Raw genomic sequence first — 45,956 nt, forward strand, 5'->3', positions numbered from 1 at the left:
CGCTCGGCACCACGCCTAATTCGGCCCGGCGACCCTCCCGTCATCGATAGAGGCTGCAAGGCCGTGGGCGATCAGCTTTCGATTTGCTTCACCGTCGAGATCGGCCATCGACCCTCATGCCCCGCGATCGAGATGCGGAGCCCATGCTCATCATCGAGGAAGACGCCATCGATTGTGCCAGCCTTGCCGTCAGTCAAAACGACGGCCTTGCCGACCAACTCTTTCTCGGCCTCTTGCAATTCGCGCAAGATGCTCATGGCTCGTTTGTCGCCCGTGCTCGAGGCGCTCATCGTGCCAACTCCAAACGGGCCGCCGATCGGCACGTCAAGCGCGGGCGATCTCAACAATCTCGCTGAGCTTGGTTTCGGCGTCGTAGATCTTGACCTGAAGCCGAGGGGATCGGTTCTTCAGCTGTGTGCCAGCTTCCAGGGCGCTCGCTTTCGCCGTGAAGGTCGCCTTGACATGACCGTCGACGATCAAGGCATAACCGGTCTTCAGGGGGGCAATCGATGCCTTGGTGGTGCGGACGGACGCTGCTGGCGCCGCCAGCCTGCGCTTCTCGCGCATGGGAATAACTCCGCTTGTCGGGGACTGCTGATCAACTGCCCGCGGTCCCCAAGGTTCCTGTCACTGGATGCACACCGACGCGCAGATGGCGCGCACCCGCGGTCCTGGAGTGCAAAACGGGCCGCCCGAAGGCTGCCGGCAAGGCAAACCGTTCAAGAAGGGAAGGCCAGTACGCAGGCCAACGTTGCAAACGCGATAGCCGCCGGCCCACAGCTTCCTTACGCGATCTGTATCGTGGGTCGCGAGATCCTTCCAACTATCCTCGAAGACCGGTGTCTTCCGATTGGGCGATAGTGGGAATACGTCGAAACCCAGCTCGGCAAGACCGAGCGCGATGTCGAGTTTCGGCTTCAGGTTGGCAAGGGGAGTTCGTTGTTTCGTAAGGGAGTTTGTGATATCCATCTCTTGGTTTCGATTTCTGGCCCCGTTCGACCTGGCAGTCGGCGGGGCCATTCTTTTTGGCGCCCGACGGGGACGTGGCTATCGTGGCCCTCATTGTCTGGTGTTCGGGGAATGCGTGGCCGGCGAAGTTGTTAGCGGCTATGCCGCTTCAATTTCCGAGGTCGATTTCCGGCGCCGACTCCACATCCACGCGTCGAGATCCGTTACGTCATAAAGCACGCGACTGGGAATAGGAGTGATGTAGGCAGGCCCGCCGCCCCGCACGCGCAAGCGCTCGAGAGTCGCAGTCGATAGGCGAACGTGTTTGGCGGCTTCCTTGGTGTCGAGAAATTGCTGCATTTGATCCGTCTCCGTTCCGAGGCGAGCGGGTGGCCCCACAAGAAGCCGCTAGCGCCGGCCAACTAGATCAGATGCTAGCCCACACCATCAGGTGCCGTCTCCCCTTGCATTTGTGGGTTTGTCGATTTTAGCGATTCACAAAGCCACAATTCTTCGCTCGCCGTCGGCTATCGGTACGACATTGTCTCCGGAGAACATTGGGCTCGAGGCCGACGCCGGTTGATCTCCGATTATCTTGCGGAGCTCGGTCTCCAGAATCTTGGTGACTGATCGCTTTTCGGGGAGCATGTCGTATTTGTCGTATACCGCAGTCACGTCGCCGTTGACGTGATCGAGCAGCGCCTTGACGTCTGGCCGCGGAGCGCCCCCGCGACGCGCGATCGTCGCGGCAGTGCGTCGCAGATCGTGCGCGGTGAAGTGTGCCAGTCCCAGAAATTCGCGGATGCCGGCGCGGTCGGAGATGTTCTTACCCTTCTTGTTGCCCTTCTTCTTGCCGTTCAACGCTTGGCTGACCGATGCGCGCGCGATCGCAACATCACCCACGCTGAATTTACTCGGGAACAGGACTTCCGGAGGCGCGTCGTCGATTGGCTCAGGCGGATTGTTGTGACCGATGCCGGGCCTTTCGCGTGCGGTCGCTTCCCTGACGATCTCTTGGGCAAGATCGGAGAGGGGGACGAGTACTGCTCGGTCCTTTTTCACGCGACCGGGTGGCATGTCGTAGAGTGCGTCAGCGGTACCAAGGCAGGTTAATTCGGTAGTCTTGGCGCCGGCTGCCTGGTAGGGGCGGACCATAGTGGCCAGGATGAACCTGATTGCAAGCGCAACGGGGCGTTCGACCGGGCAGTCGGGGAGGTCGAGGCCCCACCAAAGGATCCGGATCTCGTCGTTCGTCAGGACGCGGTCGCGCTTCTTCTCCTTGCCGCCGCGGCGCTCAAGTCCCGCCAGCGGATTCGATGGCACGTACTTCCGGCCGGGCTGCATTCCCCATTTGAACATCTTGTGGAGGATCGATTGGGTTCGGTTGGCGCTGACCGGCGCGTCGTCGGCGATCAAATCGAGGAGATCAGCCACGTCGTCGTCGGTAATAGATGCTGCCAGCAGGCGGCCCCATTCCTCGCGAGGGCGCTTGAGGTATTGGACGTCGTTTTTCCAGCTCTTCTTGTTGGCGTTCGGAATCTCCGCCGGCCACTTCCCCGTCGCATTGAACGCCTGGACGACTTCTTTGCCTCCGGTCCCGATCACGTACTCAGCTATGTATCTGTCTGCAAAGGCGTCGAACGTCAGTTGGTCTCGTTTGGGGCGGTTCGCCCGCTTCTCAGCGGCCGGGTCGGCGCCATTGGCGATGTTACCCAGCAGGATCTTGGCTTGAGTGCGGGCGGCCTCTGGCGCCAGCTTACCGACGGCGGCCACGGTGTAGCGCCGAACCGGTGCCGTGCGGCCGGTTCCCGCCCGGTAGACGATGACAAATGACTTGGCGCCTGTGGGCCGGACCCTCACCCCGAAGCCCGGGAGCTTAGCGTCCCAAACGGTGTACTCCGATACCTGCTTGTCGAGGCCGTCGACCAGGCTCTTCGTGATGGTTTGACCGCTCATTTGCCCTCCGGGAAGCACAGGGGAAGCACCGCGATGCCAATCACAGCAGGCAAAGGACGACACGAGGTGAGCGCACGGGCGGTTTTCGCCGCGGCGCTAGGGCTTCTGAGGGTATCGGAGGGCAGGTGAGGGAGTGCCAGACTAGTCTGGGAGACTAGGGGTCGGAGGTTCAAATCCTCTCGCTCCGACCAAAACTATCAAAGAAGAAGAGGGCTTAGAAAATAGGCCCCCTTTCTCCAAATCCCGCAGTTTACAGTTTGGTTTACGTTTTTTGGGCGCCGTCCGTTCTAACGGGCGGCGACAGACTCGATTGGTCGCATACCACCAATCTAGAGAAAAGAAGCCGGCTGCAGCGGTCACGATCGCTGATCAGATTGCGCGCGCATAGAATCCATCGGTGATGAACGACCCCGGCCGGGTCACGAACATCATCGGGGTCAATCCGTTGATCGCTGCAATCGCGGCCTGAGAGACCCCCGCTTTTGGCTCTCAGAACCGAGCTCCTCGCGTATCGGCAAGCGATCTCCTGTTTTCGGAATGAGCCGGCGCCAGCGGCGGGTCGGTTAGCACGTGCTGTGTGGGCACTGCTGCTCCGGAAGATTCTTGCCACGGGCCCACGCCCGAACGGCGAAGGCGAGTTGATGCTGCCCCATCGCGTCAACGATGGAAGCCTCTGCGCGCTCCAGGCGTTTGGTGAACCCGCTCGCGCTTAGGTCCACGGCCGCGTCGACCGCCAAGAGGGATATTGAGAGGAACGCTACCGCCGCAGCGACGGTTATTCCTTTCCATTCGGGTGACAGCATCGACTAACTTTCTCGGGCATTCCGCCGCTGCCCCGATAAATGGGGCTCTTGCGTCTGGTTCAACCCCTCCAACAGGCTCACGCACGCGTTCTTGATGTGCGACAAATCTGTAATAAGGCGGCGCGTCGTCCTTGCGGTTGCAGTCCGACGCAGCTTGTCGAAATTCGGCTTGAGGTCATTTTGCTGGTGGGGGTTACTTTCGATCTGGTCGCGTCATGGAACGATGTCCAGCATCGAGCTTTTACCGAACAACGAAAGCTGGCCGCAAATATCCCACCACCATCCGCGTCGTTTAATCGACCAGCGTCCTCACCATCTTCTCCGGCAGCATCTCCGCCTGGTTCAGCACCGTGTTGTGCGCGACGGCCTCGATCACGCGCAGATGAAGGTTGCTATATCAAGATCGATCTTGCGCATGTCCTTGCGGCGGCTTTCGAGATAGGCGCGCACGAGAACGTGAACCTCGCGGTTGAAGGCTTCGACGTCGGCGAGCTGCCCGGTGCGCGGGATCTGCTCGGCAAGGACGCGGTGCAGTTTCGGGTCGATGCGGTGCGCCTCGATCGCGACCGTGTGGCGGCGCACCGCCTTCTCGATCGACATGTCGGCGACCTCAGTGAGCGCGGCGCGGACCGTCCTATGATCACATCGTTGTGACGATTGATCACGGCGGCGACTTTCATATCAGCGAGGGCGGTGGGCGTGCCGGTCGAGTTGCCTCTCTTGCGTGACCAGCCGCACAATTACGCGCTGATGCCGACGCCGGAAGGGCGCAAGGCGCGTGCGATGATCTTGCGGAAGGCGTGATTGCTGTCACAGAACGCGCCGCCTCGATGGGGTCTGGCGCTGGTTGGGTCCACACGGAGGGAAAAGGCGGCCTCCGGGGCGTTTCCTCGGGTAGTTTTGCGGGGCCTTAGGCGCGGCCCTTGATCTCGTAGTGACCCGGCACGCATTTGTAGCGCTCGAGGCGCCAGTTGGCGTGATAGATCGGATGCTCACCCATCCATTTCGCAAGCGGTGCCTGTGCGCCGACCGCGCACTGCATCATCGAAATCTCGGGCGTCATGTTGCTGTCGGTCACGATTTCCTCGACGCAGCTGCCTGAAGCAGCGGCACCGAGCCGGCAGAGCACGGCTACGACGGTTACGAACATCCTGTCACCTCATCGGTAGTTTCCGGCCACGAGGAGGATGCAAGTGGAGTGCCACAGCCTGTGTCGGAAACGACACGCCGGCCGCGGCGACCCGACCCACCGTCCAGCTCGATTTGGCGATTCGGATTGTAAAAAAAATTCCCCCTACACCGAAGCCGGACAAATACGGGGAATCCTGCCGAAACGATCGCAGGAATGATCGATTGTGAGGGCAGCGCCGCGTCGCCAGCGCTTCACAAGCCGTGTGCGGCCGGTAGGCTTGCTGACGCGGATACTCGCCAAAAGAGCGGGGCCGCCACAAGGCTTGTGGAAACGCGAGGGCAGATCATGAAAGTGCGACCGACCGGCGTGATCCCGCCGATGACGACGCCGTTCCGGAAAGACGGCGAAATCGACTACGAACTCGTGGCGCCCCAGGTCGACTGGATGATCGGCGCCGGCGCGCATGGCGTCGCGGCCGGCGGCTCGACCGGCGAGGGGCACACGCTCGACCACGAGGAATATCGCGACCTGATGGCCGCGACGGTGGAGGCGGTGAAGGGGCGCATTCCCGTGATCGCCGGCATCATCGTCGACTCCACGCGCGATGCGATCCGCCGCGGCAAACTGGTGCGCGACATGAATGTCGCCGCGCTTCAGGTCACGTCGGTGCATTATCTGTTCAAGCCGGACGACGAGGCGATGGTGGCGCATTTCCGCGCCATGGCGGACGAGACCGGCATGCCCATCATCATCTACAACGTCGTGCCGTGGTCCTATCTGTCGCCGGCGCTGTTGACGCGGATCATGACCGAGGTGCCGCTGGTCGTCGGCGTCAAGCAGAGCGCGGGCGATCTCAAGCTGTTTGCCGATCTCATGATGATGGCGCCGGACAAGCTGATCTACAGCGCGGTCGATGCGCTGATGTATCCGTCCTATACGTTGGGGGCCCATGGCTCGATCGCCGCGATCCTGACCGCGGCGCCGCATGCTTCGGTCGCGCTTTGGGATGCCGTGAAGGCCAATGATCATCCGCGCGCGCTCGACCTGCACAAGAAGCTGCTGACGCTGTGGAACGCGATCATCGCCGACAATCTGCCGGCCTGCACCCGCTATGCACAAACGCTCCAGGGCCTGCCCAGGACATATCCGCGTGCGCCGATGCCGGAAGCCTCGCCCGCGCAGCAGGCCGCGACCCGCAAGGCACTGGAGGCGCTCGGTGCGTTGAACGGGCAACAGGAAGCGGTCGAATAGTCCGCGCCCCGAAATAACTGATGCCGAAGATGGCAGCGCCGATCCGCTTTTACCTGCGGGTGCGGCGCTGCTACATTTTGCTCGCGCCGCCGTGAGCGGCGCAGTGACGAAGAAACATACCGACAAGGGGAGGGGCCGAAAGTCCCATGAAAGATTTTGCAGGAAAGATCGCCGTCATCACCGGCGGCGGCACCGGGATGGGGCGCGAGCTCGCGCGGCAGCTCGTTGCCGAGGGCTGTAACGTGGCGACGTGCGACGTCTCGGAAGCCGCGCTGGCCGAGACCAAGCGGCTTTGCGAGGTCGAGAAGCTGCCGCAGGGCCTGCGCGTCACGACGCATGTCGCCGATGTCTCGATTGAGGATCACCTGAAGCGTTTTCGCGACGAGCTCGCCGAGCAGCAGAAGACCGACAGGATCCATCTTCTGTTCAACAACGCCGGCATCGGCGGCGGCGGCAGCCTGTTCACCAACACGCGCGAGCAGTGGGAGCGCACCTTCAACATCTGCTGGGGCGGCGTCTATCTCGGCGTGCGCACCTTCCTGCCGATGCTGGTGGCGGCGGACGAGGCCCACATCATCAACACCGCGAGCGTCAACGGCTTCTGGGCCTCGATCGGCATGAATCAGGCGCACACCGCCTATAGCTCGGCCAAGTTCGCGGTGAAGGGATTTACCGAAGCGTTGATCAACGACCTCCGCCTGCACGCGCCGCACGTCAAATGCTCGGTGGTGATGCCCGGCCACATCGGCACCTCGATCGTCTCCAACTCGCGCAAGGTGCAGAGCAGTGACGGATCAGACCGACTCAACGCCGACGAGGTCGCACTGACCCGCAAGCGTATGGTTGGGGCCGGCGTGCCAGATGCTGACAAAATGTCGGACGAGGACATCCAGGCGGTGTTCGCCGAGCGCGCCCGCAGCTTCCTCGAGGATGCGCCGACGACGGCTGCGCAAGCCGCGAAGATCATCCTCGACGGGGTGAAAGCAGAGCGCTGGCGCATTCTTGTGGGCGAGGACGCAAGACGTCTTGACGAGCGCGTACGCGCGACACCCGAGCAGGCTTATGACAGGGCCTTCTACGAAAGCTTTACCCAGGAGGTTGGCTGGCGGCTTGGCTGAGACTGTCAACGAACGCGCGCGGATATAGGTATGATGATCGTCATGGCAAGAGTTGCGTTGGCGATATTCACTGCCTCTTTTGCGCGCGGTCGTCCTCTCATGACAAAACGGAATGTCACGCATGCGACATGATCCATGCGTTCAAGCGATGGTGATCTCGAACGGGACTCATTCAGTGCGCGGCAGCTTGGTCAGGAAACTAAAATGGTTTAGTCATTGAGGGTAAGGCGATCTAGAACGTAGTTTCCGATGATACCCGCATGCCTCTCCGACGACTGGACCCTTTGCCCGGAGAGAGAGGACATCTCCGCTGAATTCACGCGGTTGCTTGCCGCGGCCCAGGAGGGCGGCGCCACGATCGCGGAATGCCTGATGATCGCGCGGCGGCTCGAGCGGGATGACGAGCAATCCTGGCATCGCGAATGGAAGAAGCTCGCGCAAGCCAACCGGCAGCGTGCCGAGGCTGCATTCGCGGAGGGCCATCTGGCCACCGCGCAGCGCAACTGGCTGCGTGCGATGAATTACTACGGCGCGGCCGCGATGCCGCTCGATCAGGCCGACGAGCGCCGCTGGGTTGCGGTGCTCGCGATGCAGGAATGCGCCCGCCGCTTCGTCGCGGCGCGTAGGCCGGCGGGCGAGGTCGTGACCATACCGTGGGTCGAAGGCCATTCGTTGCAGGGTTACTTCCTGCCTGCGTCGTCGGCGAACGGACGGGCGCCGACCGTGATCTGCATCGGCGAGCCGGGCATCGCAAGGAAGAGTTCTTGTTCAAGCTCGCGCCGCATGCGCGCGAACGCGGATTCTCGATGCTTGCGCTGGACCTGCTTGGCGACCGGCGCGACGATTACGCCGACATGCTCCTGCAGCGCCGTGACCTCGAGAGCTCGATTGCCAGTGTCATGGACTACCTGGAGGCGCGCAGCGACGTCGATTTCGATCGCGTCGCGATCGTGGCCGACGGGTGGGGCTCCTCTTTCGTGGCGCGCGCGGTGTTGCAGGAGCCGCGGCTCGCCGCGGCCGTCTGCGACGGCGGCTTGTGGGACCTGCACGAACGGTCCTTCTTCGCCAGCCGGTTCGCGATGAGCGACCTCAGCATCGTCCCGGTGCCGCATTCGCCGCTGATGGCCAGCAGCGTCGACTGTCCGGTGTTGATCACGCTCGGCGAGGACGGCTGGCTCAAGGCCGACCGGGTGCGCCAGATCGTGCAGAAGTCCCGGCTCGGCGGCTCGGACATCGTGCTGAAGGTGTTCGCCGCGGCGGAGACCGGCGCGGCGCAGGCCCATGCGGACAATCCGAGCCTTGCCAACGAATATATCTTCGACTGGCTTGAATCGCGGCTCGGCGCCGCCGGCCGGCGGATCTGAGCGCGGGCGCTCGCCTCAGAAGTCGAGGGATATCCTGACGCAGGCCTTTTCGAGCCGCGTCTTCAGCGTCGCGAGCTTGGCAGTGAATTCGGTGAGCTCGTTCTCGTCGAACTCCTGGAAGACGAATTCGCGGATCGTCTTGTACTGCTCGTTGAGGCTCGCGATGTGCTTCTGGGTCTTTTCGACCAGCGAAAGCCGGACCACCCGGGCATCGGTCGGCGAGGGGCGCCGGCGGAGCAGGCCCTTCTTCTCAAGGAGCTTGGACTGGGTGGTGACGAACGAGGGATCGACGTGGAGCAGCTTGGAGACCACGTTGACGGGGACGCCGTCCTCCTTGTCGAGGTCGGAGATCGCCATCAGGATCAGCCATTGCGGACCGCTGATGCCCAGCGTCCTCGCCCAGAACTGACGCAGCTCCTCCAGATACATGTTGATCGACGATATCTCCCAGGTGAAACGCCTGATGATATCCAGATTGCCGACGGAGCGGAGGCGCGCTCCTTGTTTCCTCGTCGCGGACACAGCGTCACTCCCGTGATCTGATTCTTCTAGGCCGGTACCGTGGAGGGCCATAGTCCACGCAAGTCTGCTCTGATGCAAGTGCAGAGCAGGGTAATTGTGTCACTAAAACTACAAATATTAGCAAGTCAGCCAACTGACTCAGGTGAAGTGTTGCGCTCCGGGCACAGGTTTAGTGAAACCAGTAAGCTGAGCCAATAAACTATTTTGATTAATGGAATGTCACAGGCATATTGATCCGTGACGGCGGGGGGTACTCGATCGTCCCGTTGCAGGTGGTTCGCTCACGTCCCTCGCGTCTCAGGCGGGTGTGTCCGAAAGCGCGAAGCGGCTGAGCGGAATTTGAAGAGACGGGGATCTTGGGGGGGCCTCACGGTCCGGTCTCCGTAAAGTGAGCAACTTGGAGGTTTTAAATGAAAGTGGTGAAGGGCCTTTTGCTCGGCACTGCGGCGGGTCTGATCGCCGTGGGTGGAGCGCAGGCTGCCGATCTTCCGGTCAAGGCCAAGGCGGTCGAGTACGTGAAGATCTGCACGCTCTACGGTGCGGGTTTCTACTACATCCCGGGCACTGACACCTGCATCAAGCTCGGCGGTTATCTGCGTGCTGAAGTCGCGCTCAACGCCGGCGGCAACTACAGCGCCCAGTACAACAACGTCTTCGCGGCCAACAACCGCCTGACGAACTACTACTCGATGCGCGCTCGTGAAGATCTCAACATCGACACGCGCACCGCCACCGAGTACGGCGTGGTCCGCACCTACTTCGACGCGGTCTTCACCTGGACGACCGGCAACTATGTCGGCACCGGTTCGGGCTCGGGCGGGACCCAGTACAGCGGCACGCTCGGTCTCAACGCTGCCGGCAACGGCCTCGTCGGTTCGAGCGGCGGTGCGGTCAACGCCACGGACGGCGGCATCTCGGGCGGTGCGCTCGGCGTCTACTATGCCTTCATCCAGTTTGCCGGCTTCACCATGGGTAAGGCCGTGTCGCAGTTCGACGCGCCGTGGGTCAACTATCCCGGCAACAACTTCGACCAGCTGGTCGGCGGCAGCGGCAGCACCAACGGCGTTGCCCAGTTCACTTACACGGCCGATTTCGGCCAGGGCGTGACGGCCGCGTTCTCGGCGCAGGACCAGACGCAGGTCTTCCAGACCAGCATCTGGAACACCGCCGGCATGTCCACCACCGGCGTCCTTGGTGGTGCCTACGGCTCGAACAGTCTCGGCGGCACCCGGTCTCCTGACCTCGTCGGCATGGTCCGCGTCGACCAGGCCTGGGGCCTGTTCCAGGCGTCGGTTGCCGCGCACGACAACCAGGTTGCCTACTATGGGGCGACCGAGGCGACGGGGCATCCGGAAAACAAGTGGGGCTGGGCCGTTCAGCTCGCTCTGCAGATCAAGAACATCCCGACCGGCGCCGGCGACACGATCAACGTGTCGGGCGTCTACACCGAGGGCGCGAGCCGCTACAACTTCCAGGAGCTGGCCGCGACCAGCTACTCGATGTTCGGCAGCTCGAACGCCGCCTATCAGAGCATCGGCTTTGCCGGCGTGTCTGATGCGGTGTTCGGCCCCAACGGCCAGCTCGAGCTGACCAAGACCTACGGCTTCCGCGGCGCCTACACCCACAACTGGAGCCCGTTCTGGAACACGGCGCTCTACGGTGCGTGGGCTGCGGTCAACTACAGCGGCACGGCGAAGAGCCTGATCTGCGGCAGCGCCGCGTTCGCGACCCTGACCGGCACCTGCAACCCGGACTTCAACATCGGCCAGGTGGGTGTCATCACCCGCTGGACGCCGGTGAAGAACCTGACCTTCTCGGCTGACTTCACCTACAGCCACCTCGACCAGAAGTATTCGGGCGTGATCACGACCGGAGCGCTGACGAGCGTCGCCAAGCCGGCGGCCACCTACGAGCTGAAGGACCAGGACACCTACAGCCTTCTGCTGCGCGCCCAGCGCAACTGGTAAGCCTAAGGTCTTCGGATCTGATGAAGCCCCGGCGGAACACCGCCGGGGCTTTTTTTTAGAGAGCGGCTTTCGGAAAATCCGGCCGGCGGCCTGTGCAGGCAACGAAGACGAGCTATGCGATTCGATCGCCTTCAAACTTATTTACTTACCTGAGTTGATCAGCTATATGGTGTTCAGCCGATTACGAAAGTCACGGCTCTTAGCTTCATGCTAAGCCTCCAGAAACCTCCGGTGATGCCCCGCCGGAGGTTTTTCATTTGGGGGCGCTGTTTCAGCCGCGCATCACACGGGTGCGCGAGTTCGGCCGGTAGGCGAGGCGGCTGTGGCCGGCGCAATAGGAATGGCCGTCGGGCGCGGTGTTGCCGCAGAAGCAGAAATCCTCCGCACCCGGCGTCGAGATCGGCCAGCGGCAGCGGTTCTCGCCAAGCTCCAGCAACGAGCAGCGGTTGGCATCGTCGATCGGCGCCGTGACCGCAGGCCCTTCGGTCTCGCCATAGATCGTGGCAAGCATCTCATACTGCAGCCGCGGCACGGCTCTCCGCGCGCGCGCCGGCGCGAAGCTCCGCTCCAGCTTGCGCTCGTCGCTCGACCCGCCGCGTGTGAGATTCAGTCGGGACAGCTTGCCGATCACGGCGTTGCGGCTCACGCCGATGTCGGCGGCGATCTCGCGGCAGGAGAGGCCGGCCTCGAAGTACCGCTTCAGAAGTTCAATTCGTTCGTTGGTCCAGGTCGGTGAGAGAACAGGCATTGTAACGGTCCCAGGTTGCAGATGTCGGCCATCCGCCTGCGAGATCCGTCCGCCTCACGTTCGGCGCGCGCTCACGTCCTCCCATTGTCGCGAATCGACAGAAGCCCGTCCTTGATGGCGAGACGGATGCCTTCCTCGATCAATGTCCGCGCGACGCCGGGAACGCTGGTGCCGTGGGTGCCCTGTCTCACCAGTTTTTCCAGATAGGTGATGGTCGAGAGCGCCAAGGTTACGGGAATGCGGTCAGTCTCGGCTTTTTCGGTGGCCATGGCCCGAACGCTAGCCTCTTACTCGGGTACATAAAAGTAACGATTAAGACTCTATTTAGGTTCAGGGGTGAGAGTCAAATCCAAGCTGACGTCTCGGTTCAGCCCATTGGAATCGCTTGCGAAATTGGACGCGATACAGCGCGCCGCGCGGGATACCGAGTGGCGGCGTCGCGTTGACAGGTCAGGGAGGCCGGGTCGGCTCAGCCGTGCACGATCGCCTTTTCGATCATGCAATGGATGCCCTTGGAGCCGTTGACGGTCTGCGTCACCCGCAAATCAGCCGCCAGGCTGCACAGCGTGTAGGCGTCTTCGCGCGACAGGTTTCGCGTCTCGCCGAGCAGCACGATCATGTCGCGCAGTGCGCGCACCGCGCACTGGTCGAGGTCGGGGTCCATCGCCATGGTCATGTAGTGCGTCGCCGTCTCGGCGCGGGGATAGTCGAACCGCAGGTCCTTGCGCAGCGTCAGGCGAAAGCGGCCCCGGAGCGCGGTCTCGATCGCGGTAACGCAGACCTCGCCGTCGCCCTGTACGCCATGGCCGTCGCCGCAGGAGAACAGCGCGCCCGGAACGAACACCGGCAGATACAGTGTCGCACCCGCACCGAGCTCCTTGTTGTCGAGATTGCCGCCCATGGCGCGCGGGATCAGCGAGGAGATGCGGCCCCAGGCCGGCGGCGGCGACACGCCCATGACGCCGAAGAACGGCTTGAGGGGCAGGTCGAGGCCCCATGGCATGCGGCCGACCATCCGCGTCCGGTCCAGCGGGATGTTGAGGATTCGCGTCTCGTGGAAATCGTCGGGCAGGGTGCCGGACAGCGGCTTGATCATGTTCCAGCCCCAGTCCTGGCGGAGCTGGACATCGAGGATCTCGACCGCGAGCACGTCGCCGGGTTCGGCACCCTCGACCGCGATGGGGCCGGTGAGGATGTGACCCGGCAGCATGCGCTCATTTTTGGCATGAACCTCGAACATCTCCGGCGGAATGTGAAACTTGCTGCGGTCGGGCAGCATGTCCGGGCCGCCGCTGATGGTATCGACCGTCACCTCATCGCCGCTCGCGATGGTGAGGACGGGTTTGAGCGCGGCTTCGAAGAAGCCCCAATGGCAGGTTTCGGGACTTGAATGCAGGTGGTGATGGGTCATTTGCCGCGTCCAATCGGTTTCATCAGAACTCGTCATGAGATCTTGTCATTCCCGGGCTTGACCGGGCAATCGATCCTCTTTCAAGAAGATTTCTGAAGATGGTCGGGCCGGTCAAGCCCGTGCGTGCCAAGACGTGCCAGGATCATTCCAGCGAGGCTCCCCTGTATTTCGTTCTTTCCAAGACCCTTGGCGCCGCGCTTCTGCCGATCAATCTCCTGGTCGAGCTCGGAATCCTGTCACTGGTGCTGATGGCGACGCGCTTCGCCGCGCTCGGCCGCAAGCTTGCCGTGACCACGCTGGTCCTGCTGGCGCTCGCCGCGTTCTCGCCGCTCGGCAATCTTCTGCTTTATCCCTTGGAATCGCGCTTTCCGCCGTGGGATCCGTCGCGCGGGGCGCCCGACGGCATCATTGTGCTTGGTGGCTCCGTCGACACCGATCTGTCGGCGGCGCACCGCACGCCAGTGGTTTCGCACGCGGCCGATCGCCTGCTGGCGCCGGCCGAGCTCGCGCGCCGCTATCCCAATGCGCGTATTGTCTTCACCGGCGGAACTGCGAACATGGTCTCGACCGAAGCCCGGGAAGCGGACTACTCCGCACCGATCCTGGAAAGCATCGGCATACCGAAGGAGCGGCTGATCCTCGAACGCGACTCCCGCAACACCTGGGAGAATGCGATCTTCACGAAGCAGCTGGTCGCGCCGAAACCAGGCGAACGGTGGCTCCTGGTCACGTCGGCCTTCCACATGCCGCGCTCGATGGGGATATTTCGCAAGGCCGGCTTCAACGTCGAGGCCTATCCCGTAGACTGGCGGATGGGCGGGCGTGACGATGTTTTCTCCTTCACCAACTATGGCGCAGACGGGCTCGGCAGGACCGACGTTGCCGTGCGCGAATGGATCGGTCTTTTGACGTATCGTGTCATGGGACGGACCGGCGAGTTGCTTCCGGGACCGGCCAAGGACTAGAACGAGAGCCGCAAAACAAGAACGCAGCACCGGCGCACGATCGCCGGTCCGGAGGACGCCATGCCACAGCAGACTGCCGAGAGGATCGATCTTGCCGGCCTCGTTGCCGATCTCAACAGCCTGTTGCGGCTGAAGACGACGGTGATCGGCATGAAGTTGTTCGCGCGCGCTGCGGACATGGAGGCGATCCCGAAGATCCGGCGGCCGAATGCGGTCCACACCACCGACCAGATCGTCAGCATGGCCTCGCGGCTCGGATGGACCGTCGGCATTACCGGCGACGATCTCGTGGGCGCGCAGTGCCGCGCGGTGATCGGCCTCGCGCCGCAGGATGAAAAGTGGCTCGCCGGCGAAAACTATGTCGGGGTCTGGCATGGCACCGCCGAAGACGCGCGCAAACGTCAGGAGGCGCTCGACGTGGTTCCGTTCGGGCAGTATCAGGCGCTCGCGGTCAGCCCGCTCGCGAGCGGCCGGCTCGATCCGCCCGACATCTGCCTCGTCTATGCGACGCCGGGACAGATGATCATCCTGATCAACGGGCTGCAATATACCGGCTACAAGAAATTCGAATGGAGCGTGGTGGGCGAGACCGCCTGCGCGGATTCCTGGGGGCGGGCGCTCAAGACCGGCGAGCCCAGCCTGTCCTTGCCATGCTATGCCGAACGGCGCTATGGCGGCGTGCCGGACGAGGAGATGCTGATGGCGCTGAAGCCGGAACATCTCGCCAAGGCGATTGAGGGCATGAAGGCGCTGGCGAAGAACGGCCTGCGCTATCCAATCCCGCCCTATGGTATTCAAAGCGATGTCCGCGCCGGCATGGGCGTGAGTTACGCAAAGAAATAAAGGTCGATCATGAGCTCTGCGAAATTCGACATCGTCGTCTACGGTGCGACCGGTTTCACCGGCCAGCTCGTCGCCGAATATCTGGCGGCGCACTACAAAGGCGACAAGACGCTGAAATGGGCGATGGCGGGTCGCAGCCTCGACAAGCTGAAGGCCGTGCGCGACGCGATCGGTGCGCCGGCGGACACGCCGCTGATCGTGGCCGACGCGTCCGATGCGGCCTCGCTGAAGGCAATGGCGGAGCGGACGATGTCGGTCATCACGACGGTCGGTCCGTATCAGCTTTACGGCGAGCAACTGCTCGCGGCCTGCGTCGCCACCGGCACGGATTATTTCGATCTCTGCGGCGAGCCGATCTGGATGCGACAGATGATCGACAAGTACGAGGCGGCGGCCAAGGAGAGCGGCGCGCGCATCGTCTTTTCGTGCGGCTTCGATTCCGTGCCGTTCGAGCTCGGTGCGTTCTTCGTGCAGGAAGAAGCCAGGCGTGTGTTCGGCGCGCCGGCCGAGCGTGTGAAGGGCCGCGTGCGCGACATGCGCGGCACGCTCTCGGGCGGCACCGCGGCGAGTGCGAAGGCGACGTTCGATGCGGTCGCAAAGGATATCAGCCTCATCGCGATCCTGAACGATCCGTTCGCACTGACGCCAGGCTTCACAGGTCCGAAGCAGCCGAAGGGCAACAGGTCGATCCTCGAGGAGGATTTACAATCCTGGGCCGCGCCCTTCATGATGGCGCTGATCAACACCCGCAACGTCCATCGCTCCAACATGCTGATGGGCTTTCCCTACGGCCGCGAGTTCGTCTACGACGAGATGGTCCTGACCGGTCCCGGCGAGAAGGGCGAGGCCAACGCGAAGCGCGTGATGGCCGCCAACGCCGAGAAGACCGGCCCGAACGCGCCGAAGCCGGGTGAGGGGCCGTCGAAGGAAGAGCGGGAGAACGGCCGCTTCGACCTGCTCTACGTCGCGATCGCGCCCGACGGCCGCATGGTCCGCGCCGGCGTCACCGGCGACCGCGATCCCGGCTACGGCTCGACCTCGAAGATGATCTCCGAATGCGCGGTCTGCTTGCTGCGTGACGCGACGGACGTTCCGGCCGGCTTCTGGACGCCGGGCGCGGCGATGCAGCATAAGCTGATCAAGCGGCTGCAGGACCACGCGGGGCTGACGTTCGGGGTGGAGTCGTAAAGTCCACGGTCGTGCAGGAAGTGTGATCCGTGTCCGCGAAGTTCGACATCGTTGTCTACGGCGCGACGGGATACACCGGCCAGCTCGTCGCCGAGTATCTCGCCGCGCATTACGTCGGTGACGGCGCGCCGACATGGGCGATGGCCGGGCGCAGCAGAGACAAGCTCGCCTCCGTTCGCGATGCGATTGGCGCCCCCGCGGACGCGCCGCTCATCGTTGCGGACGCCGCCGACCCTGTGTCGTTGCGCGCGATGGTCGATCAGGCGAAGCTGATCATCACCACTGTCGGTCCATACCAGCTCTATGGGTCTGATCTGCTTGCCGCCTGCGTCGCGTCGGGCACCGACTACATGGACCTCTGCGGTGAGCCGATCTGGCTGAAGCAGATGATCGACAGGTATGAGACGGCAGCCAAGGCGAGCGGCGCGCGCATCATGTTCTCCTGCGGCTTTGATTCAGTGCCGTTCGAACTCGGTGCGTTCTTCGTTCAGGAGGAAGCCCGGCGTACGTTCGGAGCGCCGGCACCGCGCGTCAAGGGGCGCGTGCGTGACATTAGCTGGAAGTTTTCCGGGGGCACCTCGGCAAGCGCAAGGGTGACCTTCGAAGCTGTTGCGCAGGATCTCAGCCTGGTGTCGATCCTCAAGGACCCATTTGCCTTCACACCGGGATTCGAAGGGCCAATACAGCCGCGCGGCAACAAGCCCATTTTCGAGGAGGACCTGCAATCCTGGGCCGCCCCGTTCGCGATGGCGGCGCTGAACACGCGAAATGTCCACCGCTCCAACTTGCTGATGGGATTCCCGTATGGCAGGAATTTCGTCTACGACGAGATGGTGCTGACGGGGGCAGGGGAGGAAGGGCAGGCCAACGCGAAGCGCGTCATGGCCGCCAATAGCGAAAAGACTGGTCCCGATGCGCTCAAGCCCGGCGAGGGACCGTCAAAGGAGGAGCGCGACAACGGTCATTACGACCTGCTCTATGTTGCGATCGCGCCTGATGGCCGTCAGGTTCGCGCGGCGGTCAAAGGCGATCTCGATCCAGGCTATGCATCAACCGCGAAGATCATTTCTGAGTGCGCGATCTGCCTGTTGCGCGACACGCCGGATGTCCCGGCCGGGCTCTGGACGCCGGGCGCAGCGATGCGGCACAGGCTGATCAAGCGACTGATCGATCGCGCCGGGCTGACGTTCGGGGTGGAAGGCTAGCTCGGTATCGTAGGGTGGGCAAAGCGAAGCGTGCCCACCACTTACGAAGCGAAAATGCAGAGAGATGGTGGGCACGGCGCATTGCGCCTTTGCCCACCCTACGGCAGTGTGTGCTTACGCCGCCCGCGCGTCGTACGCGTACATGAACTCCATGCTCTTCGATCCCAGCGGCAGCATCCATTTCAGCATCTGATTGCGCATCCAGGCGCCGGTGGCGCTGAATTCGCGCTTGCTGTTGCCGTTGCGGCGCGCCATCGCCACGATCTTCTCCGTGCGCGGACGTCGCTCGGCCTCGAATGCCTGGAATGTCGCGCTGAGCTCCTGGCCCTGCTGCATCAGCCGGCCGAGCCGCATCGCATCTTCCAGCGCGAGCGAGGCCCCCTGGCCGGCATGGGGACTGGTCGCATGCGCGGCATCGCCGATCAGCAGCGAGCGCTTGCGCGACCAGGTCGGCAAGGTCGCGACGTCGAGCGTGTCGGTGACCACGATGTTCTCGGCCGCCTCGATGATGGCAGGGATCGGATCGTGCCAGCCGTGGTGGAAGCCGCGCAGATGCTGCTTCAGCGTCGTCTGATCGAGCGCGCGGAACATCGCTGCGTCCATGCCGTGCGCGGGCTGCGTGCTCCACCACATCACGCCGTCGCTCGGATCGGGGCTGCAATAGCCGTAGCCGAAGAAGCCGCTCTGGCCGAACGTGGTCTCGACGTGCCGGCCGATTGGCCTGCCGTTGAGCATGGCGTGCGGCACGAAGCCACCGAAGCCGATCAGGCCGGTGTTGAACGGTTGCGGTCCGTCCGGCACCACCTGGCGGCGCACCACCGAATGCACACCGTCCGCGCCGATCAGGAAGTCGCCCTCAGCCGTGGTGCCGTCGGCGAAATAGGCGATGATCGGCTGGTCGCCGCGGTCCTCGATCTTAATCAGGCGCTTCTCGAAATAGAGCGAGACGCAAGCGCACCAGGCCTTGTCGACGAGGATCTCGTTCAGCGTGGCACGGCAGACATTGACTGCGGGCTGGCCGAACCGCCGCTCCATGTCGCGGTTGATAGAGCCAAGCCGCTGTCCGCTCTGCGAATAGAAATCGAAGGACTCCGCGACCGAGCCGCGACTGATCAACTCGCCGGCAAGTCCCATCTCGTCCATGACATGCATGCCGTTCGGCGCGATCTGGAGGCCGCCGCCGATGCCTTTCGAATAGGGCCAGGCCTCGTAGATCGCGGATTCGATGCCGGCGCGGCGCAGCAGGATCGCGGTGACGGGCCCGGCGATGCCGGCGCCGATGATCAGGGCCTTGCGGGGACGGTTGGACATGGCTTGCTCCCGACGTTTCCGTAGTGCTAGGAGAAATTACGGTCACTAAATCTCTTAGTGATTAAGATATATATCGACTAAGATATGAGGTCAGCCTTGTCAAGGACGAAGGCGCGCGCGGCGTTGTTGGAGGAACTGGAAGAGGCGATGCGGCGGTCGTCCGCGCAGGGCGTTCTCTACGGCCAAACCGTTGCGAACGTGGCGGGAATTGCCAATTCCGACCTCGAATGCATGGACATCCTGTATCTCGAAGGCCGCGTCACCGCGGGCCGGCTCGCCGAGGTTACGGGGCTGACGACCGGTGCCATCACTGGCGTGGTCGACCGGCTCGAGAAGGCCGGGCTGGTGCGCCGCGAGCGGGATGAGAAAGACCGCCGCAAGGTCTTCATCGCTGTGGTGCCGGAGGCGGCCATGAAGATCGGCCGGCTCTACGTGCCGATGCAGCAGGCGATGGAGAAGGTTTTTGGCGGCTATTCCGACGAGGAACTGCGTCTGCTGCTGCGCTTCGCGACGGAGGGCTACAAGGGCGTGCTTGCGGCGACTGAAGCGCTGAAGGGCCTGCTCGACACACCGCCGGAAAAGCGTCCCGATCTCAAGCTGAAGCTTCGTCGCCGGCCTTGATCTTGTAGACCTGCGCGGCCGCGATCATGCCCCACATCGCGCCAAGCATCATCCAGAAGTGCCGCCAGTGGTCGGTGTCGATCACAAAATTCTCGCCGACCGTGCCGACGAAGGCGGAGAAGATCGCGAGATAAGCACGCTGCCAGGGCACACGGACGAAGATGTGCCTGAAACCCATGATCACCGTGGTGAAAACCAGCGCCGGATAGCAGACACCGGAGAGCCAGCCGCCGGACATGAAGGCGTTCAGATAGGAGTTGTGGGTGTCCTCGGGGAAGTAGCGATGGAATTGCAGGGGGCCGATGCCGAAGGGCAGGTCGAGCGCCATCTCCGCACCCAGGATGTGCCGGCCGAAGCGGCCGAAGCGGCCCTCGTCGTAGCTCTGGTCGAAGCTGGCGCGCTGCTTGAACATCTCGGCGATGGAATCGAACGACAGGAGCACCGCGATCAGCGCCAGCCCGAGCACCGCAGCGACGATCGTCATGACGATGATGCGCGAGCGCTGCGCGTTGGTGCGGCTGGTCAGCACCATCAGCGCCAGCATGAAGGCGGAGGTCAGCACCAGCCCGCCCCAGGCCGCGCGGGAGAAGGCGAGCAGGATTGCGAGTGACATGATGCCGAAGGCGATGACGTTGCGAAACGCCTTGGCGAGCTTGTCCGAGACCACGCTCTGGAGTGCAAACAGCGCCGGCAGGATCAGGAAGGCCCCGAGCACGTTCGGGTCCTTGAAGGTGCCGCGCGCGCGTCCGTAGAGCGTGAGGAGGTCGTCGCCGCCGGGAATCAGGTGAAAGTAGCCGGCGACCGCCGACAGCGAGGCGATCATCGCGCCGACCATGAGCCCGCGGCGCAGCATGTCGAGCCGGGCCGCGGTGTCCTCCGACGTGACCATGGCGAAGAACACCACGGTCACCGCCATGTACCAGGAGGTCGCGATCCAGCTCACCACCTCGGACTGCTCGAACAGCGGGATCGCGCTGATCGTGTAGCCGACATTGAGCAGGACCAGCATCAGCAGCAGCGGCATCAGCACGAGCCGCAAGCGCAGGCCGGTGGCGAAGAACGTGACGGTGGCCAGCAGCGTCACGATCTCGTACGGGCTCGGCTCGATGAAGACGATCGCGCCCGAGGCGCCGACCAGCCACACAAGCGCACGCTGGAGCGCCAGCACGCCGGGCGCAGCGCGAACCGCTGCATTCAACTCCCCGGCTGTCGCCATCACACGCTCACACGCTTACGCAAGTCGTACACAATATTTCCGCAGTCATGCCCCGCGTAGGCGGGGCATCCAGTACTCCGAGCCGTTCGTGGCAGTTTCCGCTGCCGGTGATTACTGGATCGCCCGGTCAAGCCGGGCGATGACAGCGCGTTTCTGGCGCAAACAACTCAATACGCGTTCTCGTTCTTGGTCAGCAGCGAGACCGGTGTCTTCAGGAGAATGACGAGGTCGAACAGCACCGACCAGTTCTCGATGTAGTAGAGGTCGAACTCGACGCGCTTCTGGATCTTCTCCTCATTGTCGATCTCGCCGCGCCAGCCGTTGATCTGGGCCCAGCCGGTGATGCCGGGCTTGACGCGGTGGCGGGCGAAATAGCCGTCGACGGCTTCGTCGAACAGGCGGCTCTGCAGCTTGCCCTGCACCGCATGCGGACGCGGACCGACAAGGGAGAGGTTGCCGGAGAAGACCACGTTGAAGAGCTGCGGTAGCTCGTCGAGGCTGGTCTTGCGGATGAAGCGGCCGACGCGGGTGACGCGCGGATCGTTCTTGGTCACGACCTTCGAGGCCGTCGGATCGGCCTGGTGGTGGTACATCGAGCGGAATTTGTAGACGTCGATACGCTCGTTGTTGAAGCCGAAGCGCTTCTGGCGGAACAGCACGGGGCCGGGGCTGTCGAGCTTCACTGCCAGCGCCACCAGTCCCATCACAGGGAGGGCTGCGAGCAGCGCGAGGCTGCCGACGACGCGATCGAACAGCCATTTCATCACCAGATCCCAGTCGGTGATCGGCGCCTCGAACACGTCCAGCGTCGGCACCTCGCCGATATAGGAATAGGAGCGGGGACGGAAGCGCAGCTTGTTGGTGTGGGCGGAGAGGCGGATGTCGACCGGCAGCACCCAGAGCTTCTTCAGCATCCCCAGGATGCGCGTCTCGGCCGAGATCGGCAGCGCGAACAGCACGAGGTCGACGCGGGTGCGGCGGGCGAACTCGACGATGTCGTCGACCTTGCCGAGCTTGCGTGCGCCGGCGCAGGTATCGAGCGCGCGGCCGTCGTTGCGGTCGTCGAACACGCCGAGCACGTGGATGTCGGAATCCTCCTGCTCCTTCAGCGCCTCGACCAGTTGCTCGCCGTTGCTGTCGGAGCCGACGATGATGGTGCGGCGGTCGAGCCGGCCCTGGCGCGCCCAGGCGCGCACCAGCGAGCGCAGAACCAGACGCCCGGAGATGAGCGCGGCGAGTCCGAGGAAGTAGAAGGCGGCAAGCCACAGCCGCGACATTTCGCTGCCGAACTTGGCGAAGAAGGTGGCGCCGATGAACAGCAGGAAGACGAACGACCAGGACGAGATCATCCGCGTCATCTGCCGCAGCTGCCCGCGGAACAGTTGCACCTGATAGATGTCGGCGGCCTGGAAGCAGACCACGGCAGCGACCGCGACGGCGATGATCTGCGCAGGATAGGCCCAGCTGAAGCCGGAAAGCGGCATGACATAACCGGCATAGAGCGCGATGCCGACGAGGCTCAGCAGCACGAAGTCGGCTGCGCGCACGATACCGGCGATCACGATCGGGGAATAAGCGCGGGCGACCTTCTGGTTGACGACTTCGAGCGCCGCGGGCGAGAGTCGGCGGCGGCGTTCCACAAAGGGTTGGTCAGCCGGCCCGGCCGCGGCGCTGGTCGCGACATCGAGCATCGAGCGTGCGTTGAGCGGTTCCACGGGCGTCCACGTCCATTCCAAAAACCCGCGGCGCGGCCTTGCGCCCGGGCGAGCATCCCCTGGCACTTCGATTATCGAACAAATCGGAAGATTTTCTAAAGCGGCCTTAAGAATGGTTAATGATTGGTGAATGCATCGCGGTATCCCGCGAGCACGCCGTCGACCATCGCCTGCTGCGAGAAATGCGCGGAGATGCGCTCGCGCAAGGAAGCCGCGCGCTGCGCGGTCGCTCGCGGATCGTCGAGGGCGGTCGCAATCGCCTCGGCCATCGCTTCGGCGTTGCTGGCCGCGAACAGGGCCAGGCTCTCCCTGCCAAAAATCTCGGGGATGCCGCCGACGCGGGCCGCGATCATGGGAACACCGGCCGCGCCCGCCTCGATCACGACATAGGGCATGGAATCGCCGCGCGAGGGCACGACCAGGAGCCGCCCCTTGGAGAAGCCGTAGCGCGCCTTGACGTGGCCGACGAAGTGGATCGCGCTGGAGAGGCCGAGCTTCTCGACTTGCGCCTTCAGTGCCGCCGTTTCCTCGCCGTCGCCACCGAGCGTGAGCGTAACCTTCTTGCCGCCCTCGTGCAGGCGCGCGACCGCGTCGACCAAGAGATCGGCGCCCTTGATGTGCCTGAACTCGCCGACATAGGCGAGGTCAGTGGCGTCATCGGCGATGACGACCGGCTCGAACTCTTCCGGCGTCACGCCATTGAAGACGCAATGCACCACGCCCTGGGGCGTGCCGACGATGCGCTGATAGGTGTCACGGGCAAAAGCGCTCTCGAACAGGAACAGGTCGGTCGAGTCCATCAGCGTGCGTTCGAGCCGCGCGTAAAACTCGCCCTTGAAGGTGTTGAGGGGATAGTGCAGCGAGCCGCCATGCGGCGTGTAGATGCGGATGGCGTCGTCGGACCGCCGCCGCATGCGAACGAAGGCGCCGGCCTTGGCCCCGTGGCCGTGCATCACATCGGGCTTGAGCGTGGCGATCAGGCGCCGCATGCGCAGCCACACCAGGAGATCATCAGGTGACGGTTCGCGGCGGATCGCAAGCCGGTGCACGCCGAGCATCAGTCGTGGTGCGAGCTCGGCCAGCGCCTTGTCCGCGCGCTCGCCGCCGGTGAGGCTGTCGGCGAGGATGCCGACATGATGGCCGCGATCGACTTGGCCGTTGGCGAGGTCGAGGATGTGGCGGAAGATGCCGCCCACGGGAGCGCGCACGGCGTGCAGGATGCGGAGCGGCCGGTCGGGAGAGGGGGGCATGATCAGAACCAGCGCTCGACGGCGAATGCTCGAACAATTCTTGGGAAATATCGAGATGGATTAGGGGTCCTCGTGGTTAACAAATGGTGTCGGCGCGGTGTGTGCCGGTCGCAGTATGGCGCGATTAACCCAGCGGCAACCTTAATGGAGTGTAATCGCGGCGGTTGCGGTGGAGTCGCGGCGGCGGCCTGCGGGAGTGTGAGATGCGTTTGGCGTTCTGGCGTGCCGGCAAGAACAAGGCGGTGGTCGAGCGGGCAGTTTCAAAGCCCAAGACTGAAGCCAGGGTGGCCGAAGCCAAGGCGACGGAGGCCGCGCCCAGGACTGAAGCAAAGCCCGCGCCCGCTGTTGCCAAGCCGGCGCCTGTCGAATCCGGCGACATCGATCTTCACGCGCTCGGCGCGGCACTGGCGCGCAAGCGCAGCTGGATCATCGTGCCGACGGTGCTGGCGCTGGTCGGGTTCGTCGCCGCCGTCAACCTGGTGACGCCGCGTTACAAGTCGGAATCCCGTATCCTCATCGATGGCCGTGAGAACGTGTTCCTGCGTCCGAACAGCGACCGCACCGAGGAGCGGCAGGCCCTCGACGCCGAGGCCGTCACCAGCCAAGTGCAGCTCGTGCTGTCGCGCGATCTCGCGCGCGAGATCATCAAGAAGAACAAGCTCGCGGAGCGGCCGGAATTCGATCCGGTGCTGAAAGGGATTTCGCCCTTGAAGTCGCTCGCGGCACTGATCGGCATCGGCCGCGATCCGTTCTCGATGACGCCGGAAGAGCGCGTGCTGGACGCCTATTACGAGCGTCTCCAGGCCTACGCCGTCGACAAGTCGCGCGTGATCGTGGTCGAATTCCAGTCCGCCGACCCCGATCTCGCCGCGCGCGTCGCCAATTCGATCGCCGACGGCTATCTCGTGCTGCAACAGAATGCGCGTCAGGAGCAGGCGCGCAATGCCAGCCAGTGGCTTGCCGGAGAGATCGAGAATTTGCGCAAGAAGGTCTCCGACGCCGAGGCCAGGGTCGAGGACTTCCGCTCCAAGTCGAGCCTGTTCGTCGGCACCAACAACACGACGCTGTCGAACCAGCAAATGGGCGAGGTGAATACCCAGCTCAACAATGCGCGTGCGTTGAAAGCCGATGCCGAGGCCAAGGCGCGATTGATCCGCGAGTTGCTCCAGAGCGGCAAGCCGATCGAGGCCTCCGAGGTTCTGAACTCGGAGCTGATGCGGCGGCTTTCCGAGCAGCGCGTGACGCTGCGGGCCCAGCTCGCCGAGCAATCCTCGACGCTGCTCGGCAACCATCCGCGCATCAAGGAGCTGAAGGCCCAGCTCGGCGATCTCGAAACCCAGATCCGCGACGAGGCGGGCAAGATTTCGCGCTCGCTGGAAAATGATGCCCGGATCGCCAGCGGCCGGGTCGACAGCCTGACCGTGAGCCTCGAGCAGCTCAAGAAGCAGGCGACGTCGACCAACGGTCAGGACGTCCAGCTCCGTGCCCTCGAGCGCGAGGCTAAGGCCCAGCGCGACCTGCTCGAGACCTATCTCGCCAAGTACCGCGAGGCCAATACCCGCGAGAGCATCGACGCAGCGCCGACGGATGGCCGCATCATCTCGCGTGCCATCGTCTCGAACACGCCGGCCTATCCGAAGAAGCTGCCGATCGTGCTGATCGCCACGATCGCGACGCTGCTGCTCTCGTCCGGCGTCGTCGTCACCGGCGAGCTGCTGCGCCAGACCGCGCCGCGCGCGGTGGCTGTGCTCGCCCCGGCGCAAACGCAGGTGCCGGTTCGCCAAGAGCCCATTGTCGAGCCCGTGGTCGAGCCGATTGTCGATCCGGTCATGGCGCAGCCCGCGCCGCTGCAGCCGGAGATGACGGCCGATGCCGATGTCACCGAATTCGCCGAGATCGAACATCTGGCCGACAGCCTGCGTACCGCAGGTACGGCGGCGAAGAAGATTACGGTGCTTGGCACTGCGGCCGGCGATGCCATCACGCTGTCGATGCTGACGCTGGCCCGGCATCTGGCGCGCGATGCACGCGTAGTCGCGGTCGATCTCGCCGCGTCCTCGCTGACGATTGCCGCCGTATCCGTCGATCCGATGGCGCCCGGCCTTGCCGAGCTGATGCAGGGCGAGGCGTCATTTGCGCAAGTCATCAACCGGGACAAGTTCTCGCAGTTGCATCTGGTCATGGCTGGCCGCCCCGGCTTCGACCGCAGCTTGCTGCAGTCGCCGCGGGTGGCGCTCGCGATCGACGCGATGCTCAGGGCCTACGACCACGTGCTGCTCGACGCCGGCAGCGCGTCCGACCTTCCGGCGGAGTTGCTGACGGCGAATGCCCGCGCCGTCGTTGTGCCCGATGCATCGATGACGCCGGACGCGCGCACGCTGATGTGCGAGCAGCTCAAGGCTGTCGGCTTCAGCGAGGTGACGATGCTGAGCAAGCCGGTGCAACCGTCGGATGCGGTGGAAGCAGGCCCGCGCGTGGTGGCGGCGTAGGCCTCTTTTTTACCCTCTCCCAGAGGGGGCTGCCCACAGGGGGGAGATGGGAAGGGGGCCGCACGCGGTGAGAGATTGAGCGTCTTCGGCTGTCTACCCGAACGCCTGCCGCAGCTTTCGCGCCAGGTCGAACAGCATCTGGTTCTGCTTCACCAGTCGCTTGCCGCGGTTCAGGGAGGACATTGCCATCGCTGCGAGCTTTCCGCGCGAGGTCAGAGGGACGAAGCTGTCAAAAACGTCTTCGTCGTCCTTGCAGAACATCCGCTTGTAGTCGTCCGAGCCGATACCGAGGTCGAGCCCGCGATAGCCGCGCTCGGCGTAACGGTCGATGATGTAGCGCATCAGGATCAGGCCGGGACTGTAGCGGGCATGTTCGGACATCGTGTAGGTGTTGAACATCATCGAGACGCGCAGGCTGTCGGCGACGCCCGCGAAGATCGCGATCACCTCGTCGTCGCATTCGAGGGCGTGGATGTCGATGACGCGGCCCTCGCCGCGCGGCGACAGGCAGGCGCTGCGGATGAACTGTTCGACGCCCGGCTCGACGAAGACATTCGGCAGTTTCTGTTCCGCCATCCGCGCCGGCTTGACGCGGAAGAACCAGTCGAGCAGGCGGGTGACGTCGGCGTCCGTGGTGGCAAGATGATAGCGATAGCCGGCGAGCGCCTGGAGCTTCTTCTCCTTGCTCTTCAGGCGGCGCCGGAAGGAATTGCTGATCCGCGACGCGGGCGGGCCGCCCGGCTCCATCACCAGCACCGGGCAGCCGTTGATCGCGCCCTGCCGCGGCAGCAGCGCAAACGGGTTCTGCTGGTCGTGCCAGCGCAGCGGCTGCTGCGTCAGCGAGAGCACGTCGACATGCCTGCGCAGCGGCGCAAGCAGCGCGTCGAGATCAGCGGCAGCGGTCTGCGCGGCGAACTCGGCGTTCCACAGGCCCATGTTGAAGGTCGTATGCTTGCCGCCCATGAAGCAGGCCGTACGTACGCCGTGGTTTTGGCGCAGCGAGAGCGGCAGCAGCAGGAGCGGCCTGTGCTCGGCATCGCGGGCAATGACGATGAAAGGCCAGGCGCCTTCGCGAGCCCCGACCAGCCGCTGCCAGGGGCTGAGCAGGTCGAAGCGCTGGTAGGGCGTGAAGAGGTGACCGCTTTCCTCGAAGGCGCGCCATACCGGCTCCACCGTGCCGAGATCGGTAACGACATCGACATGCGCGATACGGCTCGCTTTCGACCGCGCTGGGGCTTCTGCCGTCCGGCTTTGCATCGCCGCAGCCATGGTCATTCGCGAAACCTGTCGAGAATCAAAATATACGCAATTCGGCCTGTGGCCGACCTTTGCAAAGAAATGTCAACAAAGGGTAATGACAATAGGACGGTGCAGGCCGCCGGCGAACGCGAAGGTGGGATCTTGGCATCCGACGACAGAAGGCTGAAGCGGCTGCGCCTTGAACTGGCCTGGTTCACTGGCCAGCCGCTGTTACGCAGCCGCGGTGCTGGCGCCATCCTGCGCTTCGAGCATGTGCGGCCTCGGCGGCGCGGCGCTTTCCAGCCGCTGCGCGAGAACGAGATCACGCCGCAATTCCTCGACCGTGCCATCCGCGCGCTGAAGCGGTGGAACTATGACTTTCTCGGCATGGACGATGTTTGCCGGCGCGCGGTGACACTGCCGGAGAAGCGGCGCTTCGTCGCGCTCACCTTCGACGGCGCCAGCAAGGACTTCATCAGCTTCGCCTATCCAGTGCTGGCGGGCCATTCCGTTCCTTTCACCATTTACGTTCCTACCGCCTTTCCCGATGGCGTGGGCGAAGCCTGGTGGCTCGGGCTCGAGCAGGTGATTGCACGCGGGAGCCGCATCAGTCTGATGATGGGCGAGACGGAGCAGCGCTTCACCGTCACAGGCAACGCCGAGAAGCGGGCGCTGTTCTCATTGCTCGACAGCTGGCTGCGTTCGCTTCCGCCGGTGGATTTGTCGGCTGCCATCGCCGATCTCTGCACGCGCTACCGGATCGATCTCGCCGCGCTTTCGCGCGAGGCATCGATGGATTGGGAGGATCTGGCCAAGCTGGCTGCCGATCCGCTGGTGACGATCGGCAGCGCGACCGTGAACTATCCCGTTCTCGCCAACATGAAGGACGCCGCCGCGCTGCGCGAGATGACGATGGGCAAGGCGGTCGCGGAGGCGGCATTCCACCGCGATATCAGGCATCTCGCCTTTCCGTTCGGCGATCGCGCCTCGTTCCGGCGCAGCCACGTCGTGATGGCGGAGGAGGCGGGCTTTGCCAGCGCGGTGTCGACGATCCCGGGCATCGTCGATGCGGAGGGGCGCACCAATTTGCGCGTGCTGCCGCGAATTTCCTGGGACGGCCGAGTACGCTCGCTGCGCATGTTGCGCGTGCTGGTGTCGGGTGTTGCCTTTGCGCCGGTGAAGCCGACGGGCAGCGTCACGAACTAGATTTGGCCCGATCCGGCCGCTGCATCCAGCTCACGATCGGCATCGCCGGCAGCACCCAGCCCATGCCAACCACCACGTAGTAGATCGCCTGCCACCAGCCGGACTCGGCGATCCACGGCATCTGTGCCAGCGCCATGCCGAGCAGGGCCCAGACAGTGGCTAGCACCAGGAGCAGGATGGCGCCGAGGAACTTGCGGGTGCGGATCGTCATGGCGGAATGTCGCGGTCTCTTGCGTAACTTGCGCTGCGGGAGCGGGGGACTATAAGGGGCACGCAGTCCGGTTCAAGCCTCATTGGTTCAACTCTCCTAGGACAAGGCCTGGTTTCGCCCTGAAATGACGACGATTTCCGCCCCGTCCGAGCCGTACCGCGCCGTGCGCTGGTGGCTGATCTCCGTGGCCGCGCTGATCGCGCTGATGGTGCTGGTCGGCGGCGCCACACGGCTGACGGAATCCGGTCTCTCGATCGTCGAATGGAAGCCGGTCGCGGGCAGCGTTCCGCCGCTTTCGGAGGCGCAGTGGACCGACGCGTTCGAGGCCTACAAGAGGATCCCGCAATATCGCGAGCTCAACGCCGGAATGAGCTTGTCCGAGTTCAAGGAGATCTTCTGGTGGGAATGGAGCCACCGGCTGCTCGGCCGTTTCATCGGCGTCGCCTATCTTCTGCCGTTCCTGTTCTTCCTGTGGCGCGGCGGCCTGTCCGGTGAGTTGAAGCGCAGGCTGTGGTTGCTGTTTGCACTCGGCGCGCTCCAGGGTGCGGTCGGCTGGTGGATGGTCGCTTCGGGCCTCTCGGAGCGGGTCGAGGTCTCGCAATATCGGCTGGCGACGCATCTGATACTCGCGCTGCTGATCTTCGCCGGCATCGTCTGGACGGTGCGACGGCTCGCCGAGCGGGCGCAGATCGCTGCATCTGCGCGGCTGCGCTTCACGAGCGCGCTGCTCCTCGTCGTGACTTTCGTGCAGATCTATTTCGGTGCCTTGGTCGCGGGCCTGCGCGCCGGGCGCGCCTACAACACCTGGCCGCAGATCGACGGCGCGTTCATTCCGTCTGCGGATCGGCTGTGGTTCGAGACGCCGTGGTGGCGCAATATGTTCGACAACGTGCTGACGGTGCAGTTCGAGCACCGGATGACGGCCTATGCGCTGTTCGTGCTGGCGGCGCTGCACGCGTTCGACGCGGTGCGCTCTCGCGCGGGCGCTGCGGTGGGCGGCGCGCTGTGGCTGCTTGCGGCGGTGAGCCTGCAGGCAGTGCTCGGCATCCTGACGCTGCTCAACCAGGTGCCGATCGGGCTCGCGCTCGCGCACCAGGCCGTCGCGATCGCGGTGCTCACGCTCGCGGTGATGCAGGTGGAGCGTCTGTCCTCGCGGCAATCTGCGGAGGCGCAGCCGCGCGCGGTTCCGCTTGGTCTGGCTGGTTGATCGCTGATCAGCAGTAGCCGTAAACGCCGCAGCGTAGGGCAGTCGCCAGAAATAATCGACCTGCGGTCCGCCATAGTAGGCGCCCTGATAGTCGTAATCCCAGGGGCGCCCGTAATAGCCCGGCAGCATGTTGGAGCCGGGCAGGAGCGGCGTCCCCGGCAGGTTGCGGACGTAGCTGCCGACGCCGTAGGCCGGCGAGATCAGCGCATCCGGATCGGTCTCGACATAAACTCGCCGCTCCGGCGGTGGAACGGCAACCCACCGCTTCGGTGTCGCCGGCAAGTCGGCCGCCATGGCGCCGGAGATGGTCAGCGTCGCGGCAAGGGCAGGCATCATCCAGCGCAGCATCGTCGGCTCCGAATCAAAGGGCGATCCAGTGACGATGTATGCGGCAGATACGGTTAATGACTGTTAACTGGAGCAACCAACGTAGCTGACGTCGTTCCGGGGTGATCCGGCAGGACCGAACCCGGAATCCAGAGGTTACGGCGTCGAGATTCCGGGGTCGCGCGTCCGCGCGCCCCGGAATGGCCGGAACAATTACGCGCCCAGCGCCTGTTCCAGATCGGCAATCAGGTCTTCCTTGTCCTCGATGCCGATCGAGAGCCGGACCACGTCGGGGCCGGCGCCGGACTTGATCTTGGCGGCGTCGTCGAGCTGGCTGTGCGTGGTCGAGGCCGGGTGGATCACGAGCGAGCGGGTGTCGCCGACATTCGCCAGATGCGAGAACAGCTGCAATTTCGACACCAGGCTGACACCGGCGTCATAGCCGCCTTTGAGGCTGAAGGTGAACACGGCGCCCGCGCCCTTCGGTGCGTATTTGCGTGCGAGCTGGTTGTACTTGTCGTTCGCAAGGCCCGCATAGCTGACCGAAGCCACCGCCGGATGACCGGCGAGGAATTCGGCGATCGCCTTCGCATTGTCGCAGTGCTTCTGCATGCGCAGCGGCAGCGTCTCAATACCGGTCAGGATCATGAAGGCGTTGAAGGGCGACAGCGCCGGCCCGAGGTCGCGCAGGCCAAGCACGCGGCAGGCGATCGCGAAGGCGAAATTGCCAAACGTCTCCTGCAGGCGGATGCCGTGATATTCGGGCCGCGGCTCCGACAGCATCGGATATTTGCCGCCCGTCGACCAGTCAAACGTCCCGGCATCGACGATGATACCGCCGAGAGAGTTGCCGTGGCCGCCGAGGAACTTCGTCAACGAGTGCACCACGATGTCGGCGCCGTGGTCGATCGGGCGGATCAGATAGGGCGAGGCCAGCGTGTTGTCGACGATCAGCGGCACGCCTGCCTTGCGCGCCACGGTCGAGATCGCCTCGATGTCGGTGATGCTGCCGGCGGGATTGGCGATGGACTCGATGAAGATCGCTTTCGTGCGCGGCGTCACCGCGCGCTCGAAGCTTGCGATGTCATCGGGGTCGGCCCACACCACGTTCCAGCCAAAGCTCTTGAAGGCGTGCGTGAACTGATTGATCGAGCCGCCATAAAGCTTTCGCGCCGCGATGAACTCATCGCCGGGCTGGAGCAGCTGCTGCAACACCACGACCTGCGCGGCATGGCCGGAGGCCACCGCAAGCGCGGCCGTGCCGCCCTCGAGCGCGGCGACGCGCTCTTCCAGCACTGCGTTGGTCGGATTGCCGATGCGAGTATAGATGTTGCCGAATGCCTGCAGGCCGAACAGCGAGGCGGCGTGATCGGCATCGTTGAAGACGAAAGAAGTCGTTTGATAAATCGGAGTCGCGCGCGCACCGGTGGTGGGGTCGGGCTGTGCACCGGCATGCACGGCGAGGGTTGAAAATCCCGGAAGGCGATCGCTCATTGAGACGTCCTGTTCTTGTGGTCTGAAATCGCGCGGCATGCTGATGGGCACCGCCGCTGTCGTCAAGCCGCAGCTTCACATCGGAATGATCTTGCTACGCATTGTCGCGTTCGCGAAACGAATCCTTCGCGATTGTGTCAACCTTGCTCGGACTTGTTTTTGGCCGCGCGATCAGAGGCCGCGGTGTCGCCGCCGCCGACACTCATCCGATTGAGGGATAACCGCATGCCTTGTGTCGGCGCCGGCGGTCGCTTGGAGCTGAGGGTGCGCGAATTGACGCCCATCCATGATATTTCCGACGACAGCCGGCCATATTCGATCTTGGGGCAGCGATTCATCACGACCTTGATACCGGCCGCTTCCGCCTTTTCCGCCGCCGCATCGTCGCGCGCACCGAGCTGCATCCAGATGACCTTCGGCAGCGGATCGAGCGTCAGGGCTTCCTCGACCACGGGCATGATGTGGCTGGAGTTGCGGAAGATGTCGATCATGTCGATGGGACGGCCGATGTCGCGCAGCGAGGCGACGAAGGGCTTTCCGAGCAGCTCCTTGCCGACATGGCCGGGATTGACCGGGATCATGTCGTAGCCGCGCTGCGCCAGATATTTGAACGCAAAATAACTCGGCCGCACGTTGACCGGCGAGGCGCCGACCATCGCGATCGACTTCACGCTGTTGAGGATGCCGCGGATGTAATTGTCGGGGTAGGAGTCGTGGTTCATCTGTTCTTTCTCTGACCCTCATGGTGAGGAGCGCGGAACGCGCGTCTCGAACCATGAGGCCACTATCGGGCCTTCATCCTTCGAGACGCCGCGTTCCGCGGCTCCTCAGGATGAGGGGCTGGTTATTCACTCATCCCGCCACGTCGGCGTGCGCTTCTCGATGAACGCGCCGATGCCTTCCTCGGCGTCGCGTGCCATCATGTTCTCGGTCATCACCTCTGCCGCATAGCGATAGGCGTCCGCAAGGCTCATCTCGGCCTGGCGATAGAATGCCTCCTTGCCGAGCTTGACGGTGTAGGCGGATTTCAGCGCCACCTTTTCGGCGAGCGCAATCGCGGCGTCGCGCTCGGTGCCGGCCGCGACCACGCGATTGATCAGCCCGATCTCGCGGGCGCGCGCGGCCGGGATTGGCTCGCCCGTCAGCAGCATCTCCATCGCCTGCTTGCGCGGCACGTTGCGCGAGAGCGCAACCATCGGCGTCGAGCAGAACAGGCCGATGTCGACGCCCGGCGTCGCGAAGCTCGCGGCTTCCGAGGCGATCGCAAGATCGCAGCTTGCCACGAGCTGACAGCCGGCCGCGGTGGCGATGCCCTGGACCGCAGCGACCACGGGCTTTGGCAGGTGGACGATCGCCTGCATCATCGCGCTGCAGGCGCTCATCATCTCGGCGAAGAAGGCTCGGCCACGATCCGGATCGGCGCGGCGCGCGGTCAGCTCCTTCAGGTCGTGGCCGGCGGAGAAGGCGGGACCGTTGGCGGCAATGACGGCAGCGCGGATGCGCTTGTCCTCGGCGATCGCGTTGAAGCTTGCATGTAACTGCCCGATCATCGCTTCCGACAGGCTGTTGCGTGCGGCGGGGCGGTTCAGCGTGAGCACGGCGACGCTGCCGACGATCTCCCGCAGGAGGATCGGCGGGTGCGGGGAGGGGGCGCGGGTGGCCTGGACGGGCATTGACGCGATTTCCGTTGGATGATTGCAATTGGATGACGCAGATAACTTAGTGTAACAGGCCAAGTGAAGCGAGAGTGGGGAATAGCATGGCGTTAGCGAAAATGAGCGTGGCGGAGGTCGAACAGTTTCTCCGCGACGAATTTCCCCAGGCCTTCAGTGGCGACGACATCACGATCGAGAGCGCGGACGGCCAGACCTGCCTTTTGCGCCAGCGCTTCAGCGAAAGGATGCTGCGGCCGGGCGGAACCGTGTCCGGGCCGACGCTGATGGCGCTCGCCGATTTCGCGATGTACGTGGTGCTCCTGTCCGCGATCGGGCCGATCGGGCTCGCCGTGACCACCAATCTCAACATCAACTTCCTGCGCAAGGGCCAGCCCGGCCAGGACGTGTTGGCCGAGGCCCGGCTGCTCAAGCTCGGCAAGCGGCTCGCGGTCGGCGAGGTGAACCTGCTGTCCGGGACCTCACCCGATCCGATCGCCCATGTCACCTCGACCTATTCCATTCCAAATGTTTGAGCTTTTGGTGGGTAATATAGCACCATATTTTTAAGTAATTGATTCTGCAGGTGTAATTTCCGTCAATTGGCATTGACCGTTACGCGTCTCTTCTCTAGAAAACCGCGCAGTCCGGTGCGGTGTTCGCGCCGATGTCTCCCTCACGGAAATTCTGACATGAAAACCTTTTCGGCAAAGCCGGCCGAGGTGACGAAGAAGTGGGTGCTGATCGACGCCAAGGGTCTGGTCGTCGGCCGTCTCGCCACCATCGTCGCCATGCGCCTGCGCGGCAAGCACCTCCCAACCTACACGCCGCACGTTGATTGCGGCGACAACGTCATCATCATCAACGCCCAGCATGCGGTCCTCACCGGTCGCAAGCGCGAGCAGAAGACCTACTACAAGCACACCGGTTATGTCGGCCACGTCAAGGAGCGCACCGCGCGCCAGATCCTCGAAGGCCGTCATCCCGAGCGCGTGCTCGAGAAGGCCGTCGAGCGCATGATCCCGCGTGGTCCGCTCGGCCGTGTCCAGATGGGCAACCTCCGCGTCTATGGCGGCGCCGATCATCCGCACGAGGCCCAGACGCCCGAGAAGCTCGACATCGCCAAGTTGAACCGCAAGAACACGAGGGCCGCATAACATGGCCGAATCCATTCAGTCGCTCGACCAGCTCTCGCAGCTCAAGACGGCGGCAGCGCCCGACGCGCCCAAGCACGAGAAGAAGGTCGACAAGTTCAACCGCGCCTACGCAACCGGCAAGCGCAAGGATGCGGTCGCCCGCGTCTGGATCAAGCCGGGCGCCGGCAAGGTCACGGTCAACGCGCGCGAGGTCGAGGTCTATTTCGCCCGTCCCGTGCTGCGCATGATGATCGAGCAGCCGTTCTCCGTGGCCCAGCGTTCCGGCCAGTACGACGTGATCTGCACCGTCGCCGGCGGCGGTCTGTCCGGCCAGGCTGGCGCCGTCCGTCACGGCATCTCCAAGGCGCTCACCTATTTCGAGCCGGAGCTGCGCAGCGTGCTCAAGAAGGGCGGCTTCCTCACCCGCGACTCCCGCGTGGTCGAGCGCAAGAAGTACGGCAAGGCCAAGGCCCGCCGGTCCTTCCAGTTCTCGAAGCGTTAATCGCTTCGGTCGCATTCGCCGCGAAAGCGGCTCCAATGAGATGCAAAAGGGCGCTGAATTCAGCGCCCTTTTTGTTGTTCGTTTGTACGCAAATTGATGGCTTGTTTCCCGAAAACTTGGCCTCCCATGAAAACCTGAATGTCACTCGCGGGACATAGCGTCGCATCTGGAAGGGCGCGCAAATCGGATGTGCCGATCGCGTAACTGCTATGTTCAAGAGGGGGCCGACATGATGTCGCTCGATAGCATCACGCTCTATTTGGTCGCCACCATGGTTGCCGCACTGCTCGGCGCCATGATGGTGTTTTTCGGCAGGCAGGAGAACAGCCCTGCGCTGAAATGGTGGGGCACCGCGTATCTCCTCGGCGCCGCCTCCGTCGCGCTATGGACGGCGGCCGGCGACAAGCTGGGCCCGCATGTTTGTCTCGCGCTGAATGCGGTCGGCTTCGTTGCCTGCGGCATGGTGTGGAATGCGGCGCGTGTCTTCCGCGGCCGCAAGCCGAACTGGGTCGGCCTCGTGCTCGGTGCGCTCGCCTGGATCGCCGCGGTCACGCTGCTCGATCACGCGGCGTCCCTGTTGCGCATGATCATCGGCGCCGGCATCGTCTCGGTCTATGCGGCGCTGACCGCAAGCGAGCTCTGGGTCGAACGGCGCAAGAGCCTGCAGCGGCGCTGGCCCGCCTTCGTGGTGCCGGTGATGCACGGCTGCGTGTTGATGCTGCCGATCCTGATTGGCAGCTTCCTGCGTCCTAACGATGCCGGCTTCTCCGCCAGCATCTGGGTAACCGTGTTCGCGGTCGAGCTCGTGCTCTATGCCGTCGGTACCGTGTTCGTGATCTTCATGCTGGTGTCGGAGCGCACCGTCACCGCGCACCGGACCGCCGCGTCCACCGATCCGCTGACCGGCATGTTCAACCGCCGCGGCTTCTCGGAGGCCTGCGGACGCGTGATCGAGCGCGAGGCCAAGGCGGGGCGGCCCGTGACCGTGATGATCTTCGACATCGATCACTTCAAGTCGATTAACGACCGCTTCGGCCATCCCGCCGGCGACGAGATGCTGAAACTGTTCTCGACCGTCGTCGTCAGCAATCTGCGCATCTCCGACCTCTCGGGCCGCATCGGCGGCGAGGAATTCGCGGCCTTGCTGCCGTGTCCGCTTGAGGAGGGCGTGCTGGTCGCCGAGCGCGTACGCGAAGCTTTCGAGACGTCCGGCGTCGTGGTCGATGAAGGCCCGGTCGACACCACCGTCAGCATCGGTGTCGCCGGCGGTCCGGCCGGCACCGAACTCGAGGTGCTGCTGGCCTCGGCCGACACCGCGCTCTACCAGGCCAAGCGCGGCGGCCGTAACCGCGTCGAGGCGGCGGAGGAGCTGCCGCTGTCGCTGGAGAACTGGCGCCGCCAGAGCGCCGCGCGGGTCGGCGCGCCGCAGGCACGCACGGCCACCGCCTGAGACGCAAGCAGCCTTCGCGGTAATCCGCTGTTTACCATTCGATCCCTACCATTGCGGTCATGGAATCGATCCGTCGACAGAATCCGCAGGCTGCCCTGATATCGCTCGAAGCCGCTGCAGCCTCGGCACGCGGCGGCTTTGCCTGCCTGTTCTCCACCGCGGATGAATACGAGACCGCGCTGATCACCGAGCGCCGCGCCCAGGGGCGCTATACGCAAGGCCGCAGCTATTGGCCATTCGCACTGTTTGCCGGTTGCGCGCTGGTCGTGGCGGGTATCGTTCTGCTGTTCGCCTGAGTGACCCGTACTCCCGGCCGGGCAGGCGCCGTTTCGGCGCCTTTTTCTTTTGGACGGGGTGCGGTAGACACGCCCATCGAACAAGAAGGGTGGAAACCGATGATCACCGAGATCGCGCAAATCGACGTCAAGCCGGGCAGCGAGAAGGACTTTGAGGCGGCCGTTGCCAGGGCCAAGGCCGCTTTCGGCCGCTCCAAGGGCTTCCACGGCTTCGAGCTGCACAAGTCGATCGAGAAGCCGCAGCGCTACCGGCTGATGGTGAAGTGGGCGACGCTGGGGAACCACACCGTCGATTTCCGCGGCTCCGAGAACTTCACCGAATGGCGCGGCCTCGTCGGCCAGTATTTTGCGTCTCCTCCGGAGGTCGAGCACACCGAGACCGTGCTGACGACCTGAGCGGACTCAGGCCGCCTCTGCCAGAGGTGGCGCCGCCTCATACGTCTTGAAATGGTCGATCATGACCTTGGCGATGGCGACCAATGGCAGCGCCAGCGCCAGGCCCCAGATTCCGAACACGACGCCGAGCAGGATCTGGAACGCGAACAGCGTGGCCGGCGGAATGTCCAGCGCCTGCCGCTGCAGGACCGGCGTCAGCACATAGCTCTCCATGGCATGTACGCCGAGGAAGAGGAGAAGGGCCGATAGGGCCGGGATCCAGCCCGAGGCAAGACTTGCCAGCACCACGACGACGCCGGCGATGATGGCGCCGACGGTCGGGATGAAGGCGAGCAATCCGGCCTGGATTCCCAGGATGAACGAGGCGGGGATGCCGATGATGGCAAGCCCGATCCAGGTCACGACGCCGACTGCGATCATGACAATGATCTGCGCGATGAGCCAGCGCTCCAGCGTCTCGCCGATGCGGTCGATGATGAGAGCGGCGCGGGTGCGGTGCCTGGCCGGCATGAGGAACAACAGGCCGTCGTGATAAACGCTCGGCTGGGTCGCGAAGGCGAGCCCGAGAAACAGCACGATGAAGATGTTGCCGACGGCGCTGATCGTGCCGAGCAGCAGCTTGAAGGTCTGGCTCACGATCGCCCCGCCGCTCGAGGCGAGCGCGCCCGCGCCCGGCAATCCGCCGCGCGAGGCCGAACTCGGCGCTGGCGTCGACGCAGCGTCGGTGGAGGCGGCGGGCGCGGCATTGCCGAGATCGAAGACGCTGGTGTCGATGCCGTGGTTCTCGAGGAAGGAGCGGACGTTGGTGATCTGCGACTTGATGGTCTTGCTGAGCACCGAGGCCTGCTCGGCGATGGTGGCGCCGCCGAGATAGGCGACGCCCGCGAGCATCACGGCCAGCGCGACGCAAACGATCGCGAGCCGTACCGCGTGCGGCAGGTGCACGCGGCGGCCGAGCGCATTCGTCAGCGCGTTGAGGGCGACGCCGAGCAGCATGCCGGTGAAGATCAGAAGCAGGGTGGCCGCAAAATACCAGGTGAAGGCCAGGAGAGCCGTGAACAACACGACGGCGATGCCACCGACCGCGATCGCCCAGGCCTGATCTTGAGCCAGATCGTTGCGGGTCCGGGGACGTTCGTCAGCGGGAATGGTCACATCATATCCTTTTCGGCGGCTGCGGTCGGGCCACTCTTTCGTAAAATTTCACCAGGGATCAAGCCGCCCCCAAGCGCCGATTTGACGCGTCTGGCGCCTGAAGGGCCAATGCCACACGGGCGAAAGGGTGCCGGGCCCGCCCGGCGGCCTGGGATTTGCGCGAAATAGCATTGCCGTCCCGCGATCCCTTATATTGAATTTGTTCCAAGCCAAGGGCATGTTTAGGGAATCTTCTTCGGTGGGGAGGTCGGAACGGGAGATGAGAAAGCCGGTCGTCGGCGTGATCGGGAATTCCCATCGTGTCGAGAATCGATTTCAGGTCCAGATGGTCGGCGAGCGAAACTTGCGCGCCGTGGCCGAGGTCTCCGGCGGCTTGCCGGTGATGTTTGCTGGCTCGCCCGACATCACCGACGTCAGTGCGCTGCTCGACATTGTCGACGGCGTCATCCTCACCGGCGCCCGGGCCAACGTGCACCCGACCCGTTTCAACGTCGACCCCTGCGAGAAGCACGAGCCCTATGACATCCACCGCGACGAGGTCGCGCTGGCGCTCTCACTCGCCTGTGTCTCCCGGGGCATCCCGCTGTTTGGCATCTGCCGCGGCCTCCAGGAGATGAACGTCGCCTTCGGCGGCTCGCTGCATCCCGAGATCCGCGAAATACCGGGCCGCATGAACCACCGTATGCCCAGGCTCGAGAACGGCGAGATCCATCCCGATCCGACCGTGGTGTTCGCCGACCGCCACGATGTCCTCCTCACGCCGGGCGGTGCGTTTGCACAATTGCTCGGCTGCGAGACGATCCGGGTCAATTCGCTGCATGGCCAGGGCATTCTCGATCCCGGCAAGCGCATCCTGATCGAGGGCGTCGCCGAGGACGGCACCATCGAGGCGATCCGCATCGCGGAAGCCCCGACCTTCGCGCTCGGCGTGCAATGGCACGCCGAGTACGACCCGCAGCACAATCCCGTCAACCGAAAGCTGTTCGAGGCTTTTGGCGAGGCGATGGTCGCACGGCAGCGCGCGGCGGCGTAGGCGGCACGTGCTGATAGGGGGGAAGCCGACCCTCGCCACAACGTCATTGCGAGCGCAGCGAAGCAATCCAGAGACTTTCCGCGTCGGGATTCTGGATTGCTTCGCTGCGCTCGCAATGACGGAGCATGAACGACGCCTTGATCTCGCGGCTTCCTGTCCAAGCACGTTCGGCCTGATCGGGGACGATGGCGTGTCCTGCGGGGCCATTTCCATTGCGTCGCACAATCACAACGGCGGCAAAGCCGCTGCATTGAGGTTCCAGAGACGAGCACCATATGGTCTGCAAGGGAGCTCTTGCCGTGCAGATCATAAAGGCAGCCCTCGTTGCGGCGATTGGCGTCGTCGCTTTGATCTTCTGCCTCCTTCCCGGTTCAGCGGAGGAGAACCGCCGTCTCGCACTGACAGTTTCGATCGACGGAGCCATTGGTCCTGCGTCGGCCAGCTACGTGAAGGAGGCTTTGGCCGAGGCGGGCGAACGGCACGCCGAGGTCGTGATCCTGAGAATGAACACGCCCGGCGGTCTCAACTCCAGCATGCGCGAGATCATCGCGGATGTGCTCGCCTCGCCCGTCCCCGTCATCGGCTACGTCGCTCCGTCCGGCGCTCACGCGGCGAGCGCGGGGACCTATATCCTTTATGCGACCCACATCGCGGCGATGGCGCCAGGCACCAATATTGGCGCCGCGACTCCGGTGCAGATTGGCGGGCCGCTGCCGGGTCTGCCAAGTGGTACCCCGGACAAGGGCGACAAGGACAAGAAGGACGGTGACCAGAAGGGAGAGCCAAAGGATGCCATGACGGCAAAGGTGACCAATGATGCGGTTGCCTTCATCCGCAGCCTTGCGGAGCTGCGCAACCGCAATGCGGACTGGGCCGAAAAAGCGGTCCGTGAGGCTGCCACGCTCTCTGCCAATGGCGCGCTCCAGGCACATGCCATCGATCTCATCGCGCGCGATCCGGCTGAATTGCTGAGAGAGCTCGATGGTCGTGTGGTGGAGGTTGCTGGCGGCAAGACGCTACGGCTCGCGACCAGGGATGATGTCGTCGAAGCCCTCGACCCCGGATGGATATCCCGCTTCCTGGCGGTCATCACCGATCCGAACGTGGCTTTCATTCTCCTGATGGTCGGTATCTACGGCCTGATCTTCGAGTTCATGTCTCCCGGTGCAGTCGCCCCGGGAGTCGTTGGCGCGATCTCCCTGCTGATTGGCCTCTATGCACTTAATTTGCTGCCCATCAACTATGCCGGCCTCGCCCTGATGTTGATCGGAATCGTGCTCCTCACCATCGAGGCCTTCAATCCGACCGTGGTGATCGGTTTCGGAGGGATCATCGCATTCTTGCTGGGAGCGCTGATGCTGTTCAGGAGCGAGGCGCCCGGCTACCACCTGTCATGGTGGGTGATTGGCACCACTTCGGCTGTGTTCATCGGGCTTGCTCTCGTCGTGCTTGGTTCGCTTCGGCGGGTCGGCAGGGCTCCTGCACGGGTCGGCGCGCAGGCCATGCGGGGCTTGCCTGCGGAGGTTCTCGACTGGAACGGAACCGAAGGCCACGTCTTCACCCATGGTGAGCGCTGGCGGGCGCGCAGCGCCGAAACGTTCAAGCCCGGAGAGATGGTCGAAGTGGCCAACGTGGTCGATTTGACAGTGCTGATACAGCGCGCGCCAGCCCGGACCGGCGAGGGAGGTATGTCATGACGCTGGAGTTCCTGACCTATGCGGCGCTTGCGCTGCTCGTCATCATATTCCTATCCCAGGCAATTCGAATCCTGCGCGAATACGAACGTGGCGTCGTATTTACGCTCGGCCGTTTTACCGGCGTGAAGGGCCCGGGCCTCATCCTCCTCATTCCGGTCGTGCAGCAGCTCGTAAAGGTCGATCTGCGGGTGATGGTGCAGGTGGTGCCGCCCCAGGACGTGATTTCGCGGGACAACGTGTCCGTCAAGGTCAACGCCGTTCTGTACTTCCGCATCGTCGACCCCGAGCGCGCCATCATCAAGGTCGGTGATTATATGGCCGCGACCAGCCAGCTCGCCCAGACCACACTGCGCTCGGTGCTTGGCAAGCATGAGCTCGACGAGATGCTCGCCGAACGCGACCGGCTGAACGCCGACATCCAGGAGATCCTCGACAAGCAGACCGACGTCTGGGGCATCAAGGTCACCGGGATCGAGATCAAGGACATCGATATCAACGAAACCATGGTGCGCGCGATCGCCAAACAGGCCGAGGCGGAGCGGTTGCGGCGCGCCAAGGTAATCAATGCGACAGGCGAGCAGCAGGCTGCCGAAAAGCTCGTCGAGGCGGGCCGGATTCTCGCGCAGGAGCCGCAGGCGATGCAGCTACGTTACTTCGCGGCTTTGCACGACATCGCGGGCGAACGGTCGTCGACCGTCGTCTTTCCGCTACCAATCGGCCTGCTCGACCATTTCATGCCGCGGCGTGACAACCCGTAGCCGGGCGCGCGCGGGGAGGACAGGCTGAGCAGCGGTAGGACGGGTTTCGTAAGAACTCTACCCATCCAACGTGCTTGAGCGGCAGCGTAAGGCAGCGTAGTGCATCCAGCGCAACGCGGCCAATCCATGGGAGGTTGACTTGACGACGGTCTTGCGGACGCCGGATACACGTTTTCACGATCTTCCCGGATATCCCTTCGCGGCAAACTATTGCGACGATCTCGCAGGTTATGCCGGCCTGCGCATGCACTATCTCGACGAGGGCACGAAGAACGCTCGCGTCGCGCTCTGTCTGCATGGGCAGCCGACGTGGAGCTATCTCTACCGCAAGATGATTCCCGGCCTCGTATCCTCCGGCTATCGGGTCATCGCGCCGGACATGTTCGGCTTCGGTCGTTCCGACAAACCCGTCGACGACGCCGTCTACACCTTCGACTTCCATCGCGACAGTCTCGTTGCGCTCATCCGCGCGCTCGATCTTCATCGCGTGACGCTGGTCTGTCAGGACTGGGGAGGCCTGCTCGGTCTCACCATTCCACCGGACATGCCGGATCGCTTCGAGGGGCTGCTGATCATGAACACGATGTTTGCGACCGGCGACCGCCCGCTCACCAAGGGCTTTCTCGACTGGCGTGCGTGGAATAACGCAAATCCGGACATGGCCGTTGGCAAGCTCCTTTCACGGGCCTGTCCGCAGCTTTCGTCCGCGGAAGCCGCCGCTTATGATGCGCCGTTCCCCGATGCCACCTACAAGGCCGGCGTGCGTCGATTCCCCAACCTCGTGCCCGACCATCCCGATGCCGGCGGTGCGGCGATGTCTCGCAAGGCCCGGGAGTGGTGGCGCACTGAATGGAGCGGCAGAACCGCGATGGTGATCGGTATGAGCGATCCCGTTCTTGGGCCCACCGTGATGGCGGACATGCGCCGGGCGATCCGCAACTGCCCCGAGCCGGTAGAGCTCGCCGTTGCCGGACATTTTGTCCAGGAATGGGGTGAGGATGCTTTGCGCGGCGCGCTTCCGCAGCTGTCGTGAGCGATCGGCACACATGACGAAGGGTGGGCTCTGCTGCGCTCCACCCATCCGGCACACCCCAAATGAAAAAGGCGCCCCTTTCGGAGCGCCTTCTGCTTCTCGCATACCGTTCGGGCCGCTTAGCCCGAATAGTACATGTCGAACTCGATCGGGTGCGGGGTCATTTCGAAGCGCTCGACCTCGGTCATCTTCAGCTCGATGAAAGCGTCGATGAAGTCGTCGTCGAACACGCCGCCGGCCTTCAGGAAGCCGCGGTCCTTGTCGAGGCTTTCGAGTGCCTCGCGCAGGCTGCCGCACACCGTCGGGATCTGCTTCAGCTCTTCCTTCGGCAAATCGTAGAGGTCCTTGTCCATCGCCGGACCCGGATCGATCTTGTTCTTGATGCCGTCGAGGCCGGCCATCAGCATCGCGGCGAAGGCGAGATACGGATTGGCGAGCGGATCGGGGAAGCGCACCTCGACACGCTTGGCCTTCGGCGAAGCGGTGTAGGGGATGCGGCAGGAGGCCGAGCGGTTGCGCGCGGAGTAGGCCAGCAGCACGGGGGCTTCATAGCCCGGAACCAGGCGCTTGTAGGAGTTGGTCGACGGGTTGGTGAAGGCGTTGATCGCCTTGGCGTGCTTGATGATGCCGCCGATGTAGTGGAGGCAGGTCTCCGACAGGTCGGCATATTTGTTGCCGGCGAACACCGGCTTGCCGTCCTTCCAGATCGACTGGTGCACGTGCATGCCCGAGCCGTTGTCGCCGTAGATCGGCTTCGGCATGAAGGTGGCGGTCTTGCCGTAGATGTGCGCGACCTGGTGGATGCAGTACTTGTAGATCTGCATGTGGTCGGCCATCAGCGTCAGCGTGTCGAACTTCATGCCGAGCTCGTGCTGGGCGGAAGCGACTTCGTGGTGATGCTTCTCGACCTTGACGCCCATCCTGGCCATGGCGCCGAGCATCTCCGAGCGCATGTCCTGCACGGAGTCCTGCGGCGGGACCGGGAAGTATCCGCCCTTGGTGCGGATGCGGTGGCCGAGATTGCCGCCTTCATATTCGGTGTCGGAGTTGGTCGGCAGCTCCGAGGAGTCGAGGCGGAAACCGGTGTTGTAGGGACCGCTCGAGAAGCGCACGTCGTCGAACACGAAGAACTCGGCTTCGGGGCCAACGAAGACGGTATCGCCCACGCCCATCGACTTCACCATCGCCTCGGCCTTCTTGGCGATGCCGCGGGGGTCGCGGTTGTAGGGCTCACCGGTGGTCGGCTCGAGCACGTCGCAGGTGATGACCATCGTGGTCTCGGCGAAGAACGGATCGATCGTCGCAGTCACCGGATCGGGCATCAGGGTCATGTCGGACTCGTTGATCGCCTTCCAGCCGGCGATCGAGGAGCCGTCGAACATCGTCCCTTCGGCGAAAATGTCTTCATCGATCATGCTGACGTCGAAGGTGACGTGCTGCCACTTGCCGCGCGGATCGGTGAAGCGCAGGTCGACGTATTTGACGTCGTTGTCCTTGATCGATTTCAGGACGTCTTTGGCGGTCTTCATGCATACCCCTTTTGGCTCTGCAGGTCGGTTTTCAGGTGAGCAAGATTGTTCTCGCTTTTGGCGAGTTCGCGCGCGATCGCGCAAATGAAATCAGGCCGCCGAAGCAGCCTTAATCTCCTGTAAGAGTGTCGCAAAATTCGGATAGCACCCGGCTCAGATAGCGTCCAGCCCGGATTCGCCGGTCCGGATGCGGATCGCCTCTTCGATGTTCGAGACAAAGATCTTGCCGTCACCGATGCGACCGGTCTGCGCAGCGCGGCGGATCGCGTCGATGGCACGCTCGACGAGGTCGTCGCCGATCACGATCTCGATCTTCACCTTGGGCAGGAAGTCGACGATGTATTCTGCGCCGCGGTAAAGCTCGGCATGGCCCTTCTGGCGGCCGAAGCCCTTTGCCTCGGTGACGGTGATGCCCTGAAGGCCGACTTCCTGAAGCGCTTCCTTCACCTCGTCGAGCTTGAACGGCTTGATGATGGCTTCGATTTTCTTCACTGCGCGCCTCCCGGCCTTTCGATCAAATAGCAACGTCTTCGTCAGGATGCGCTTTTCTCACGCATGATCTTGTCTTCGCTAGGCCGGGATGCCTGGTCAACCCGGCGGCCGCCAGTCACACCCTGATAAGATGCCAGTGAGCACGACGAACCGAAGCGGCTTCCTCGAAAGCAGGGTCTATGCCAAATTGCAAATGCCCTGATTATTGGAGCGTTATCAGCCTTTTAACGAGCATCTCTGATAGGTGGAGCCGGCCGACCCAAAATAGCGCAGACTACAAAATAGGCAAACAGTTCAATATCTGTGCAGATCGATGCTTCGTCGGCCGGATCGGCACAGAAGATGCCTGTTGAAGAGGCGTTTGTACCAGGGAAGTGGCATGGAAGTTCTGACCAACGCTGAAATGCAGCGGGCTGACCAACTCAGCATCACGGCCGGCACGCCCGGTTTCAAGCTGATGCTCAGTGCGGGTCAGGCGGTCGCCGAAGCCGCCAACGCACTGGTGGAGGAGGGGCCGATCCTGATCGTGGCTGGCCCCGGCAACAATGGCGGCGACGGGTTTGTTGCGGCCGCCGAGCTCGCCGCTCAGGGGCGCGACGTCTCGGTGATCCTGATGTGCGAGCGCGATCAGCTCCGGGGTGATGCGGCCTCAGCCGCGCGCGGCTGGAAATATCCGGTGCTGCCGTTCAACCCGCAGGCGATCGGAAAGCCCGCGCTGATCATCGACGCGCTGTTCGGCGCGGGCCTCAGCCGTTCCGTCGATGGCGAGGCGCGCGCGATGATCGAGGCGATCAACGCCAACGGCGCGCCGGTGCTAGCCGTCGACCTGCCGAGCGGCATCAATGGCACCAGCGCGGCCGTGATGGGCACCGCGGTGAATGCCGCCGAAACCGTCACCTTCTTCCGCAAGAAGCCGGCCCACCTGCTGCTGCCGGGCCGCATGCATTGCGGCCGTGTGCGTGTCGCCGACATCGGCATCGACGCGCAGGTGCTGGACGAGATCGCGCCGCAGACTTTCGAGAACGATCCGGATTTCTGGGGCGCCGCCTTTCCGGTGCCGCGCATCGACGGTCACAAATATGCGCGAGGCCATGTGCTGGCCGTCTCGGGCGATGCGGCC

Annotated in this window: 45 protein-coding genes and 2 pseudogenes; 23 read left to right on the forward strand and 24 right to left on the reverse strand. The window is 63.8% G+C overall.

All coding sequences use genetic code 11. The features are described 5' to 3' along the window. Positions 1 to 71 precede the first annotated feature (71 nt). The 7 genes from AC630_RS22160 to AC630_RS22200 all read right to left on the reverse strand — a co-directional run bounded on the left by AC630_RS22160 (position 72) and on the right by AC630_RS22200 (position 4,857). Positions 72 to 257, reverse strand: a complete 186-nt coding sequence (locus tag AC630_RS22160) for a PRC-barrel domain containing protein (protein WP_245330485.1) — start codon at positions 255 to 257, stop codon at positions 72 to 74. Between the two features lie 67 nt (positions 258 to 324). Next, positions 325 to 567, reverse strand: a complete 243-nt coding sequence (locus tag AC630_RS22165) for a hypothetical protein (RefSeq protein WP_245330486.1) — start codon at positions 565 to 567, stop codon at positions 325 to 327. Between the two features lie 60 nt (positions 568 to 627). Beyond that, positions 628 to 969, reverse strand: a complete 342-nt coding sequence (locus tag AC630_RS22170; RefSeq protein ID WP_074120581.1) for a bifunctional DNA primase/polymerase — start codon at positions 967 to 969, stop codon at positions 628 to 630. A gap of 138 nt (positions 970 to 1,107) precedes the next feature. Continuing rightward, complete coding sequence (locus AC630_RS22175) at positions 1,108 to 1,308, reverse strand: helix-turn-helix domain-containing protein (RefSeq protein WP_074120619.1); 201 nt, start codon at positions 1,306 to 1,308, stop codon at positions 1,108 to 1,110. Positions 1,309 to 1,443: 135 nt separating this feature from the next. Then, a complete protein-coding gene (locus AC630_RS22180) occupies positions 1,444 to 2,904 on the reverse strand; it encodes a tyrosine-type recombinase/integrase (protein WP_074120582.1) in 1,461 nt (486 codons plus the stop codon). A gap of 1,175 nt (positions 2,905 to 4,079) precedes the next feature. Next, positions 4,080 to 4,307, reverse strand: coding sequence for a hypothetical protein (locus tag AC630_RS47155; RefSeq protein WP_245330487.1), 228 nt, complete (start codon positions 4,305 to 4,307; stop codon positions 4,080 to 4,082). A 310-nt stretch (positions 4,308 to 4,617) separates the two neighbouring features. Beyond that, complete coding sequence (locus AC630_RS22200; protein ID WP_074120584.1) at positions 4,618 to 4,857, reverse strand: hypothetical protein; 240 nt, start codon at positions 4,855 to 4,857, stop codon at positions 4,618 to 4,620. Positions 4,858 to 5,184: 327 nt separating this feature from the next. Here AC630_RS22200 and AC630_RS22205 point away from each other — a divergent pair, with 327 nt between their 5' ends. The 3 genes and pseudogenes from AC630_RS22205 (at position 5,185) to AC630_RS22215 (ending at position 8,572) form a co-directional block, all read left to right on the forward strand. Further along, the gene (locus tag AC630_RS22205) at positions 5,185 to 6,090 is read left to right on the forward strand and encodes a dihydrodipicolinate synthase family protein (protein WP_074120585.1); all 906 of its coding nucleotides are present in this window, start codon (positions 5,185 to 5,187) and stop codon (positions 6,088 to 6,090) included. Between the two features lie 146 nt (positions 6,091 to 6,236). After that, positions 6,237 to 7,208 (forward strand): SDR family NAD(P)-dependent oxidoreductase, encoded by a 972-nt coding sequence (locus tag AC630_RS22210; protein ID WP_074120586.1) that lies wholly within the window; start codon positions 6,237 to 6,239, stop codon positions 7,206 to 7,208. A 249-nt stretch (positions 7,209 to 7,457) separates the two neighbouring features. Further along, positions 7,458 to 8,572: pseudogene (locus AC630_RS22215) on the forward strand (alpha/beta hydrolase family protein). Positions 8,573 to 8,587: 15 nt separating this feature from the next. On the opposite strand, the gene AC630_RS22220 reads toward AC630_RS22215, so the two are convergent. Next, positions 8,588 to 9,094: a MarR family winged helix-turn-helix transcriptional regulator gene (locus AC630_RS22220; protein ID WP_074120587.1), complete on the reverse strand. Its 507-nt coding sequence runs from the start codon at positions 9,092 to 9,094 to the stop codon at positions 8,588 to 8,590. A gap of 410 nt (positions 9,095 to 9,504) precedes the next feature. On the opposite strand from AC630_RS22220, the gene AC630_RS22225 reads away from it, so the two are divergent. Beyond that, positions 9,505 to 11,061: a porin gene (locus AC630_RS22225; protein ID WP_074120588.1), complete on the forward strand. Its 1,557-nt coding sequence runs from the start codon at positions 9,505 to 9,507 to the stop codon at positions 11,059 to 11,061. A 271-nt stretch (positions 11,062 to 11,332) separates the two neighbouring features. Here AC630_RS22225 and AC630_RS22230 read toward each other — a convergent pair whose 3' ends face one another. From AC630_RS22230 to AC630_RS22240, 3 genes are all read right to left on the reverse strand, one after another. Further along, positions 11,333 to 11,809 (reverse strand): GcrA family cell cycle regulator, encoded by a 477-nt coding sequence (locus AC630_RS22230; RefSeq protein ID WP_074120589.1) that lies wholly within the window; start codon positions 11,807 to 11,809, stop codon positions 11,333 to 11,335. Positions 11,810 to 11,880: 71 nt separating this feature from the next. Beyond that, complete coding sequence (locus tag AC630_RS22235; RefSeq protein ID WP_007603456.1) at positions 11,881 to 12,078, reverse strand: hypothetical protein; 198 nt, start codon at positions 12,076 to 12,078, stop codon at positions 11,881 to 11,883. A gap of 200 nt (positions 12,079 to 12,278) precedes the next feature. Then, on the reverse strand, positions 12,279 to 13,220 hold the full coding sequence (locus AC630_RS22240; protein ID WP_074120590.1) for an acetamidase/formamidase family protein: 942 nt from the start codon (positions 13,218 to 13,220) through the stop codon (positions 12,279 to 12,281). Positions 13,221 to 13,381: 161 nt separating this feature from the next. Between AC630_RS22240 and AC630_RS22245 the strand changes: the two genes are divergently transcribed. From AC630_RS22245 to AC630_RS22260, 4 genes are read left to right on the forward strand one after another with little or no spacing between them, the layout of a single operon-like run. Next, positions 13,382 to 14,185 carry a YdcF family protein gene (locus AC630_RS22245; protein WP_074120620.1) on the forward strand — a complete coding sequence of 268 codons (804 nt, stop codon included), beginning with the start codon at positions 13,382 to 13,384 and terminating at the stop codon, positions 14,183 to 14,185. A gap of 60 nt (positions 14,186 to 14,245) precedes the next feature. After that, on the forward strand, positions 14,246 to 15,028 hold the full coding sequence (locus AC630_RS22250) for a DUF169 domain-containing protein (protein WP_074120591.1): 783 nt from the start codon (positions 14,246 to 14,248) through the stop codon (positions 15,026 to 15,028). A gap of 9 nt (positions 15,029 to 15,037) precedes the next feature. Beyond that, positions 15,038 to 16,216 (forward strand): saccharopine dehydrogenase family protein, encoded by a 1,179-nt coding sequence (locus tag AC630_RS22255; protein ID WP_074120592.1) that lies wholly within the window; start codon positions 15,038 to 15,040, stop codon positions 16,214 to 16,216. 29 nt (positions 16,217 to 16,245) lie between these two features. Further along, positions 16,246 to 17,421 (forward strand): saccharopine dehydrogenase family protein, encoded by a 1,176-nt coding sequence (locus AC630_RS22260; protein ID WP_074120593.1) that lies wholly within the window; start codon positions 16,246 to 16,248, stop codon positions 17,419 to 17,421. A 114-nt stretch (positions 17,422 to 17,535) separates the two neighbouring features. Here AC630_RS22260 and AC630_RS22265 read toward each other — a convergent pair whose 3' ends face one another. Further along, positions 17,536 to 18,732: an FAD-dependent monooxygenase gene (locus AC630_RS22265; RefSeq protein ID WP_074120594.1), complete on the reverse strand. Its 1,197-nt coding sequence runs from the start codon at positions 18,730 to 18,732 to the stop codon at positions 17,536 to 17,538. Positions 18,733 to 18,879: 147 nt separating this feature from the next. Between AC630_RS22265 and AC630_RS22270 the strand changes: the two genes are divergently transcribed. Next, entirely contained in the window at positions 18,880 to 19,353 is a 474-nt protein-coding gene (locus AC630_RS22270) for a MarR family transcriptional regulator (protein ID WP_074120621.1), read from the forward strand. Here AC630_RS22270 and AC630_RS22275 read toward each other — a convergent pair. The 3 genes from AC630_RS22275 to AC630_RS22285 all read right to left on the reverse strand — a co-directional run bounded on the left by AC630_RS22275 (position 19,325) and on the right by AC630_RS22285 (position 23,534). Further along, positions 19,325 to 20,569: an O-antigen ligase family protein gene (locus tag AC630_RS22275; protein ID WP_074120595.1), complete on the reverse strand. Its 1,245-nt coding sequence runs from the start codon at positions 20,567 to 20,569 to the stop codon at positions 19,325 to 19,327. The two genes, AC630_RS22270 and AC630_RS22275, sit on opposite strands and share 29 nt — an antisense overlap. A 167-nt stretch (positions 20,570 to 20,736) precedes the next feature. Then, positions 20,737 to 22,284, reverse strand: coding sequence for an undecaprenyl-phosphate glucose phosphotransferase (locus AC630_RS22280; RefSeq protein ID WP_074120596.1), 1,548 nt, complete (start codon positions 22,282 to 22,284; stop codon positions 20,737 to 20,739). A gap of 116 nt (positions 22,285 to 22,400) precedes the next feature. After that, on the reverse strand, positions 22,401 to 23,534 hold the full coding sequence (locus tag AC630_RS22285) for a glycosyltransferase family 4 protein (RefSeq protein ID WP_074120597.1): 1,134 nt from the start codon (positions 23,532 to 23,534) through the stop codon (positions 22,401 to 22,403). Positions 23,535 to 23,737: 203 nt separating this feature from the next. Between AC630_RS22285 and AC630_RS22290 the strand changes: the two genes are divergently transcribed. After that, positions 23,738 to 26,023, forward strand: coding sequence for a GumC family protein (locus tag AC630_RS22290; protein WP_074120598.1), 2,286 nt, complete (start codon positions 23,738 to 23,740; stop codon positions 26,021 to 26,023). A 93-nt stretch (positions 26,024 to 26,116) separates the two neighbouring features. Here AC630_RS22290 and AC630_RS22295 read toward each other — a convergent pair whose 3' ends face one another. Then, entirely contained in the window at positions 26,117 to 27,298 is a 1,182-nt protein-coding gene (locus AC630_RS22295) for a GNAT family N-acetyltransferase (RefSeq protein ID WP_074120599.1), read from the reverse strand. 126 nt (positions 27,299 to 27,424) lie between these two features. On the opposite strand from AC630_RS22295, the gene AC630_RS22300 reads away from it, so the two are divergent. Continuing rightward, positions 27,425 to 28,468: a polysaccharide deacetylase family protein gene (locus tag AC630_RS22300; protein ID WP_074120622.1), complete on the forward strand. Its 1,044-nt coding sequence runs from the start codon at positions 27,425 to 27,427 to the stop codon at positions 28,466 to 28,468. Here the strand turns inward: AC630_RS22300 and AC630_RS22305 are convergent. Further along, positions 28,458 to 28,679 (reverse strand): DUF2842 domain-containing protein, encoded by a 222-nt coding sequence (locus AC630_RS22305; protein WP_074120600.1) that lies wholly within the window; start codon positions 28,677 to 28,679, stop codon positions 28,458 to 28,460. The two genes, AC630_RS22300 and AC630_RS22305, sit on opposite strands and share 11 nt — an antisense overlap. A gap of 124 nt (positions 28,680 to 28,803) precedes the next feature. On the opposite strand from AC630_RS22305, the gene AC630_RS22310 reads away from it, so the two are divergent. Then, positions 28,804 to 29,886, forward strand: coding sequence for a COX15/CtaA family protein (locus AC630_RS22310; protein WP_074120601.1), 1,083 nt, complete (start codon positions 28,804 to 28,806; stop codon positions 29,884 to 29,886). Between the two features lie 7 nt (positions 29,887 to 29,893). On the opposite strand, the pseudogene AC630_RS47160 reads toward AC630_RS22310, so the two are convergent. From AC630_RS47160 to AC630_RS22330, 4 genes and pseudogenes are all read right to left on the reverse strand, one after another. Beyond that, positions 29,894 to 30,234 (reverse strand): annotated as a pseudogene (locus tag AC630_RS47160) (hypothetical protein). Positions 30,235 to 30,426: 192 nt separating this feature from the next. Beyond that, positions 30,427 to 31,707, reverse strand: a complete 1,281-nt coding sequence (locus AC630_RS22320) for an O-acetylhomoserine aminocarboxypropyltransferase (RefSeq protein WP_074120602.1) — start codon at positions 31,705 to 31,707, stop codon at positions 30,427 to 30,429. Positions 31,708 to 31,844: 137 nt separating this feature from the next. Then, positions 31,845 to 32,429, reverse strand: coding sequence for a CoA-binding protein (locus AC630_RS22325; protein WP_074120603.1), 585 nt, complete (start codon positions 32,427 to 32,429; stop codon positions 31,845 to 31,847). A gap of 126 nt (positions 32,430 to 32,555) precedes the next feature. Beyond that, the gene (locus AC630_RS22330; RefSeq protein ID WP_074120604.1) at positions 32,556 to 33,380 is read right to left on the reverse strand and encodes an enoyl-CoA hydratase; all 825 of its coding nucleotides are present in this window, start codon (positions 33,378 to 33,380) and stop codon (positions 32,556 to 32,558) included. Positions 33,381 to 33,466: 86 nt separating this feature from the next. Here AC630_RS22330 and AC630_RS22335 point away from each other — a divergent pair, with 86 nt between their 5' ends. The 6 genes from AC630_RS22335 to AC630_RS22360 all read left to right on the forward strand — a co-directional run bounded on the left by AC630_RS22335 (position 33,467) and on the right by AC630_RS22360 (position 37,139). Beyond that, a complete protein-coding gene (locus AC630_RS22335) occupies positions 33,467 to 33,895 on the forward strand; it encodes a PaaI family thioesterase (RefSeq protein WP_074120605.1) in 429 nt (142 codons plus the stop codon). Positions 33,896 to 34,051: 156 nt separating this feature from the next. Further along, positions 34,052 to 34,516 (forward strand): 50S ribosomal protein L13, encoded by a 465-nt coding sequence (gene rplM, locus AC630_RS22340; protein WP_057756282.1) that lies wholly within the window; start codon positions 34,052 to 34,054, stop codon positions 34,514 to 34,516. 1 nt (position 34,517) lies between these two features. Further along, the gene (gene rpsI, locus AC630_RS22345; protein WP_074120606.1) at positions 34,518 to 34,997 is read left to right on the forward strand and encodes a 30S ribosomal protein S9; all 480 of its coding nucleotides are present in this window, start codon (positions 34,518 to 34,520) and stop codon (positions 34,995 to 34,997) included. Positions 34,998 to 35,226: 229 nt separating this feature from the next. Beyond that, on the forward strand, positions 35,227 to 36,447 hold the full coding sequence (locus tag AC630_RS22350; RefSeq protein WP_074120607.1) for a GGDEF domain-containing protein: 1,221 nt from the start codon (positions 35,227 to 35,229) through the stop codon (positions 36,445 to 36,447). 59 nt (positions 36,448 to 36,506) lie between these two features. After that, a complete protein-coding gene (locus tag AC630_RS22355; protein ID WP_074120608.1) occupies positions 36,507 to 36,743 on the forward strand; it encodes a hypothetical protein in 237 nt (78 codons plus the stop codon). A 99-nt stretch (positions 36,744 to 36,842) separates the two neighbouring features. After that, complete coding sequence (locus AC630_RS22360) at positions 36,843 to 37,139, forward strand: antibiotic biosynthesis monooxygenase family protein (protein WP_074120609.1); 297 nt, start codon at positions 36,843 to 36,845, stop codon at positions 37,137 to 37,139. Positions 37,140 to 37,145: 6 nt separating this feature from the next. On the opposite strand, the gene AC630_RS22365 is transcribed toward AC630_RS22360, so the two are convergent. Beyond that, positions 37,146 to 38,294 carry an AI-2E family transporter gene (locus AC630_RS22365; RefSeq protein WP_074120610.1) on the reverse strand — a complete coding sequence of 383 codons (1,149 nt, stop codon included), beginning with the start codon at positions 38,292 to 38,294 and terminating at the stop codon, positions 37,146 to 37,148. Between the two features lie 259 nt (positions 38,295 to 38,553). Here AC630_RS22365 and AC630_RS22370 point away from each other — a divergent pair, with 259 nt between their 5' ends. The 4 genes from AC630_RS22370 (at position 38,554) to AC630_RS22390 (ending at position 42,815) form a co-directional block, all read left to right on the forward strand. Next, complete coding sequence (locus AC630_RS22370) at positions 38,554 to 39,327, forward strand: gamma-glutamyl-gamma-aminobutyrate hydrolase family protein (RefSeq protein ID WP_074120611.1); 774 nt, start codon at positions 38,554 to 38,556, stop codon at positions 39,325 to 39,327. A 299-nt stretch (positions 39,328 to 39,626) separates the two neighbouring features. After that, entirely contained in the window at positions 39,627 to 41,024 is a 1,398-nt protein-coding gene (locus AC630_RS22380) for an NfeD family protein (protein WP_074120623.1), read from the forward strand. Continuing rightward, positions 41,021 to 41,782 carry a slipin family protein gene (locus AC630_RS22385; protein ID WP_074120613.1) on the forward strand — a complete coding sequence of 254 codons (762 nt, stop codon included), beginning with the start codon at positions 41,021 to 41,023 and terminating at the stop codon, positions 41,780 to 41,782. Before AC630_RS22380 ends, AC630_RS22385 begins: the two co-directional genes overlap by 4 nt. A gap of 139 nt (positions 41,783 to 41,921) precedes the next feature. Next, on the forward strand, positions 41,922 to 42,815 hold the full coding sequence (locus AC630_RS22390; protein ID WP_074120614.1) for a haloalkane dehalogenase: 894 nt from the start codon (positions 41,922 to 41,924) through the stop codon (positions 42,813 to 42,815). A gap of 119 nt (positions 42,816 to 42,934) precedes the next feature. Here AC630_RS22390 and glnA read toward each other — a convergent pair whose 3' ends face one another. Both glnA and AC630_RS22400 read right to left on the reverse strand, forming a co-directional pair. Then, on the reverse strand, positions 42,935 to 44,344 hold the full coding sequence (gene glnA / locus AC630_RS22395) for a type I glutamate--ammonia ligase (RefSeq protein WP_074120615.1): 1,410 nt from the start codon (positions 44,342 to 44,344) through the stop codon (positions 42,935 to 42,937). A gap of 153 nt (positions 44,345 to 44,497) precedes the next feature. Then, positions 44,498 to 44,836 carry a P-II family nitrogen regulator gene (locus tag AC630_RS22400; RefSeq protein ID WP_007603495.1) on the reverse strand — a complete coding sequence of 113 codons (339 nt, stop codon included), beginning with the start codon at positions 44,834 to 44,836 and terminating at the stop codon, positions 44,498 to 44,500. A gap of 379 nt (positions 44,837 to 45,215) precedes the next feature. On the opposite strand from AC630_RS22400, the gene AC630_RS22405 reads away from it, so the two are divergent. Continuing rightward, the coding region (locus AC630_RS22405) for an NAD(P)H-hydrate epimerase (protein ID WP_074120616.1) at positions 45,216 to 45,956 on the forward strand (741 nt) is incomplete at its 3' end.

The sequence above is a fragment of the Bradyrhizobium sp. AS23.2 genome (genome assembly GCF_001908185.1).
GTDB lineage: Bacteria > Pseudomonadota > Alphaproteobacteria > Rhizobiales > Xanthobacteraceae > Bradyrhizobium.

What these genes read in the sequence shown, in the direction of transcription:
- rplM (WP_057756282.1), top strand. Translation starts at nt 34,052, where the DNA reads ATGAAAACCTTTTCGGCAAAGCCGGCCGAGGTGACGAAGAAGTGGGTG.
- AC630_RS22250 (WP_074120591.1), top strand. Translation starts at nt 14,246, where the DNA reads ATGCCACAGCAGACTGCCGAGAGGATCGATCTTGCCGGCCTCGTTGCC.
- AC630_RS22295 (WP_074120599.1), bottom strand. Translation starts at nt 27,298, where the DNA reads ATGACCATGGCTGCGGCGATGCAAAGCCGGACGGCAGAAGCCCCAGCG.
- AC630_RS22360 (WP_074120609.1), top strand. Translation starts at nt 36,843, where the DNA reads ATGATCACCGAGATCGCGCAAATCGACGTCAAGCCGGGCAGCGAGAAG.
- AC630_RS47155 (WP_245330487.1), bottom strand. Translation starts at nt 4,307, where the DNA reads ATGTCGATCGAGAAGGCGGTGCGCCGCCACACGGTCGCGATCGAGGCG.
- AC630_RS22235 (WP_007603456.1), bottom strand. Translation starts at nt 12,078, where the DNA reads ATGGCCACCGAAAAAGCCGAGACTGACCGCATTCCCGTAACCTTGGCG.
- AC630_RS22355 (WP_074120608.1), top strand. Translation starts at nt 36,507, where the DNA reads ATGGAATCGATCCGTCGACAGAATCCGCAGGCTGCCCTGATATCGCTC.
- AC630_RS22200 (WP_074120584.1), bottom strand. Translation starts at nt 4,857, where the DNA reads ATGTTCGTAACCGTCGTAGCCGTGCTCTGCCGGCTCGGTGCCGCTGCT.
- AC630_RS22370 (WP_074120611.1), top strand. Translation starts at nt 38,554, where the DNA reads ATGAGAAAGCCGGTCGTCGGCGTGATCGGGAATTCCCATCGTGTCGAG.
- AC630_RS22225 (WP_074120588.1), top strand. Translation starts at nt 9,505, where the DNA reads ATGAAAGTGGTGAAGGGCCTTTTGCTCGGCACTGCGGCGGGTCTGATC.
- AC630_RS22305 (WP_074120600.1), bottom strand. Translation starts at nt 28,679, where the DNA reads ATGACGATCCGCACCCGCAAGTTCCTCGGCGCCATCCTGCTCCTGGTG.
- AC630_RS22310 (WP_074120601.1), top strand. Translation starts at nt 28,804, where the DNA reads ATGACGACGATTTCCGCCCCGTCCGAGCCGTACCGCGCCGTGCGCTGG.
- AC630_RS22320 (WP_074120602.1), bottom strand. Translation starts at nt 31,707, where the DNA reads ATGAGCGATCGCCTTCCGGGATTTTCAACCCTCGCCGTGCATGCCGGT.
- AC630_RS22350 (WP_074120607.1), top strand. Translation starts at nt 35,227, where the DNA reads ATGATGTCGCTCGATAGCATCACGCTCTATTTGGTCGCCACCATGGTT.
- AC630_RS22285 (WP_074120597.1), bottom strand. Translation starts at nt 23,534, where the DNA reads ATGCCCCCCTCTCCCGACCGGCCGCTCCGCATCCTGCACGCCGTGCGC.
- AC630_RS22270 (WP_074120621.1), top strand. Translation starts at nt 18,880, where the DNA reads ATGCGGCGGTCGTCCGCGCAGGGCGTTCTCTACGGCCAAACCGTTGCG.
- AC630_RS22335 (WP_074120605.1), top strand. Translation starts at nt 33,467, where the DNA reads ATGGCGTTAGCGAAAATGAGCGTGGCGGAGGTCGAACAGTTTCTCCGC.
- AC630_RS22255 (WP_074120592.1), top strand. Translation starts at nt 15,038, where the DNA reads ATGAGCTCTGCGAAATTCGACATCGTCGTCTACGGTGCGACCGGTTTC.
- AC630_RS22230 (WP_074120589.1), bottom strand. Translation starts at nt 11,809, where the DNA reads ATGCCTGTTCTCTCACCGACCTGGACCAACGAACGAATTGAACTTCTG.
- AC630_RS22180 (WP_074120582.1), bottom strand. Translation starts at nt 2,904, where the DNA reads ATGAGCGGTCAAACCATCACGAAGAGCCTGGTCGACGGCCTCGACAAG.
- AC630_RS22210 (WP_074120586.1), top strand. Translation starts at nt 6,237, where the DNA reads ATGAAAGATTTTGCAGGAAAGATCGCCGTCATCACCGGCGGCGGCACC.
- AC630_RS22160 (WP_245330485.1), bottom strand. Translation starts at nt 257, where the DNA reads ATGAGCATCTTGCGCGAATTGCAAGAGGCCGAGAAAGAGTTGGTCGGC.
- AC630_RS22385 (WP_074120613.1), top strand. Translation starts at nt 41,021, where the DNA reads ATGACGCTGGAGTTCCTGACCTATGCGGCGCTTGCGCTGCTCGTCATC.
- AC630_RS22175 (WP_074120619.1), bottom strand. Translation starts at nt 1,308, where the DNA reads ATGCAGCAATTTCTCGACACCAAGGAAGCCGCCAAACACGTTCGCCTA.
- AC630_RS22275 (WP_074120595.1), bottom strand. Translation starts at nt 20,569, where the DNA reads ATGGCGACAGCCGGGGAGTTGAATGCAGCGGTTCGCGCTGCGCCCGGC.
- rpsI (WP_074120606.1), top strand. Translation starts at nt 34,518, where the DNA reads ATGGCCGAATCCATTCAGTCGCTCGACCAGCTCTCGCAGCTCAAGACG.
- AC630_RS22165 (WP_245330486.1), bottom strand. Translation starts at nt 567, where the DNA reads ATGCGCGAGAAGCGCAGGCTGGCGGCGCCAGCAGCGTCCGTCCGCACC.
- AC630_RS22330 (WP_074120604.1), bottom strand. Translation starts at nt 33,380, where the DNA reads ATGCCCGTCCAGGCCACCCGCGCCCCCTCCCCGCACCCGCCGATCCTC.
- AC630_RS22265 (WP_074120594.1), bottom strand. Translation starts at nt 18,732, where the DNA reads ATGTCCAACCGTCCCCGCAAGGCCCTGATCATCGGCGCCGGCATCGCC.
- AC630_RS22325 (WP_074120603.1), bottom strand. Translation starts at nt 32,429, where the DNA reads ATGAACCACGACTCCTACCCCGACAATTACATCCGCGGCATCCTCAAC.
- AC630_RS22170 (WP_074120581.1), bottom strand. Translation starts at nt 969, where the DNA reads ATGGATATCACAAACTCCCTTACGAAACAACGAACTCCCCTTGCCAAC.
- AC630_RS22205 (WP_074120585.1), top strand. Translation starts at nt 5,185, where the DNA reads ATGAAAGTGCGACCGACCGGCGTGATCCCGCCGATGACGACGCCGTTC.
- glnA (WP_074120615.1), bottom strand. Translation starts at nt 44,344, where the DNA reads ATGAAGACCGCCAAAGACGTCCTGAAATCGATCAAGGACAACGACGTC.
- AC630_RS22290 (WP_074120598.1), top strand. Translation starts at nt 23,738, where the DNA reads ATGCGTTTGGCGTTCTGGCGTGCCGGCAAGAACAAGGCGGTGGTCGAG.
- AC630_RS22240 (WP_074120590.1), bottom strand. Translation starts at nt 13,220, where the DNA reads ATGACCCATCACCACCTGCATTCAAGTCCCGAAACCTGCCATTGGGGC.